This window comes from Rhodoferax sp. XS2R6 (assembly GCF_056521365.1).
In genome coordinates, this window is record NZ_JBWMAY010000001.1 from 111,494 (window position 1) to 169,164 (window position 57,671).

At 63.1% G+C, this 57,671-nt stretch carries 49 protein-coding genes and 1 tRNA gene (2 of these 50 running past the window's edge); 32 read left to right on the plus strand and 18 right to left on the minus strand.

Annotation, left to right across the window (positions count from 1 at the left end; translation table 11 throughout):
- The 13 genes from AC097A_RS00560 to AC097A_RS00620 all read left to right on the plus strand — a co-directional run.
- On the plus strand, positions 1-255 hold the 3' portion of the coding sequence (locus AC097A_RS00560) for an aromatic ring-hydroxylating dioxygenase subunit alpha (RefSeq protein WP_479619370.1). 786 nt of this gene lie to the left of the window's left edge; only the last 255 of its 1,041 coding nucleotides appear in the window; its start codon lies off the left edge, out of view; its stop codon occupies positions 253-255.
- Positions 252-1,217 carry a PDR/VanB family oxidoreductase gene (locus tag AC097A_RS00565; RefSeq protein WP_479619371.1) on the plus strand — a complete coding sequence of 322 codons (966 nt, stop codon included), beginning with the start codon at positions 252-254 and terminating at the stop codon, positions 1,215-1,217. Before AC097A_RS00560 ends, AC097A_RS00565 begins: the two co-directional genes overlap by 4 nt.
- Before the next feature lie 192 nt (positions 1,218-1,409).
- The gene (locus tag AC097A_RS00570; RefSeq protein ID WP_315478225.1) at positions 1,410-2,108 is read left to right on the plus strand and encodes a FadR/GntR family transcriptional regulator; all 699 of its coding nucleotides are present in this window, start codon (positions 1,410-1,412) and stop codon (positions 2,106-2,108) included.
- A 17-nt stretch (positions 2,109-2,125) separates the two neighbouring features.
- Positions 2,126-3,139: an L-idonate 5-dehydrogenase gene (locus tag AC097A_RS00575; protein ID WP_479619372.1), complete on the plus strand. Its 1,014-nt coding sequence runs from the start codon at positions 2,126-2,128 to the stop codon at positions 3,137-3,139.
- A 53-nt stretch (positions 3,140-3,192) separates the two neighbouring features.
- Entirely contained in the window at positions 3,193-4,161 is a 969-nt protein-coding gene (locus tag AC097A_RS00580; RefSeq protein ID WP_479619373.1) for a sialic acid TRAP transporter substrate-binding protein SiaP, read from the plus strand.
- A gap of 11 nt (positions 4,162-4,172) precedes the next feature.
- Positions 4,173-4,784, plus strand: a complete 612-nt coding sequence (locus AC097A_RS00585) for a TRAP transporter small permease (RefSeq protein ID WP_105259470.1) — start codon at positions 4,173-4,175, stop codon at positions 4,782-4,784.
- A 14-nt stretch (positions 4,785-4,798) separates the two neighbouring features.
- The gene (locus AC097A_RS00590; protein WP_105259471.1) at positions 4,799-6,205 is read left to right on the plus strand and encodes a TRAP transporter large permease; all 1,407 of its coding nucleotides are present in this window, start codon (positions 4,799-4,801) and stop codon (positions 6,203-6,205) included.
- Positions 6,202-7,725, plus strand: coding sequence for a UxaA family hydrolase (locus tag AC097A_RS00595; RefSeq protein ID WP_479619374.1), 1,524 nt, complete (start codon positions 6,202-6,204; stop codon positions 7,723-7,725). The genes AC097A_RS00590 and AC097A_RS00595 overlap by 4 nt, the downstream gene beginning before the upstream one ends.
- Before the next feature lie 18 nt (positions 7,726-7,743).
- On the plus strand, positions 7,744-8,955 hold the full coding sequence (manD, locus tag AC097A_RS00600; protein ID WP_315495075.1) for a D-mannonate dehydratase ManD: 1,212 nt from the start codon (positions 7,744-7,746) through the stop codon (positions 8,953-8,955).
- Between the two features lie 8 nt (positions 8,956-8,963).
- Complete coding sequence (locus AC097A_RS00605) at positions 8,964-10,472, plus strand: mannitol dehydrogenase family protein (RefSeq protein ID WP_479619375.1); 1,509 nt, start codon at positions 8,964-8,966, stop codon at positions 10,470-10,472.
- Positions 10,469-11,428 carry a sugar kinase gene (locus tag AC097A_RS00610; protein WP_479619376.1) on the plus strand — a complete coding sequence of 320 codons (960 nt, stop codon included), beginning with the start codon at positions 10,469-10,471 and terminating at the stop codon, positions 11,426-11,428. Before AC097A_RS00605 ends, AC097A_RS00610 begins: the two co-directional genes overlap by 4 nt.
- 16 nt (positions 11,429-11,444) lie before the next feature.
- A complete protein-coding gene (locus AC097A_RS00615; RefSeq protein ID WP_315478229.1) occupies positions 11,445-12,452 on the plus strand; it encodes an alcohol dehydrogenase catalytic domain-containing protein in 1,008 nt (335 codons plus the stop codon).
- The gene (locus AC097A_RS00620; RefSeq protein WP_479619377.1) at positions 12,446-13,171 is read left to right on the plus strand and encodes a YceI family protein; all 726 of its coding nucleotides are present in this window, start codon (positions 12,446-12,448) and stop codon (positions 13,169-13,171) included. The genes AC097A_RS00615 and AC097A_RS00620 overlap by 7 nt, the downstream gene beginning before the upstream one ends.
- On the opposite strand, the gene AC097A_RS00625 is transcribed toward AC097A_RS00620, so the two are convergent.
- From AC097A_RS00625 to AC097A_RS00655, 7 genes are all read right to left on the minus strand, one after another.
- A complete protein-coding gene (locus tag AC097A_RS00625) occupies positions 13,168-14,001 on the minus strand; it encodes a siderophore-interacting protein (protein WP_479619378.1) in 834 nt (277 codons plus the stop codon). The two genes, AC097A_RS00620 and AC097A_RS00625, sit on opposite strands and share 4 nt — an antisense overlap.
- Positions 14,001-14,585: a PadR family transcriptional regulator gene (locus AC097A_RS00630; RefSeq protein WP_236635161.1), complete on the minus strand. Its 585-nt coding sequence runs from the start codon at positions 14,583-14,585 to the stop codon at positions 14,001-14,003. Before AC097A_RS00630 ends, AC097A_RS00625 begins: the two co-directional genes overlap by 1 nt.
- A 196-nt stretch (positions 14,586-14,781) precedes the next feature.
- Positions 14,782-15,993: a VWA domain-containing protein gene (locus AC097A_RS00635; RefSeq protein WP_479619379.1), complete on the minus strand. Its 1,212-nt coding sequence runs from the start codon at positions 15,991-15,993 to the stop codon at positions 14,782-14,784.
- Entirely contained in the window at positions 15,990-18,323 is a 2,334-nt protein-coding gene (locus tag AC097A_RS00640) for a DUF5682 family protein (RefSeq protein ID WP_479619380.1), read from the minus strand. The genes AC097A_RS00635 and AC097A_RS00640 overlap by 4 nt, the downstream gene beginning before the upstream one ends.
- A 22-nt stretch (positions 18,324-18,345) precedes the next feature.
- A complete protein-coding gene (locus tag AC097A_RS00645; RefSeq protein WP_105259481.1) occupies positions 18,346-19,425 on the minus strand; it encodes an ATP-binding protein in 1,080 nt (359 codons plus the stop codon).
- Positions 19,422-21,029 (minus strand): DUF5691 domain-containing protein, encoded by a 1,608-nt coding sequence (locus AC097A_RS00650; protein WP_479619381.1) that lies wholly within the window; start codon positions 21,027-21,029, stop codon positions 19,422-19,424. Before AC097A_RS00650 ends, AC097A_RS00645 begins: the two co-directional genes overlap by 4 nt.
- Positions 21,026-22,387 carry an SWIM zinc finger family protein gene (locus tag AC097A_RS00655; protein WP_479619382.1) on the minus strand — a complete coding sequence of 454 codons (1,362 nt, stop codon included), beginning with the start codon at positions 22,385-22,387 and terminating at the stop codon, positions 21,026-21,028. Before AC097A_RS00655 ends, AC097A_RS00650 begins: the two co-directional genes overlap by 4 nt.
- A 560-nt stretch (positions 22,388-22,947) precedes the next feature.
- Here AC097A_RS00655 and AC097A_RS00660 point away from each other — a divergent pair.
- The 4 genes from AC097A_RS00660 to AC097A_RS00675 all read left to right on the plus strand — a co-directional run bounded on the left by AC097A_RS00660 (position 22,948) and on the right by AC097A_RS00675 (position 27,347).
- A complete protein-coding gene (locus AC097A_RS00660; protein ID WP_479619383.1) occupies positions 22,948-25,305 on the plus strand; it encodes a TonB-dependent hemoglobin/transferrin/lactoferrin family receptor in 2,358 nt (785 codons plus the stop codon).
- Positions 25,306-25,344: 39 nt separating this feature from the next.
- Positions 25,345-25,884, plus strand: a complete 540-nt coding sequence (locus AC097A_RS00665) for an EF-hand domain-containing protein (protein ID WP_236635164.1) — start codon at positions 25,345-25,347, stop codon at positions 25,882-25,884.
- Positions 25,881-26,459, plus strand: coding sequence for a DUF2271 domain-containing protein (locus AC097A_RS00670; protein ID WP_479619384.1), 579 nt, complete (start codon positions 25,881-25,883; stop codon positions 26,457-26,459). The genes AC097A_RS00665 and AC097A_RS00670 overlap by 4 nt, the downstream gene beginning before the upstream one ends.
- 78 nt (positions 26,460-26,537) lie before the next feature.
- Positions 26,538-27,347: a DUF4198 domain-containing protein gene (locus tag AC097A_RS00675; RefSeq protein ID WP_161499860.1), complete on the plus strand. Its 810-nt coding sequence runs from the start codon at positions 26,538-26,540 to the stop codon at positions 27,345-27,347.
- A gap of 25 nt (positions 27,348-27,372) precedes the next feature.
- Here AC097A_RS00675 and AC097A_RS00680 read toward each other — a convergent pair whose 3' ends face one another.
- A complete protein-coding gene (locus tag AC097A_RS00680) occupies positions 27,373-28,707 on the minus strand; it encodes an MFS transporter (protein WP_315478241.1) in 1,335 nt (444 codons plus the stop codon).
- Positions 28,708-29,027: 320 nt separating this feature from the next.
- On the opposite strand from AC097A_RS00680, the gene cyoA reads away from it, so the two are divergent.
- The 9 genes from cyoA (at position 29,028) to AC097A_RS00725 (ending at position 38,437) form a co-directional block, all read left to right on the plus strand.
- Positions 29,028-30,083, plus strand: a complete 1,056-nt coding sequence (cyoA, locus tag AC097A_RS00685; protein WP_315495061.1) for a ubiquinol oxidase subunit II — start codon at positions 29,028-29,030, stop codon at positions 30,081-30,083.
- 8 nt (positions 30,084-30,091) lie between these two features.
- On the plus strand, positions 30,092-32,095 hold the full coding sequence (cyoB, locus tag AC097A_RS00690; protein WP_479619385.1) for a cytochrome o ubiquinol oxidase subunit I: 2,004 nt from the start codon (positions 30,092-30,094) through the stop codon (positions 32,093-32,095).
- Positions 32,088-32,720 (plus strand): cytochrome o ubiquinol oxidase subunit III, encoded by a 633-nt coding sequence (gene cyoC / locus AC097A_RS00695; protein WP_479619386.1) that lies wholly within the window; start codon positions 32,088-32,090, stop codon positions 32,718-32,720. Before cyoB ends, cyoC begins: the two co-directional genes overlap by 8 nt.
- Complete coding sequence (gene cyoD / locus AC097A_RS00700) at positions 32,721-33,173, plus strand: cytochrome o ubiquinol oxidase subunit IV (protein WP_479619387.1); 453 nt, start codon at positions 32,721-32,723, stop codon at positions 33,171-33,173.
- Positions 33,174-33,232: 59 nt separating this feature from the next.
- A complete protein-coding gene (locus tag AC097A_RS00705) occupies positions 33,233-34,015 on the plus strand; it encodes an SURF1 family protein (RefSeq protein ID WP_479619388.1) in 783 nt (260 codons plus the stop codon).
- Positions 33,999-35,336: an ATP-binding protein gene (locus AC097A_RS00710; RefSeq protein WP_479619389.1), complete on the plus strand. Its 1,338-nt coding sequence runs from the start codon at positions 33,999-34,001 to the stop codon at positions 35,334-35,336. The genes AC097A_RS00705 and AC097A_RS00710 overlap by 17 nt, the downstream gene beginning before the upstream one ends.
- Positions 35,326-35,859: a response regulator transcription factor gene (locus AC097A_RS00715; protein WP_479619390.1), complete on the plus strand. Its 534-nt coding sequence runs from the start codon at positions 35,326-35,328 to the stop codon at positions 35,857-35,859. Before AC097A_RS00710 ends, AC097A_RS00715 begins: the two co-directional genes overlap by 11 nt.
- A gap of 70 nt (positions 35,860-35,929) precedes the next feature.
- Positions 35,930-37,039 (plus strand): YHYH protein, encoded by a 1,110-nt coding sequence (locus tag AC097A_RS00720; RefSeq protein ID WP_479619391.1) that lies wholly within the window; start codon positions 35,930-35,932, stop codon positions 37,037-37,039.
- Positions 37,040-37,063: 24 nt separating this feature from the next.
- On the plus strand, positions 37,064-38,437 hold the full coding sequence (locus AC097A_RS00725) for a diguanylate cyclase (RefSeq protein ID WP_479619392.1): 1,374 nt from the start codon (positions 37,064-37,066) through the stop codon (positions 38,435-38,437).
- A 73-nt stretch (positions 38,438-38,510) separates the two neighbouring features.
- On the opposite strand, the gene AC097A_RS00730 is transcribed toward AC097A_RS00725, so the two are convergent.
- The 4 genes from AC097A_RS00730 to rsmH form a co-directional block, all read right to left on the minus strand.
- A complete protein-coding gene (locus AC097A_RS00730; protein WP_105259493.1) occupies positions 38,511-39,932 on the minus strand; it encodes an aspartate kinase in 1,422 nt (473 codons plus the stop codon).
- A 135-nt stretch (positions 39,933-40,067) separates the two neighbouring features.
- Positions 40,068-40,655 (minus strand): hypothetical protein, encoded by a 588-nt coding sequence (locus tag AC097A_RS00735; RefSeq protein ID WP_146097262.1) that lies wholly within the window; start codon positions 40,653-40,655, stop codon positions 40,068-40,070.
- A 44-nt stretch (positions 40,656-40,699) separates the two neighbouring features.
- Entirely contained in the window at positions 40,700-40,876 is a 177-nt protein-coding gene (locus AC097A_RS00740) for a hypothetical protein (protein WP_479619393.1), read from the minus strand.
- 236 nt (positions 40,877-41,112) lie between these two features.
- On the minus strand, positions 41,113-42,186 hold the full coding sequence (gene rsmH / locus AC097A_RS00745; protein WP_315478251.1) for a 16S rRNA (cytosine(1402)-N(4))-methyltransferase RsmH: 1,074 nt from the start codon (positions 42,184-42,186) through the stop codon (positions 41,113-41,115).
- Between the two features lie 91 nt (positions 42,187-42,277).
- Here rsmH and AC097A_RS00750 point away from each other — a divergent pair, with 91 nt between their 5' ends.
- A complete protein-coding gene (locus AC097A_RS00750; RefSeq protein WP_479619394.1) occupies positions 42,278-42,580 on the plus strand; it encodes a hypothetical protein in 303 nt (100 codons plus the stop codon).
- A gap of 77 nt (positions 42,581-42,657) precedes the next feature.
- Here AC097A_RS00750 and lpdA read toward each other — a convergent pair whose 3' ends face one another.
- From lpdA to aceE, 3 genes are all read right to left on the minus strand, one after another.
- The gene (gene lpdA, locus AC097A_RS00755) at positions 42,658-44,499 is read right to left on the minus strand and encodes a dihydrolipoyl dehydrogenase (protein ID WP_479619395.1); all 1,842 of its coding nucleotides are present in this window, start codon (positions 44,497-44,499) and stop codon (positions 42,658-42,660) included.
- A gap of 60 nt (positions 44,500-44,559) precedes the next feature.
- A complete protein-coding gene (gene aceF, locus AC097A_RS00760; RefSeq protein WP_479619396.1) occupies positions 44,560-46,221 on the minus strand; it encodes a dihydrolipoyllysine-residue acetyltransferase in 1,662 nt (553 codons plus the stop codon).
- Between the two features lie 66 nt (positions 46,222-46,287).
- Positions 46,288-48,996, minus strand: a complete 2,709-nt coding sequence (gene aceE / locus AC097A_RS00765; protein WP_479619397.1) for a pyruvate dehydrogenase (acetyl-transferring), homodimeric type — start codon at positions 48,994-48,996, stop codon at positions 46,288-46,290.
- A 170-nt stretch (positions 48,997-49,166) separates the two neighbouring features.
- Between aceE and AC097A_RS00770 the strand changes: the two genes are divergently transcribed.
- The 5 genes from AC097A_RS00770 to AC097A_RS00790 all read left to right on the plus strand — a co-directional run bounded on the left by AC097A_RS00770 (position 49,167) and on the right by AC097A_RS00790 (position 56,063).
- Positions 49,167-51,713 carry a PAS domain-containing sensor histidine kinase gene (locus AC097A_RS00770; RefSeq protein ID WP_479619398.1) on the plus strand — a complete coding sequence of 849 codons (2,547 nt, stop codon included), beginning with the start codon at positions 49,167-49,169 and terminating at the stop codon, positions 51,711-51,713.
- Positions 51,714-51,717: 4 nt separating this feature from the next.
- Positions 51,718-52,344: a response regulator transcription factor gene (locus AC097A_RS00775; protein WP_094478892.1), complete on the plus strand. Its 627-nt coding sequence runs from the start codon at positions 51,718-51,720 to the stop codon at positions 52,342-52,344.
- Positions 52,345-52,415: 71 nt separating this feature from the next.
- Complete coding sequence (folD, locus tag AC097A_RS00780; RefSeq protein ID WP_315496129.1) at positions 52,416-53,291, plus strand: bifunctional methylenetetrahydrofolate dehydrogenase/methenyltetrahydrofolate cyclohydrolase FolD; 876 nt, start codon at positions 52,416-52,418, stop codon at positions 53,289-53,291.
- A 53-nt stretch (positions 53,292-53,344) separates the two neighbouring features.
- Complete coding sequence (locus AC097A_RS00785) at positions 53,345-55,390, plus strand: M3 family metallopeptidase (protein WP_479619399.1); 2,046 nt, start codon at positions 53,345-53,347, stop codon at positions 55,388-55,390.
- Positions 55,391-55,424: 34 nt separating this feature from the next.
- Positions 55,425-56,063, plus strand: a complete 639-nt coding sequence (locus AC097A_RS00790; RefSeq protein ID WP_370446694.1) for a glutaredoxin family protein — start codon at positions 55,425-55,427, stop codon at positions 56,061-56,063.
- 66 nt (positions 56,064-56,129) lie between these two features.
- Here the strand turns inward: AC097A_RS00790 and AC097A_RS00795 are convergent, their stop codons facing one another.
- The 3 genes from AC097A_RS00795 to tilS form a co-directional block, all read right to left on the minus strand.
- A complete protein-coding gene (locus tag AC097A_RS00795; RefSeq protein ID WP_105260346.1) occupies positions 56,130-56,939 on the minus strand; it encodes a mechanosensitive ion channel family protein in 810 nt (269 codons plus the stop codon).
- 172 nt (positions 56,940-57,111) lie between these two features.
- Positions 57,112-57,204: transfer RNA gene (locus AC097A_RS00800), tRNA-Ser, on the minus strand.
- A 105-nt stretch (positions 57,205-57,309) separates the two neighbouring features.
- Positions 57,310-57,671, minus strand: partial view of a tRNA lysidine(34) synthetase TilS gene (gene tilS / locus AC097A_RS00805; protein ID WP_479619400.1) — the end only. It continues 604 nt past the right edge of the window; the window shows 362 of its 966 coding nt (coding positions 605-966); its start codon lies off the right edge, out of view; the stop codon is at positions 57,310-57,312.

Consider the following 57,671-nt stretch of genomic DNA (forward strand, 5'->3'; position numbering starts at 1 on the left):
ACCGACACCAGCATCCACTACTTCTGGGGGATGGCGCGCAAGTTCAAGCCGCAGGATGCCGAGCTGACGGCCCAGATCCGCGAAGGCCAGGGCAAGATTTTTGGCGAAGACCAGGAGATGCTGGAGCGCCAGCAAAAGAACCTGCTGGCCAACCCCCAGCGCAAGCTGCTGATGCTCAACATCGACACCGGCGGCGTGCAGTCGCGCAAGGTGATTGATCGCGTTATCGAGGCCGAAAACGCGGTCTCGGCATGAGCACCACCACCATACAGGTGCGCGTGGCGCACAAACGCAGCGAGGCTGAGGACATTTGCAGCCTGGAGCTGGTCGCTGCCGACGGCGGCGCCCTGCCCGCCTTCACGGCCGGCGCCCACATCGACGTGCACCTGCCCAATGGACTGCAGCGCCAGTATTCCCTTTGCAACACACCGGGCGAGACCCAGCGCTACGTGATTGGCGTGCTGCGTGATGCGGCCTCGCGAGGCGGCTCGTCTGCTGTGCACGACTTGGTGAATGAGGGCAGCGTGCTGACCATCAGCACGCCGCGCAACCTGTTCCCCCTGGAAGCGACGGCGCCGCACCACCTGCTGCTGGCCGGTGGCATTGGCATCACACCCATGTTGGCCATGGCCGAACACCTGGCCGGCACCGGCCAGCCCTTCACGCTGCACCACTGCAACCGCAGCCGGGCGCGCACGGCGTTCATCAGCCGCCTGACGGCCGCGCCCTTTGCCAGCCAGGTGCAGCACCACTTTGACGATGGCGAGGCAGCGCAAAAGCTGGACATTGCCGCCACGCTGCAGCAGGCCCCGGCGGGCACCCACCTCTATGTGTGTGGCCCCCAGGGCTTTATGGATGCGGTGCTAAACGCCGGCCGCGCTGCTGGCTGGCCGGAGGAGCGCTTGCACCGCGAGTACTTTGGCGCCGCCCCGGTGGACCACAGCCACGACGGCAGCTTTGAGCTGGAGATTGCCAGCACCGGCAAGGTCATCAAGGTGTTGGCCGACCAGAGCGCGCTGGCCGCCCTGCACGCCGCGGGCCTGGACATTCCCATGTCGTGCGAGCAAGGTGTGTGCGGCACCTGCCTCACCCGCGTGAAGGCCGGCACGCCCGACCACCGCGACCAGTACCTGGAGCCCGACGAGCAAGCGGCCAATGACCAGTTCCTGCCCTGCTGTTCCCGCGCCAAGAGCCCGCGCTTAGTGCTGGATTTATAGCCAAATTGGCACCTAGCCCCCGTATCCATTGCGCAAGCAGCTCCTAAATGAATAGCAAAAACCGCCCGGGAGGCGGTTTTTTTACGCCCGCAAGTTGCCTTGTCGGGAAAACCCTAGACCCCAAAGAAGCCAAATCAGCCCACAATTCGGCCAACTGGTCTTACCAATTTACCTTTTAGCCAAATTTCCTGCATGCCCTTCCAACCCATAGAGCCCCGCCGGCTGTACCGCCAGATTGCCGACCAGCTGCGCCAGCTCATCCAGAGCGGTGAATTTGCCGTGGGCAGCAAGCTGCCCGCCGAGCGCGACCTGGCGGCCAAGATGGGCGTGTCCCGCCCGTCGGTGCGGGAAGCATTGATTGCGCTGGAAGTGGAAGGCCTGATTGAGGTGCGCATGGGCTCGGGCATTGTCGTCATTGGCCGCGAGAGCGTGCGCCTGCTGGACAACGCGCACGGCCCGCTGGAAATCATCCGCGCCCGCCAGCTCATCGAATGCGAGCTGGCCGCACTGGCCGCCCGCAGCACCGACCCCACCTTGGTACCCGACCTGCTGGAAACCCTGCGTGACATGGAAGCCGACATTGCCGCGCACACCCTGCCCATCCGGGGCGACCGAGCCTTTCACCTCCGCATTGCCCAGGCCAGCGACAACAGCGCCCTGCAAGCGGTGGTGACCCAGCTGTTTGACGAGCGCAATGGCCCGATGTTCCAAGCCCTGGGCGGCCACTTTGAGCGCGAAGCCACCTGGCAGCAGGCGGTGGACGAACACCGCGCTGTGGTCGAGGCCATTGCCGCCCAAGACCCCGACATGGCCCGCGCCGCCATGAGCGGCCACTTGGACCGCTCGCACGGTCGCTTCTCCGCCAGCCTGACCACCCCCGCCGACGCGTGAACCCAACGGACACCACCATGAGCCTTGCCTGCACCCTGAACGGCCCGCTGAACCTCAGCGTGGAGCAACTCATCCCCCAGGAGCCCGGCCCCGGCCAGGTGCGCCTGCGCCTGGGCGCCGGTGGCATTTGCGGGTCAGACCTGCACTACTACCAACACGGCCGTGCCGGCATCTTCGCCATCCGCGCGCCCTTTGTGCCGGGGCACGAGGCCTCGGGCGTGGTGGATGCCGTAGGTGACGGCGTAACCAAGGTGCACGTCGGACAAAAAGTGGCCGTCAACCCCGCCCACCCCTGCGGCCTGTGCCCCGCCTGCCGCGGCGGGCGCAGCAACCTGTGCGAGAAGATGGTGTTCCTGGGCAGCGCGGCCATCTTCCCGCACATCCCCGGCTTCTTCCGCGAGCACTTTGTCATGCACGAGGCCCAGCTCACCGCCATTGACGAAGACGTGAGCCTGGGCGAGATTGCCTGTGCGGAGCCCCTGTCGGTGGGCCTGCATGCGGTGCGCCGCGCGGGTGAAGTGTTGGGCGCCACGGTGCTGGTCACCGGCGCGGGCACGATTGGCTGCATGTCCATCATTGCCGCGCGCCTGGCCGGTGCCGGCCGCGTGATTGCCTGCGACCCCAGCGAGCGCGCCCGTGAGATGGCGCTGACCGTGGGCGCCGACGAAGCCCTGCCCGATGCCACAGCCTGGAAAGGCCGCGTGGATGTGGCGCTGGAAGCCGCCGGCCACCCCGCCGCGCTGGCCAGCTGCCTGGCGGCGGTGCGCCGCGGCGGGCGCGTGGTGCAGGTGGGCACGCTGCCGCCCGAAATTCCGTTTCCCGCCAACGACATCATGTCGCGCGAGCTGGACTACGTGGGCGCCTTCCGCGCCGACATTGAATTTGACTGGGCCGTGCAGGCCATTCGCAGCCGGCGGGCCGACGTGCGCCCGCTCATCAGCGCCCAGTTGCCGATCAGCCAATCGAAAGCGGCCTTCGATCTGGCTTTGGACAGAGGCCGCAGTACCAAGGTGCAGCTCGTCCCCGGCTAACCCCCGGTGACGACCCGGCTGCGCAATATTCACAACAAGAGGAGACAAAGAGCATGACATTGACACGCATTACCCTGGCCCTGGCTGCAAGCCTGGTGGTCGCCGCCCCTGCCTTCGCGCAGACCAAGCTCAAATGGGCCCACGTCTACGAGCCGGGTGAACCCTTCCACACCGCATCCGTCTGGGCGGCTGAAGAAATCAAGAAGCGCACCGGTGGCCGTTACCAGATCGACGTGTACCCCGCGTCACAGCTCGGCAAAGAGAACGACATCAACCAGGGCCTGAGCCTAGGCACGGTGGATATCATCATTTCGGGCTCCAGCTTTGCGGCCAAGGCCTTCCCCCGCATCGGCGTGACCTACTATCCCTACACCTTCCGCAATGTGGACCACCTGCTGGCCTACACCAAGAGCGACATCTACAAAGAGCTGACAGCCGGCTACGAACAAAAAAGCGGCAACGAAATCATTGCCACCACCTACTACGGCACCCGCCACACCACCAGCAACAAGCCTATTGCCAAGTGCGCCGACCTCAAAGGCCTGAAGATGCGTGTGCCGGATGTGCCCGCCTACCTGGCCATGCCACGTGCCTGCGGTGCCAACACCTCGCCCATCGCGTTTGCCGAGGTCTACCTGGCGCTGCAGAACGGCACCGTGGAGGCCCAAGAAAACCCGCTGCCCACCATCGAGGCCAAGAAGTTCTACGAAGTGCAAAAACACATCGTGCTGACCGGCCACATCGTGGACCACCTGAATACGGTGATGGCAGGTGGTCTGTGGAAAAAGCTGTCGGACGCGGACAAGAAGATCTTTGGCGACGTGGCGCTGGAAGCCGCTGCCAAGGCTTCACGTGAAGTGGCCGCCCGCGAAAGCGAGCTGGCCGCCGTGTTCCGCAGCAAGGGCGTGAGCGTGACCGAGGTGAACACCGGCGAGTTCCGCGACACCGTGCTGAAGAACGTGCCCTTTGAGCAGTACGGCTACCAGAAGTCCGACTGGGACCGCATCCAGGCGATCAAGTAAGGCGACACGACATGACGCTCCATAGCTCCCTGCCCCTCTCAGGCGGCGCAGCCGAGTCTCACCCGACCGAGACCAGCGCGGAGGCCTTGGTCTCCAGCTTTGCGGAGGCCGACCAGCACACGGTCGACCTCTCGGTCTACGGCGTGGAAGACTGGGTGTGTTTCGGATTCTTCTGGGCCATGACCGGCCTGGTGTTTCTGCAGTTCTTCAGCCGTTACGTGCTCAACGACTCGTACGCCTGGACCGAAGAACTGGCCGTGTACTGCCTGATGCCGGTGGTGTTCATTGGGGCGTCCATGTGTGTGCGGCGGGTGCGGCATATCCAGGTCAACCTGGTCTACCGCTACCTGCCCACGCCTGCCGGGCGCGCCTTGTCCACCCTGGTGGATGTGGCAGCCATCGCCTTTTACGGCTACGGCGCCTGGCTGATTGCCCGCTACGCGCTGGCGGTGGACAACGAACCCATGACCACCATCAACTGGAACAAGAGCCATGTGTACTGGCTCGCGTTTGCCGGCTTTGCCCTGATGGCCGTGCGCGCCGTGCAGGTAGCGGTAGAGAACTGGCGACGCGGCTTCTCTGCCTTGCAAAACCCCGGCTTCTTTGACGGTTCCACCGACTGAACGGACCCTGCACCATGTTGATCCTGATTGTTTCCTTTTTGGGGCTGATGCTGTGTGGCCTGCCCGTGGCAGTGGCCATGGCGGGTGGCTCGCTCATCTACATCCTGGTCTCGGGCAGCGTGCCCGATATTGTGCTGGCGCAGCGCATGATTGCGGGCATAGAGTCCTTCCCGCTGCTGGCCGTGCCCTTCTTCATTTTGGCGGGCAACCTGATGAACGTGGCCGGCATCACCGGCCGCATCTACAACTTTGCCGTGGCCCTGGTGGGCTGGATGAAAGGCGGCCTGGGCCAGGTCAACATCGTCGGCTCCGTGGTGTTTTCGGGCATGTCCGGCACGGCCATTGCCGATGCCGCAGGCTTGGGCTCGATCGAGATCAAGGCGATGAAAGAGCATGGTTACAGCACCGAGTTTGCCGTGGGCGTGACCGCGGCCTCGGCCACGCTGGGCCCCATCTTTCCGCCCTCTCTGCCCTTTGTGATCTACGGCATGATGGCCAACGTCTCCATCGGCGCCCTGTTTGTGGCTGGCATCTTGCCCGGCCTGTTCATGACCGGATTGATGATGGTGACCGTGGCCTACTTTGCCCGCCGCAATGGCTGGGGCGGCGACGTCGCTTTCCACTGGGGTCGCCTGGGCGGTGCCACGCTGGAGATTCTGGTGGTGCTGGCCTTCCCCATGGCGGTGTGGCTGGCGGTGAAAGCCGGGGCCTCGGTCAACCTGGCTGCGGGCAGTGCCTTTGTGGCGCTGCTGCTACTGGACTGGCGCTTCAACTTCTCGGCTGTGCTGGCCCTCATGGCGCCAGTGATCCTGATTGGTGGCATGACCATGGGCTGGTTCACGCCCACCGAAGCCGCCGTGGCCGCCGTCATCTGGGCGCTGTTTCTGGGCCTGGTGCGCTACCGCTCCATGAGCATCCGCACGCTGGCGCAGGCCACGTTTGAGACGATTGAAACCACCGCCTCGGTGCTTTTCATCGTCACGGCTGCGTCCATCTTTGCCTGGCTGCTCACCACCACCCAAGCGGCACAGGCCCTGGCCGACTGGATTCTGTCCATCACCGACAACAAGTGGGTGTTTCTGCTGCTGGCCAACCTGCTGATCCTGTTTGTGGGCTGCTTCATCGACACCATTGCCGCCATCACCATCCTGGTGCCCATCTTGCTGCCCATCGTGCTCAAGCTGGGCATCGACCCGGTCCACTTCGGCCTAATCATGACGCTGAACCTGATGGTGGGGCTGCTGCATCCGCCGCTGGGCATGGTGTTGTTTGTGCTGGCGCGCATCTCCAAACTGTCGGTGGAGCGCACCACCATGGCCATCCTGCCCTGGCTGATTCCGCTGATGCTGGCGCTGGTGGCCATCACCTACATTCCGGCACTCACGCTGTGGCTGCCACAGCAGATGGGCCTGATCAAATGAACCCGGTGATTCGTATCCATCCGGCCGACGATGTGGTCATCGCCCGGCAGCAGTTGCTGGGCGGCACCCGCATCGAGTCCGAAGGCATCACCGTGTCAGGCCTGATTCCGCCGGGCCACAAAGTTGCAGTACGTGCCATCGCACCGGGCGAACCGGTACGGCGTTACAACCAGATCATTGGCACGGCCACGCAGGCCATCGCACCTGGCCAGCACGTACACACCCACAACCTGGCCTTCAGCCGCTTTGACCGTGGCCACACCGTGGGTGGAGATGTGCGGCCCGTGGCCTATGTGGACACCCCGGCCACCTTTGACGGCATCAAGCGACCCGACGGACGGGTGGCCACGCGCAACTACATTGGCGTGCTGACCAGCGTGAACTGCTCGGCCACCGTGGCGCGCGCCATTGCCGACCACTTCCGCCGCGACATCCACCCCGAAGCCCTGGCCGCCTTCTCCCAGGTGGACGGTATCGTGGCCCTGACTCATGGTGCCGGCTGCGCCACCGACAGCGAGGGCGAAGGCCTGCAGGTGCTGCGTCGCACGCTGGCGGGGTATGCCCGCCACGCCAACTTTGCCGCCGTGATTGTGGTGGGTCTCGGTTGTGAGACCAACCAGATCCAGGGCCTGTTGGCGCAGGAAGGCTTGCGCGAAGGAGCCAAGCTGGTGACCTTCAGCATCCAGGACACGGGTGGCACGGCCAAGAGCGTGGCGCGTGGCATTGAGGTGGTGAGGCAGTTGCTGCCCGAGGCCAATGCCGTGCAGCGTGAACCCGTACCGGCCAGCCATCTCATCGTCGGGCTGCAATGCGGCGGCTCGGACGGCTACTCCGGCATCAGCGCCAACCCTGGCCTGGGCGCGGCGGTGGACCTGGTGGTGCGCCACGGTGGCACTGCGGTGCTGTCCGAGACGCCGGAAATTTATGGCGGCGAACATTTGCTGCTGCAGCGTGCCGTGTCGCAAGCCGTGGCCGATAAGCTGGAGGCCCGCCTGCAGTGGTGGACCGACTACTGCGCCCGCCACCATGCCGAGATGGACAACAACCCGTCTGCGGGCAACAAGGCCGGCGGGCTGACCACCATCCTGGAGAAATCACTGGGTGCCATCGCCAAAGGTGGCACCACGCCCATGGTGGACGTGTACGAGTACGCCCAACCCATCACGGCACGAGGTTTTGTCTACATGGACACCCCGGGCTACGACCCGGTGTCGGCCACCGGCCAGGTGGCGGGTGGCGCCAACCTCATTTGTTTTACCACCGGCCGCGGTTCTGCCTACGGCTGCGCGCCCTCGCCTTCACTCAAGCTGGCCACCAACAACGCGCTGTGGGCCAAGCAAGAGGAAGACATGGACATCAACTGCGGCACCGTCATCGACGGTAGCGAGAGCGTGGAGCAGTTGGGCGAGCGCATCTTCCAGGAGATGCTGGCTGCCGCCTCTGGCCGCAAGACCAAGAGCGAGCTGCACGGCTACGGCCAAAACGAATTTGTACCCTGGGCGCTAGGCGCCGTGATGTAAACCCATTTATCTACCACCATGAAAATCACCTCCGCCAAAGTCATCATCTGCGCGCCCAGCCGCAACTTTGTCACCCTCAAGATTGAAACCGACGAAGGCCTGACCGGCATTGGCGACGCCACGCTCAATGGCCGCGAACTGGCCGTGGCCAGCTACCTGACCGAACACGTCATTCCCTGCCTGATAGGCCGCGACCCGCAGCAGATCGAAGACATCTGGCAGTACCTTTACAAGGGTGCGTACTGGCGCCGCGGCCCGGTCACCATGAGCGCGATTGCCGGGGTGGACACAGCGCTGTGGGACATCAAGGCCAAGGCTGCCAACATGCCGCTCTACCAATTGCTAGGTGGCAAGAGCCGCACCGGCGTCATGGTCTACGGCCACGCCAATGGCAAAGACATCACCCAGACCGTGGAAGAAGTGTTGCGCTACAAGGAGATGGGCTACAAGGCCATACGCGCGCAGAGTGGCGTGCCGGGCCTGGAGAAGGTGTATGGCGTGGGCCGCGGCACCATGTTTTACGAACCCGCCGATGCCGACCTGCCCAGCGAACACGACTGGTCTACCGAGAAGTACCTGCGCCACACGCCCGAGTTGTTTGACAAAGTGCGCGCCGCCGTAGGGCCAGACATCCACCTGCTGCACGATGTGCATCACCGCCTCACCCCCATCGAGGCCGGCCGCCTGGGCAAAGACCTGGAACCCTACCGCCTGTTCTGGATGGAAGACGCCACCCCCGCTGAGAACCAGGAGGCCTTCCGCCTCATTCGCCAGCACACCACCACGCCGCTGGCGGTGGGCGAGATTTTCAACACCATCTGGGACTGCAAGGACCTGATCGAGAACCAGCTGATCGACTACATCCGCACCACCGTGGTCCATGCCGGCGGCATCACCCACCTGCGCCGCATTGCGGACTTGGCCGCGCTCTACCAAGTGCGCACCGGCTCGCACGGCGCCACCGATTTGTCACCTGTGTGCATGGGCGCTGCGCTCAACTTCGACCTGTGGGTGCCCAACTTTGGCATCCAGGAATACATGCGCCACACGGATGAGACGGATGCCGTGTTCCCCCACGCCTACAGCTTTAAAGACGGCTACATGCACCCCGGCGAGGCCCCCGGCCATGGCGTAACGATTGACGAGGAGCTGGCCGCCAAGTACCCCTACAAACGCGCCTACCTGCCGGTCAACCGCCTGCAACACGATGGCACGCTGACCAACTGGTGATAGTGGATATGCAACGTTTGAATGACAACACGGTAGGCGCCCTACCCGCCGCCGTGGCCCGACCGACCTATGACCGCCAAGCGCTGAAAACCGGCATCGTCCACCTCGGGATTGGCGCTTTCATGCGCGCCCACATGGCAGCGGCCACCGAGGCTGCAATTGGCGCGGGCGACTTGCGCTGGGGCATGGTGGGTGTGTCGCTGCGCCAAGCCGATACCCGCGATGCCCTCGCGCCGCAGGATGGTCTGTACACGCTGGCGATTCGTGATGCAGATGCGCAAGGCCAGCCCCGCCAGCGCCTGCAAGTCATAGGCGCCGTACGCAGCCTGCTGGTCGCACCCGAAAATCCGCAAGCGGTGCTGAACGCCATTGCTGCCCCCGACACCCGCATCGTGAGCCTGACCGTGACCGAAAAAGGCTACTGCCACGACCCGGCCACCGGTACGCTGCGCCTGGACCACCCGGACATCGTGCACGACCTGGCCCACCCGCTTGTCGCCCGCTCCGCCATCGGCATGCTGGTCTACGGCCTGCAGCTGCGCCACGCCCGCGGCCACAGTCCGCTCACGCTGATGTCGTTGGACAACCTGCCGGCCAATGGGCGCGTGCTGCGTGCCGCAGTACTGCGGTTTGCTGAAGAAATTGATAGCACGCTGCGCATATGGATAGAGGGCCAATGCCGTTTTCCATGCTCCATGGTGGACCGCATCGTGCCTAAAACCACTGATGCGGACCGCGAGACGGTCAGCGCCGCCTTGGGCTGCGTGGATGCCTGGCCCGTGCTCGGGGAGCCGTTTTTTGACTGGGCGATTGAAGACGAATTTGCTGCCGACCGCCCCGACTGGACACTGGGCGGCGCACGCTTTGTGCCGGACGCCGAGCCTTTTGAAAAACTCAAGCTGCGCATGGTGAACGGCACCCACTCCAGCCTGGCCTACCTGGGCGCCATGGCGGGCTGGCAAACGGTGGACAAAGCGATTGGGCAGCCCGCGTTGCGCATGCACATCGAAGCGCTGATGCGCGACGAGATTGAACCCACGCTGCCTGCACTGCCGGGCCTGGACGTGGCGGCCTACCGCCACAACCTGCTGGCCCGCTACGCCAACCCAGCGCTGGCCCACCGCACGCATCAGATCGCCATGGACGGCTCACAAAAGCTACCGCAGCGCCTGCTGGGCACACTGCGCGACCGCCTGGCGCGAGGTCTCCCGATCACACGCATGGCCCTGGGTCTGGCCGCGTGGATGCACTACCTGCGTGGCGTGGACGAGCTGGGCCAGAGTTACCGGATTGATGACCCGCACGCGGCGGCGCTCACCGCGCTGCACCAGCAGTCGCTGGCTCTCGGTGTAAATACGCAAACCGTGCAGGCCATGCTGGCCTATGCGCCAGTGTTTGGCGATCTGGCGGGCCATGCAGCGCTCACGGCCGCGCTGGTGCCCTTGCTGCAATCACTGCAAACACAAGGCGTGGCCTCCACACTGGAAGCGGTGAACCGTGGGGAGTTGGCGGCATGAGCACCATGCCCGAAGCCCTGGACGTTCTGTCCATGGGCGAAACCATGGCGCTGCTGGTGGCACAAGAGCCCGGCCCGCTGGCCGAGGTGCAGAGCTTCAGCAAACGGATTGCCGGGGCCGACACCAACGTGGCCATTGGCTTGGCGCGCCTAGGCTTCAAGGTGGGCTGGGTGAGCCGCCTCGGGGCGGATTCGTTTGGCAGCTATGTGCGCAAAACAATAGAGGCTGAGGGTGTAGACACCTCGCAGGTCGAGACCGACCCACAGCGCTCCACCGGCTTCATGCTCAAGTCACGCAGTGTGGACGGCAGTGACCCCGCCATCGAGTACTACCGCCGCGGCTCGGCCGCCAGCCAACTCAGCGTGGCGCACCTGAAAACCGACTACGCGCTGCGCGCACGCCATGTGCACACCACCGGCATCACACCGGCCCTGTCGCCCGCCGCCCGCGAGCTGGTAGCCCACGCCATGTTGACCTTGCGTGCCGCGGGCCGCAGCGTGTCGTTTGACCCCAACCTGCGCCCCAGCCTGTGGCCCGATGTGGCCACCATGCGCAACACCCTCAACGACCTGGCCCGCCACGCGGACTGGGTGCTGCCGGGCATTGAAGAAGGCCGGCTGCTGACCGGCCAAACCACCCCGGCCGACATTGCCGCGTGGTACCTGGACCGGGGCGCCAAGGCGGTGGTCATCAAACAAGGCGCTGAAGGCGCCTACTTCCGCACGGCCACTGACGAGCAGGGCCTGGTGCCCGGCGTACCCGTACCGGTGGTGGTGGACACCGTGGGCGCTGGTGACGCGTTTGCCGTGGGCATCATCAGTGCACAGCTCGAAGGGCTGGCTTGGTCGCAGGCCGTGCGCCGCGCCAACTGGATTGCCTCGCGCGCGCTGCAGGTGGTCGGCGACATGGAAGGCCTGCCGACCCGCGCTGAACTCCGCGCACAGAATTTGGAATGAACCTAAGGAACCCGTCATGCTGACCGTTGTTTGCGAAACCCCCGGCACCCTGCGTGCCCACGACCGCCCCCTGCCGGAGCGTGCTGCCGACGACGTGCTGCTGCGCGTCAAGCGCGTGGGCGTGTGCGGCACTGACCTGCATATCTTCACCGGCAACCAGCCCTACCTGAGCTACCCGCGCGTGATGGGGCATGAGCTCTCCGGCGTGGTGGAAACCGCACCTGCAGGCAGTGCCCTGCAATCCGGCGACACGGTGTATGTGATGCCCTACCTCTCATGCGGCACCTGCATTGCGTGCAGGGCCGGCAAAACCAATTGCTGCACCCGCATCCAGGTACTGGGCGTGCACACCGATGGCGCATTCACCGAGTACCTGTGCGTGCCCCAGCAGTTTGTGCACAAGGCCGAGGGCGTGTCGCTGGACCAGGCCGCCATGGTGGAGTTTCTGTCCATTGGAGCGCACGCGGTGCGCCGCAGCGGCGTGCAGGCCGGCCAGCGGGTGCTGGTGGTGGGCGCGGGGCCGATTGGCATGGCGGCCATGATTTTTGCGCAGCTGCGCGGTGCCACCGTCACCGCGCTGGATGGGCGCCAGGACCGGCTGGACTTTTGCACCCAGTCCCTGGGCGTCAGCACCGGCGTTGCACTGGGCGACACCGACGAAGCGCAACTGGCGGCACTGACCAACAACGAGTTTTATGACGTGGTGTTTGACGCCACTGGCAACCCCAAGGCGATGGAGCGCGGCTTCAAATTTGTGGCGCATGGTGGTACGTATGTTCTGATCTCGGTGGTGGGTGCGAACATCACCTTCTCCGACCCCGAATTCCACAAACGCGAAATGACACTGATGGGCAGCCGTAATGCCACCGCCGAAGATTTTGAAACCGTGCTGAACGCCATGCGTGCCGGGCAGATTCCACAGTCACTGAACACCCACCGCCTGACCCTGGCCGAAGTACCCACCAAGTTTCAGGACCTGCTGGACCCCAAGGCGGGTGTGATCAAGGCGATTGTGGAGTGCTGAGCCAAGGGAAGCGCCTCTGGCTGCCAGCCACACTGCTGGCGTGCATCGCCATGCTGGTGGGGTGCACGGCTGCCGCCACGGGGCCTGGCCCCGGTGAAACGGTAGCGTCCCCCGCAGCGGTACAGGCCACACCGGCATCGCCGTCAGCAACACGCTACCGGCTAGACCCCGCGGCCTCCACCCTGCACATCCTGGTCTACCGCGGCGGCCCCATGGCGCGGCTGGGGCACAACCATGTGGTGAGTTCGAAAAACCTGCGTGGCAGTGTCTGGCAAGGGCCCAGCCTAGAGAGTGCGGGCTTCGACATCACCGTGCCGGTGAACGATCTGGTGATGGACGACAACGACGCCCGTGCCGCCGAGGGCGAGGACTTTCCGCTCAATGTGAGTGAAGATGCCAAACAAGGCACCAAGGCCAATATGCTGCGCGACACCTTGCTGGACGGCGCGCGTTACCCGGAAATTCGCATCACCTCAGTACGCGTGCAGGGCGACGCCCATGCGCCCGTGGTCATCGCCGCGCTGCGCATCCGGGACCAGACCCGGCAGGTCACCGTGCCGGTAACGCTGCAGACCACCGATGGTGGCCTGCGAGTCGTCGGCAGGTTCGAGGTCAAACAAAGCGACTTCGGCATCACCCCACTCAGCATTGCCATGGGGGCGCTGCTGGTGGTGGATGCCGTCACCATCAAGTTTGATTTGCTGGCGCGGACGGATTAGAGCGACTCGTGCGCATCCGCGCTCCCGCGGCGCCAGTAACTGGAGGCGCGGATACACTGGGGGTTAGCCTGGCACTCGGTCGTCAGGTAAGCACGCAAAGCCTTGGCCTGCGTGGACTCGCAAGCAATCCAGGAATGGAACACACCCGCTGGCATGGCGGTGCGGCGCAGTGCATCGAGCAAGGGCAACGCGCCCGCGCCACGGCGGTGCACCCACTGCACGCGCAGCGCGGCGGCGCTGGGCAACGCAATCTGGTCGTCCGGGCCTTCCACTTCAATCAGCACCTCGGCACGCGCGCCTACGGGCAGCTCGGCCAATCGGCGGGCGATGGCAGGCAAGGCGGTGTCATCACCGACCAGCAAATGCCAGTCAAACCCTGTGGGCACGATGAGTGAGCCGCGCGGGCCACCCACGCCCAGCGTCTGACCCACCTGCGCCTGCGCCGCCCATTCGGTGGCCGGGCCGCCGGGCTGGTGCAGCGCAAAGTCAATCTGCAATGTGTGGGCCACCGGGTCAAAGTGGTGCGGCGTGTAGTCACGCATGGTGGGGCGCGTGCCCTCGGGCCACACCGGGCCTTCGGGCCCGACGGTGGGCAAGGCCAATGCCCCCGTCACCGGGTCGGGAAAGAAGAGTTTGACGTGGTCATCAAAGCCCAGACTCACAAAACCGTCAAGGTCATCACCCGCCAAGGTGATTCGTACCAGGTGGGACGTGAGACGCTCGACTTGGCTGACCTGCAACTGGCGAAAGCGCAAGGGGTGGCGCACACGCTGGGCGACCAGTTCAGGCCTGGACTCGGTGGTGGAAGGGGTTTCAGGCAAGGTTGGCATCAGATTTTCTCCAGCTCTTGGGCCGCATGGTCCAGCACCGCGGCAAAGGCATTGGCCTGCTCAACCGTCAGCGCTTCGCGCGAGAGGCGCATGCGCATGGCCAGCTTCAGGTTCTCGATGGCGCGCATCACCTGGGGTGGCCGCCCGCCACGGGCCCCGGCACCGTCCACGCCGCCATTCAGGCGGGCCAGCATGGCATCCACCAGGGTGCGGTTCTCTTCCAGAAAGGCTTTACCCGCGTCAGTGATGGCGTAGCGTTTACGTCCGCCCACATCAGCCGTTTCGCTTTGCAGGTAACCCTGCTCCTCCAGCAGGGTCAGTGTGGGGTAGACCGTGCCCGGGCTTGGGCTGTAGCTGCCGCCTAGGCGGTCTTCGATGAGTTTGATGAGTTCGTAGCCGTGGCTGGGTTTGTCGCTGATGAGCTGCAGCAGCACAAAGCGCAGACCGCCGTGGCTGAAGATGCGGCCGCCGCCGCGGCGGCCCTGCATCTCGTCACCATGCCGCCCCCCGCGCCCGCCGCCCATGGCATCGCCGTGCTCGCCAGAGCGCATGTGGTAACCGAAGTGTTGATGATGGCTTCGCATGTATTTTTCCTTATTTAGATTCAATTATGATATATCTAAATGCAATCTAAATAAAGTCCAAACTGACACTTTACATACCGTTTACGCCAGCCTCTTGCCTCGCCCTGACAACTTTTGTGTGTCACGCGCCGCCCGATGCGGCGCGATGTCAACACTGACAAAGGCACCGTGTCGGCGCTGGGCAAACCATGCCCACCTACCCCGGCGGCCGACTCGTTTTGATCCCCTGCCCCGCCGCCCACGCGCCTACATCGTCGCGCCGGATGGCGGCTGCCATCAGGCCGGGGAAGGCATCGGGTGTACAGGCAAAGCTGGGCACGCCCAAAGCAGCCAATTTGGCGGCCAACTCGCGGTCGTACGACGGCGCACCTTCGTCGCTCAGGGCCAGCAGCGTGATGAACTGCACACCGGCCTCCACCAGTTCTTGCGCGCGGCGCAGCAGGCCGGCTTCGACACCGCCCTCAAACAGGTCGGAGATCAGCACCAGGATGGTGTTGCGTGGCTCCTGGATGAGGCTTTGGCAGTAGCCGACCGCACCGTTGATGTCGGTGCCGCCGCCCAGTTGCACGCCAAACAGCAGGTCCACCGGGTCGTCGAGCTTCTCGGTCATGTCGACCACCACGGTGTCAAATACCACCAGCTTGGTGGCCACGGCCGGCAGGCTGGCCATGACCGCGCCAAAGATGCTGGAGTAGACCACCGACGCGGCCATGGAGCCGCTTTGGTCTATGCACAAAATCACCTCGCGCTGGGGGCGGCGCGCCTTGCGGCCGTAGCCCACCAGCGTTTGCGGAACGATGGTGCGGAGGCTGGGCTGCCAGTGTTGCAGGTTGGCACGTATGGTGCGGTTCCAGTCGATCTCGGCATGGCGCGGGCGGCGGTTGCGCTGGCTGCGGTTCAGCGCCCCGCTGACGGCGCTGCGCATGGGCTCTTGCAGGCGCTCCAGCAGTTGATCCACCACTTTGCGCACCACCTGGCGGGCAGTGTCCTTGGTGGCGTCAGGGATCACGCCTGACAGCGCCACCAGGTTAGCCACCAGGTGCACATCGGCATGGGCGGTTTCCAGCATTTCGGGTTGCAGCAGCATCTCGCGCAGGTTGAGACGCTGCATGGCGTCGTGCTGCATGATTTGCACTACCGAGCTGGGGAAGTATTTGCGGATATCACCCAACCAGCGCGCCACGCTGGGCGACGAGTTGCCACGCCCGCCCTTGCGCTTGCCCAGGCCGTTGGCGCCTTCGGGTTCGTACAAGGCGGCCAGCGCCTGGTCCATCTCGCGCAGGGTGCCACCGGCCGCGCCGCAGCTGGCATCGGCCTCGCCACCCAGCACCAGGCGCCAGCGTTGCAGGCGGTCGGTGAGCTCTATGGGCTCGGCCGGGGTGGGATCGGAATCAGTAGGTGCAGTCATGCGGGAAGCCCTAACAACAAACGCAAGGTGGGCACCGGTAGCGCAGCGCGCACCGCATCGCCATCGCTGACCGCAACCACTGGCACCGCCTTGACGCCATGCGCCGCTCGCGCACCCAGCTCACGCCGCTCCGATTGCGAAAAGTTGGCAAAGCTGCGGCGCAGCAGGGGCACCACTTGCAGAAAATGCGCGTCCGCCAGTTCGGCCAACCACGCGTCCACCAAACTCCACACGGCGGCATCGTGCAGCAGCACCATGGCGTTGCGGTTCAAAAAGCCGTCCAGCCACTGCGCGGCTTCCAAGGGCAAGGCCCCGGCAGACTGATTGCGCGACAGCTGCACGGCGGCTTGGGCCTGGTCGATGTGGCCAGCATCCAGCAGCAAACGGCAACACAGGCCGCGCAGCAGCGCATGGCAAGCGTCGCCCACGGCGATTTGGTGCAGCGCCTGTTGCCAGACTTGCGAGGGCTCCGCGCTATCGCGCAGCCCCACTGCGTCGTGTGCGGGCAGCAGGGTGTCGCGCAGCGTCTCGGCAGCGCTGTCGTCCAGGCTGTGGCAGGCCAGCGGCAGGCCGATGGCACCGCGGGTGATCAGACCGTCCAGAATTTTTGCCAGCAAATCGCCGTCCATCTGGCGCACGCTGCCGTAGCGGAACACGCGAGCCAGTGGCGGCACGGCGCTGATAAGTTGCACGGCATCGCCGGTGATGGCGGCCTGGGTCTGCAAGGCGTGGCTGACGGCCTGCACCGCCGTACCCAGGTCAGCCAGCAATACCGTGTCCACCAACTCGGCCAAAGCATCCAGGCGGGTCAGGCTGGCGCATTGCTCGGCGACACAGGCATTGGCCGCCAGTTCCACCGTGGGGCCAAAACGTGTGGCTTCGATAATGCGCAGCGCAAACTCAGGTTGCCATTGCAGGCGCCAAGTTTCGCGGAAGGTACCGCGGTTGGCGCGGTCACTGCGGGCGGGCTCACCCCAGCGTATGCCCAGCAGCCGCAAGCGGTGCAGCAGGTGGCTGCGGGCCAGGTCGTTGGCATTGCGCAAGTCCAGGTCCAGCGTGCGCTCCAGCGCTTCGGGCTTCAAGCGCAGGCTTTTTTGCGCCTGTTCGATGTCGCGTTGCAGCGGCACGGCGGGCACTTCGGGCGGCACCTGGCCCATGCGGTCGCTGACCGTGAGCGCGCGGTGGATCAGCTCCAGCGGTGCGGACGCACCCATGCAGATCACGGTGCGCACGGCCTCGTTCAACTCTTCCAAGCCAGGCTCGGCACGGCCACGCAGTGCGGCCAGCGTGTCGGACAAGCGCGAGGCTTCGATGATGTGGGCCGATGAACAATCCAATTGGTGCTCACGCAACAACCGGGCCACACGGGCCAGCCAGCCGCTGGCGCGCGAGGCCACGGCAGGCGAAGCCGCGACATCACTGCCGCCCTGGCTGCGTTGCCACAGGTAGTCGTACCAACCTGGGGAATTGACCCCGGCACCATAACCGCTGGCCCAGGTCAGGTGGCGATAGGTCCAGGGCACCCAGGTGGCGCTGACCTTGATCTTAGGCAGGCCCTTGAGCAGGGCAGCATCGGCCTTGACCGTGTGTTTGGCTTGCAAGGCCGGCACATGCCAGGCCCCACAGACCACGGCAATGCGGGCGTGGCCCTGGCCCACGGCCTCGCGGATGCACTGGCGCATATGGGCTTCGCGCTGCATTTCGCGTTCGGCGGCGCGCGGGCCACGCGCGTCGTCCGGCCACTCTTCGCGCAGGGCGGCCATGGCTTCATGGATGGCCGCAAACAGGTCTTCGCTGTCACCGCGCTCTTCGACAATGTGGTTCCACCAGCTCTCGCCATCGGCAAAACCGGCGGCATGGGCCAGCGCGTCCATGGGGTCGTGGTGCTGCGGGAACACAGCCGCCATAGCAGATTCCAAGCCTTTTTCGGCATCAGCCCGCGTCACATCTGCGCCGACAGCTATCTTTTCAATAGCATCTTCTTTCTCACGGTGCAGCTTGTCTTGTGCCAGACGCACCGCTTGCGGCAAGTCGATAAAGCGGGTGGGAATGCCGCGCTGCACACCGTGTTGCAGCGCCTGCCACTCGGGGGAGAATTCTGCAAAGGGGTAAAAGGCCGAGGCGTGGGTGTCGTCCGGGCTGTGCACCAGCAGGGCCACCGGTGGGCACAGGCCGGCATGGGTCACAAAGGGCAACAAGGCGTCGGCATCGGGCGGGCCTTCTATCAGCAGGCAATCGGGTTGCAGCACGGTCAGCGCGGCGTGCAGGCTGCGGGCGCAACCCGGGCCGTGATGGCGTATGCCGAAGTAGTGAACAGTGGAATCTGCCATCACGCAATGTAGTGCGGGGTGCTCACAACTGCTCGCGGCAGGCGCGGTACAGCTCTTTCCAATCGCTACGCTCTTTCACCACGGTCTCCAGGTATTCCTTCCAGACCACCTGGTCTTGCACCGGGTCTTTGACGATGGCGCCCAGCAGGCCCGACGCAATGTCGTGTGCGTGTAACACGCCATCACCAAAATGCCCGGCCAGCGCCATGCCGCTGTTGATGACGGAGATGGCCTCCGCAGTAGACAGTGTGGAGGTGGGCGACTTGATGCGGGTCTTGCCATCGGCCGTCAATCCATTGCGCAACTCGCGGAAGATTTGCACTACCCGGCGGATTTCTTTCAGCGCCGGCGGCTCGGCGGGCAGCTCCAGCGCACGGCCCAGCTCGGCCACGCGTTTGGCGACGATGCGCACCTCTTCGTCTTCGGTATCGGGCACCGGCAGCACCACGGTGTTGAAGCGGCGCTTGAGCGCGCTGGACAACTCGTTTACGCCTTTGTCGCGGTTGTTGGCAGTGGCTATCACCGAGAAGCCGCGCGTGGCCTGCACCTCGCTGCCCAGCTCGGGGATAGGCATGGTTTTTTCGGACAACACGGTGATCAACGCGTCTTGCACATCGGCGGGGATGCGGGTCAGCTCCTCAATACGGGCGATCTTGCCCAAGCGCATAGCGTTGACCAGCGGGCTGGGCACCAAGGCCTTGTCGGACGGGCCGTTGGCCAGTAGCTCGGCGTAGTTCCAGCCGTAACGCAACTGCTCTTCGCTGGTGCCGGCCGTGCCCTGGATCAGCATCGTCGAGTCCCCACTGACGGCGGCGGCCAGATGTTCGGACACCCACGACTTGGCAGTGCCCGGCACACCATACAACAGCAACGCGCGGTCGGTGGCGAGCGTAGAGACGGCGATCTCCATCAGGCGCTGGTTGCCAATGTATTTGGGTGTGACCTCAAAACCGTTGTCGAGCTTGCCACCCATGAGATAGGTCACCACCGCCCAGGGCGACAGCTTCCAGTTGGTGGGGCGCTGGCGCTTGTCGACCTGTTGCAGATTGGCCAGCTCTTCGGCAAATTGTTGTTCGGCGTGTTGGCGTAGGACTTGGCTCATGGTGTGGGGGCTTCCGTAGAGGTTGCTTCAGACAGATGGATCAATTGCTGGCGGCTGTGGAGCACCTGCTCCAGCAGGGTCAGGGCTTCGGACAAGGATGTGGTCTCTTCGGCGCTACGGGGCAGGTTCGCCAGCTTGGGCAGCGCCTGCGGGTGCAGCGCACAGGCGAGGTCGGGCAATTGGTTGCGCAGGCTGTAGTCATTGACCAGCGCGCCCTGGTTTATGTGCTGGCGCAGCAGTTGCGCCAGCCGCTCGGACACGGCCTGGCCCAGGTGGGCGTGCGGCGCACAACCGTCCAGGCACGACACGGCCACGTCATGCAGGTTGGTCGATGCGGCCAACTGTGCCAGGTGGTGTTGCTCGCGCTGCTGTGGCGCCAACAGCGCCAGCAGGGACGAGCGGCCATCCCAGCGCGCGGCCGGTGCACTGTCCAGCAGGGCCTGCGCCCAGGCGGCGTCAGGCTGCCACAACATGGCGTGGTGCCAGCCGCGCAGCAGCGCGTCATTCCAATCACCGGCCTTGGCCAGCGCCAGCACGCCTGCGGGGGTGAAGCCGGTGTGTTGGGTCCACCAAACCAATGGCGTGCGGCTGGTCAGTTGGAACAACAACCAGGCACGTTCACCCAAGGGTTCGTACTTGGGGCGCTCGGGCTCCAACTGGTCGGCCTTCCAATCGGCCTCGGCTTGGTTGGGGGCCCGCACGGTCCAGCGGGGCTCGGCGCCGGACAAGACGCGGCCCAGCAAACGCCCGACCAATCCCGGCTCCGCCTGTTCACTCAACACCAAGGCTTGCATACGCGCCACCGTGCGCTGGCTGTACGCGCTGCTGGGCAATGCCGCCAACAAATCGGCGGCGGTGCGGCGTACGTCTATCGCGCGGTCTTTGAGTTGCAGGCTCAGAAAGGCTTCGTCATCGGCACACAGGCCCACCTGCAGCGTGGCAATCAGTGCGGCGCGGTCTTTGGCGGCCAGGCTTTCCCAATCCGCCTGCAAACGTTCGCGGGCCGCTGTGGGTGCGCTGGTGCGCTCGGTGCGCAACACGGCGCAGCGCTGCTCCAGGCTGCCGTGTGCCCAATGCGTCTGGGTGTCCGCTTGCTCTTGCGCGCCACAGGCATAGGCCCATTCGGGGTTCTGCTGGGCCAGCCAACGGCCACGCTCACCCAACACGGGCAGCAGGTGGGTGCGCAATGCAACGCTCTGGCGCCCGGCGTGTAACAACACTGGCAGCAGGGCGGGCGGTGCGCGCAGGCCTGCGGTGTCCATGGAAAACAAGACCTGGTGTTGCAATCGTTGCGGGCCCAAGTTAATGGCCTGAGCCAGTAACTGGCTCCAGGCCGCGTTGGCCGGCGTGCGTGACTCGGGGGCTGCCGGAGCGATGGGGGCAAGTTCCGTAGCGGGAGCCTTCCAACCCGCGCGCTGGCACACGGCCTTGGCACCGGCCAGGCGCAACAGTAGGCCGGGTGTATCGGGTGCGGTTTGCGCATGGGCCTCGCGCAGCATTTGCGCCACGGGGTCGCCCTCACCTTCTTGCGCATGGGTAGGCAAGGTCCAAGGCCGCTCGGCCCCAACCAACGCAGCCTGCAACAACGCGTTCCAGTCGTTCATACGTTGTCTCCCACCACGCCAGTCGCAGCCCAACGGTCAACGTCGGACCATGCGGTCAAAGGCCGCAACAGTTCCCCGGTCCACTCACCAAAAATAGATATCGGCCCACCGGCGGCCATGGCCATCAGTTGCCAAGCATCTGCCTCGCTGATGGCCAGTGGTATGGCACGCGCATCGGACCATAACCACCACGGGTTTTCGGCGTCCGCCGTGTACTGCAGCTGCACGGCGTCCAGCCACAACGGCCAGCTCTGTGCCCAGGGGTTGGCAGCCATGCGTGTAGCCAGAGCGGTCCATTCGGTGGCACTGGATGGCGCCTGCGGCAGGGGCGCGGCTTCATCGGGCACAGGGCTGCTCTCGGCCAGCAGCGCGCGCAGCGGATCGGCGCTGGGGTAAAAGGCCAGCGTGCCACGGTGCGGCACACCCACGCTCCAGACCTGCTCAAACGCCTTGCCTGCAAATGAAAAGTCCACCAGCAGCGCGCGGCGCTGGCTGCGTGCGCCCTGCAACCAGACACGCCGCTCGGTAAGGCGCGCCTCGCGCTCCACCAGCACCTGAGCCAGCACCTGCCAGTGGTCGGTGACGCGCTCGCCGCTGGCCAAAATATCATCGCGCTCAATCGGCCAGCCCAGTGCCTGGCGCAGATCGGCTTGTAGTTCGGGCGTCAGACGTGCGCTCTGGGCCACGGCGTCCACCAGCAACTGCAAATTGCCCAGACGGCCCAGCAGGCGTGCGGGCCAATCACGCCCCTGCCCCACCACCGCAAAAGCCTGCATCACGCGCTGGCCCAGCCCAGGGGCTTGTGCATCCACCATGCGCGCGGCCACCGTGGCCCACGCAGGCCCATCACTGTCGGACACCGCCGCCAAACCCTTGCGGCTGGTGTCGTCCAACCACAGCGCCAGCTCTTGCGCACCGGCAGCCATGCGCTGCACACGCTGGGCCTCGCGCTTGGCGCTGGCAGCGGGGTCAGCAACCACCAGTGGTGCGGAGGCTTTGGCTTCTTTTTTCTCGGCCCGCTCTTGGCGCGATGCCAGCCATTCATTGACCCAGGCAGGCTCAGCGGCGGTAAAACTCTGCGGGGTCTGCGCCTGCAACAACAGCAAGGCCAGGCCATGTTTGCACGGGAACTTGCGGCTGGGGCAACTGCAGCGAAACGTAGGCCCCGCGCCCGACACGTCCACCTGCGTTTGGTAGGGCTTGCTGCCACTGCCCTGGCACTCACCCCACACCGCCGCGTCGCTAGCCCCCAACATTGGCCACTTGGCCGGTGCCATCAGGCCGCGCGCGGCCTTGGTCGATGCGTCGTCGGGCGACAAAGCCGCTACCGCATCTGCAGTCAGAGGGATACGGCTCATGCAGTGGTGACCCATTGCATGGTGGCAGCGCTAGGTGCGGGCAAGAGAAGATGGGCAGTTGGAGCGAACAATCGCACGGGCAGATTCCATAGAACTCGACACTCGAATATATCGACAAATGAAACGCCCCCAGAGCGCGGCAATACCTCCGCCAATCCGTGAGTCGTGCCCGTGCTACTGAGTGCATTTTTAGCATCAAAAGTGCCTCCAGCCCTTTTGAAATATGCGCAAACAGCTACTAAATTCATAGCGAATATCACTCTATTTCGCCACTACTTTTGGTACCACTCTACGTCTGCCCCACTGCACAAATAGGCACTCTGAGCGCCTACCGCGGCGCCAGGCGCCAACCTCTAAGGGCGCGGTAAAAAAATGTAGGGCCAAGACAAAAGGCATTTTTACTGGTGTACTATCGCCGCCAATCTAAATGCGAATCGTTCTTAATATCAATTAAGACAATTTTGCTGCCGCAGTACCCAGGAAGTAACGCAGGCCCCCAGCGATGGGCTTTTTCCAGCACGTATGGCGGCACCACCAGTTCATAACAAGGAGTGACGTCGATGGATTTTTTTCGCAACAGCCCTGAAACAAGCGCGCGCAAAACACGCTTGATGCAATTGCCCAAGCAGCGCCTGTTGGTGACGGCTATTCAGGCGGCTTTGATGGGTGCGCTGCCGACCATGGCGTGGGCACAGACAAGCGAAGAGCCAGTACAGGCCAATGCCGTGCGCTCGCTACAGCAAGTGGAAGTCACCGCCGAAAGCGAAGCTTCACACCGCAAGCCCGGCGCCAACACCACCGTAGACGGTGATCAGCTGGAGCGGGCGAACAGCCTGGAGGATGTCGTGCGTTACCAGCCCCTGGTTTCTGCCCCTGGCGTGGCCACCGGTGCAAGCCGCAACAAAAGCAGCTTCGACCGCAGTGGCACCACGGGGTACAACATCCGCGGGGTGGAGGGCAACCGTATTGGCATGGACATTGACGGCGTGGAAATGCCCAGCGCTACCACACGGCCGTATGTAAGCCGCGTGGGGGTCAATACGTTTGGAGTCGGCCGCGATTTCATGGATCCGGAAATGTACGGCTCGGCCGAAATCGACTCCGGCACCACCGCAGCACGCCGCAATGCAGGTGGCATTGGTGGTGCGGTGGGTTTCCGCAGCAAGTCTCCCGAGCTCTACCTCACGGGCGACACATCGTCCTACTTCAGCGGCAAGACGGGCTATGACTCAGCGGACCGTTCGTGGAACGAAAGCATCACGGCGGCAGGCCGCGCAGGAAGGTACGACGGCCTGATCGCCTACTCCCGCAGGGATGGCCACGCCAGCAGCAACAACAGCAGCACCGTGGAAAGCGCTCCCAACGACTGGAACTCTAACGCGCTGCTGCTCAAGGGCGGTGTTCAGGTGGATGCGGAAAACCACCTGTCGCTGTCGGCCGACATGTACCGGCGCAAGAACCAGTCACAGTTTGCCGGGTGGAACAACGCGGGTACCGCCATCACCGAGCGCTCTGCCCAGGACAGCAGCACCGGGCGCAACACCCTCCAGCTCAGCCACCAATGGACGCCCAGCAACGCGTTTGCAGACCGCGTCGATACGCGGCTGTACTTGCAGGACACGTCCACCAACGATGTGACCGATACCACCACCTTGTCAAATGGCTCTACCGTGCGCAATGTGTCGGGTACCAAGACACACAGCTGGGGGCTATCTACCTCAGCCGACAAGCGAATTGGCAGCCACAAGCTGAGCGCGGGCCTGAACGCCTCGATCGAAGAGTCCGAACGCCCCTGGATGGTCTCGGCTTACATGAAGCCCCAGCCGGACACCACCACCTACCGCCAGGGCGTCTTCGTACAGGACGAGATCAGTTTCACCGTTGGTGGCAAACGCTTGGCCGTAACCCCGGCACTGCGGTTGGACCGGGTGGAAACCCAGTCGCGCAACCTGCAGGACTTTGTATCAGGTGCACTGACGCAGGCAGACGCCATCCGCATCTATGGCAGCCCCTCGGTGAACACCATCGCCAGCCCCAGCCTGAGCATGGTGTATGACCTGACACCCGAATTCAGCGCTTATGCACAGTACAAGCGCGGCGGACGTGCGGCATCCGCAGGTGAAGTTTTTGGTTCCTGGAACATGAATTCCACCCTGTACGCACTGATTGGCAACCGCGACCTCAAGGCGGAGACCAGCGACACCGTGGACTTTGGACTGAAAGGATCACCGACCAAGGGCGTCAAGCTCAACACCTCGGTCTTCTACACCAAGTACAAGGACTTTATTGCCTACACGCGCTACACGCGGGCGGCCAGCCCGTACATGTTCACCAACGTGCCCAGCAACCTCAGCATCATTTACCAGGCCGAGAACCGCGACGAAGCCAGCATCTACGGCTTTGACATCAGCACCCGCTTGGAGCACGGCGTCTGGTCGCCGGGCCTGCAGGGGCTCTACAGCACCTGGGCACTGGGCGTGAGCAAGGGCACCTCCAAGTCCTACTACTACGGTGACAAGGAAATCGATCTTGACAGCGTGCAACCTGCCAAGGCAGTCATCGGCGTGGGCTTTGACGCGCCCCAGCGGGCCTGGGGCTTGAACCTGACAGGCACCTTTGTAGCGGCCAAACAGGCGGTCGCCACCAACCGTGACACCCTCAATACCACTACGCTGACCGACTCCACCACGCAACTCTTCAACGTCCCCGGTTACGCCGTCTTCGACCTGACTGGCTACTGGCAGATCAACAAGACATGGCGCATGAACGCGGGTGTCTACAACCTAGCCGACAACCGTTACTGGGACTACGCCAGCGCCCGCAACCTGCAACCTGCAATCGCAGCCGATCGTTACGACATGGAGCTGCTGACCAACCCGGGACGCAGCTACGCCGTGTCGCTGGTTGCTACGTTCTGACACCGTTTCATCAACACGCATTTTTTATAGGAGAACCACGTGAACATTACCCTCCCTCAACACCGCAGCCTGCGGACCACCCTGGCACTCACCGGTGTTGCACTTCTGCTGGGGGCCTGCGCAGCACCACAATCCCCAAGCACTGCGGCGGCGCCCGCACAACCCGCTGGTGGCCACGGCCAATCAGCTTTCTTGGGAAGCTACGATGGCAACCGCGACGGCGTGGTGCCACGGGCCGAGTACGACGCCATCCGCAAACAGCGTTTTGAGGCAGGTGACACCAACCGCGATGGCGTCTTGAACGAAGCCGAGTACGTGGCGGAGTTTGAACAGCGCCTGAAACAACAGTACTTCAGCGAAGGGCGCCAGCCTGACAAGGCCTATGAAGGCAGCATCAAGCAGGCCCATGTGCGTTTTGCCATCCTGGACCGTGATCGTGACAGCAAGCTGTCCCGCGAAGAAGACTTGGCAGTGGCGGACAAGACTTTCAAGTCAGCAGACACCAATGGCGACGGTGTGGTTTCCCGCAACGACCCACCCGCAGAGCCCCGTGCCAGCGGTGGCAATGCGGCCCCATGACAATGCAGCTCCCGGCCCCCGTGCCACGCGTGCGCGGCTGGGGGCATGTGATAGCCACCAGCGTGTTGGCACTAGCCCACAGTGCGCCGGCCTCTGCCGCCTCGTTGACGGTGGAGTTGACCCTTCCGGGCGCACAGAGCGGTGCGACGTACTACCGCCCCTACCTGGCAGTCTGGATAGAGAACACGCAGGACCAATCGGTCGCGACTACGCTGGCAGTCTGGTACGACCAGCGTCTGCGCAACGACCTGGGCAAGATGTGGCTACGCAATTTGCGCACCTGGTGGCGTAAGGCGGGCGAGAGCATGGAGCTGCCAGCAGACGGTGTCAGCGGCGCCACGCGCGTGGCGGGCAAGCATCTGCTGCGCTACGAAACCACCCAAGCCAACCTGGCCAAGCTGCCCGCTGGTGACTACAACGTGGCCGTGGAGGTAGCCCGCGAGCAAGGCGGGCGTGAGCTGGTCCGTGCGCCGTTCCATTGGCATGGGGCTTCCGTGCGCGATAGCTTGCAAACCCAAACCCAAGCCCAGGGCAGCGTGGAGTTGGGTGATCTGGTCGTGCGGGTTCTGCCTTGAACGATGGTTTCCCTCCGCACACACGCAATCAACCCAGGGGTGATGCCACCCAATTTTTTTCTTTTTTGTGAGGATTTCATGAACCTGTTTACCGCAATGCTCCGCTCTGGCTCCGGCCTGCTGGGTTCCACCCTTTTGCTCCTGTCTGCAGGTGCGCAAGCGCATATGCCTTACCTCTTGCCCAACGTTTTCGACCTCAACACCCGCAACCACGTGTCGATCATTGCCTCGTTCACGGATGCGCTCTTTGTGCCAGACATCGCCATGAAGTCCGATGCCTATGCCGTCATTACCCCCAGCGGGGAACGCCAGCCCATCACACAAATCCAGTACCTCAAAGACCTGGCTACCTTTGAAGTAGCTACGCGGGAGCCCGGTGTCTACCGCATTACCAGTGGTGAGCGCCTGGGGCGCAAAGCTCGCATGTGGCAGCAGCCGGATGGCGTCTGGAAATTCGTCGATGAGCGGGAGCCAGCACCATCGCATGTGAAGGTCGTGGATGTGCAAAGTGTCACCACAGCCGATGTCTACGTGACCCGTGGCAAGGCCAACCGCACCGCGCTGGCTGCCAACGGCAAAGGCGTGGAGCTCACCTTGCAGACATTGCCCCACGAGATTGTCGCGAAGCAGGCTGCCAAGGCCGAATTGCTATTTGAAGGCAAGGCATTGGCGGATGTGAACGTAGATTTCTACCGCGGCTCGCTGGAAGGGATGAATGCCAAACCAGTGCTGACGGCGCGATCTGATGCGCAGGGCAAGATTGCGTTTACCTTGCCGGACACTGGCACGTATCTGGCCCTGATACGGCACCGCACCGAATCACCCGCCGGTGCAGAAACCGCCTGGCGCAGCTACAGCTACACCCTGACCTTTGCTGTGGTGGAGTGATTGCGCCGATCGCAAGCGCAGAGGGTTAATCCTTGCGCTCAATCAAGCGATTGACGCGCAAGGCCGCCAGCGTACACACCACCCCCGACAGCAGGTACAGCGACACGGCGCCCAAGCCAAATTTGGCAGACAGCCCCAGGGCCACCAAAGGCGCAAACCCGGCCCCCAACAGCCAGGCCAGATCGGCCGACAAGGCGGCCCCGGTGTAACGGTAATGGGCGGAGAAGTTGGCGGTTACGGTGCCCGACGCTTGCCCGTAAGACAGGCCCAGCAGCACAAAGCCCAACAACAAAAACACGTTGTTGCCCAGCACCCCAGCACCCAGCAGCCAAGGTGTAGCGAAGCTGAACACGCCAATCAGCACAGCCATGGCGCCCAACAAGCGGCGGCGGCCCACCCGGTCGGCCAGCCAGCCTGACAGCAGAATGGCCACTGCCGCCAACACCGCCCCGATGATCTGGACCTGCAGCACCTCGGTGAGAGACTGCGTGGAATACATGGCAATCCAGGACAGCGGGAACACCGTTGCCAGATGGAACAACGCGAAGCTGGCCAGGGCCGCAAAGGCGCCCAACAACACGTTGTGGCCTTCGTCGCGCATGACCTGGCTCACGGGCACGGGCTGCAACTCACGCTGTTGCAAGAGCTCGGTATAGGACTGGCCCACCACTAGGCGCAGGCGTGCGAACAAGGCCACCACATTGATGGCAAAGGCCACAAAGAAGGGGTAACGCCAGCCCCAGTTCAAAAACTCCGTGGTGCTGAGACTCGCCAACAAGTAAGCAAACAGACTGGCGGCCAGCACAAAGCCCACCGGCGCCCCCAGTTGCCCAATCATGGCAAACCAGCCGCGCCGGTCTTCGGGCGCACTCATCGCCAGCAATGAGGGCAGGCCATCCCAAGATCCGCCCAGCGCCAGCCCCTGGCCGATACGCAACAACACCAAAGCCACGATGGCGATGTTTCCGACCGACGCATAACTGGGCAAAAAGGCGATACCTGCCGTGCTCACGCCCAGCAGAAACAAGGCCAGCGTCAACTTGGTGCCCCGCCCCCAGCGCCGTTGCACCGCCATGGACAGCGCCGTGCCAATGGGCCGGGCCACAAAGGCCAGAGAGAAGATGGCAAACGCCATCAAGGTTCCGTCCAGCCGGGACAAATAGGGAAACAACAAAGAGGGAAACACCAGCACACAGGCGATGCCGAATACAAAAAAGTCGAAATACTCGGAGGAGCGCCCGATGATCACGCCCACGGCAATTTCACCGGGCGTTACGTCCTCATCGGTATGGGCCCGCGCCAGCGACACCACACTCTCCATGCCGGGCGCAGGCAGTGCTGCAGAACCTTGGCCAACCATATCAAACACTCCTGAATACTGAATAAGCGGCCACGGAATGACCATGGCTGCTTTGTACACCCGCGCCGCCCTCTTTTTTGCCCTCGGTGGGCACAGGAAAACCCTGATGGGCAGAGTTTTTGGATTGATTTTTCACATCGCGGCATAAAACGGCCGGCGCACGGGCCCTAGCGATGTCAACGGGCCGACACAGCCAGCCCAACCCGCCACGCCATTGATCTTGGACAAAATGTCCAATCGACAAATTTGCTAGTCCAGCTACATTGCACCCATCAAGTCAACCGCGTTTACACCTAAGCGCATTCCAGTGCGCCCCTAGCATGCCAAAAACCATGGAACTCCGCAGACCCGCCTGGCTGGCGGCGACCGCCCTGACTGCCGGTCTGACCGGCTGCAGCAAGGCCGTCGTGCTCAACCCGGCCGGCGATATTGCCGCCCAGCAGGGCCAGATGGTGATCACCGCCACTTTGCTGATGCTGATCATCATCGTGCCGGTCATCGCCCTCACCCTGTTTTTTGCCTGGAAGTACCGCCAAGGCAACCCGGAGGCCACCGAAGCTGACTACGACCCCGAGTGGCACCACTCCACCTCGTTGGAACTGGTGATCTGGACCGTGCCGCTGCTCATCATCATTGCGCTGGGTGCACTGACCTGGATCGGCACCCACAAACTGGACCCCTACCGCCCGCTGGACCGCATTGACGCCCAGCGTGCCCTGCCCGCCGACAGCAAACCGCTGGAGGTGTACGTGGTGGCCATGGACTGGAAATGGCTGTTTTTCTACCCCGAGCAAGGTATTGCCACGGTGAACGAGCTGGCTGCCCCGGTGGACCGCCCCATCCTGTTCAAGCTGACGGCCACGTCGACGATGAACGCCTTTTACGTGCCCGACCTGGCCGGCATGATTTACGCCATGCCGGGCATGCAAACCGAGCTGAATGCGGTCATCAACCGTCCCGGCGTGTTCCACGGCATGTCCTCACACTACAGCGGCGCAGGCTTTTCGGGCATGACCTTCAAGTTCCACGGCCTGAGCGAAGACGACTTTGCCCAGTGGGTGAAAAAAGCCAAAACCGAAGGCAAACCGCTGGACCGCAGCACCTACCAAAATCTGGCGAAACCCAGCGAACGGGATCCGGTGCAGCGCTTTGCCAGTGTGGAAGAAGACCTGTACGACAAGGTGCTCAACCGCTGCGTGGAAGACGGCAAGATGTGCATGCACCACATGATGGCCATCGACGCCCAGGGCGGTGACGCCTATGTGCGCTCCGCCGGCCTGAACCTGCCGCAGGACATCTGCACCCCGCAGAACGCGACCCAAGTGGTGGCCGCGCTCGACATTCGCGCCACGCCGCGCGCCAGCATTCGCCAATGAGCACTTCCATGTCTTCTGAAACTGTCTCCCCCTCCCACTGGGCCCTGGGCCGGCTGAACTGGGACGCCGTCCCCATGGCGCACGAGCCCATCGTGCTGTGGACCTTTATTGCCGTGGTGCTGGGCGGCCTTGGTGTGGTAGCTGCCATCACCAAATTCCGCCTCTGGGGCCCGCTGTGGCGCGACTGGATTTGCAGCATCGACCACAAAAAGATCGGCATCATGTACATGATTCTGGGTATCGTCATGCTGCTGCGCGGCTTTGCCGACGCCGTGATGATGCGCCTGCAACAGGCCATGGCCTTTGGCGACAACATGGGCTACCTGCCGCCGCACCACTACGACCAGATCTTCACCGCCCACGGCGTGATCATGATCTTCTTCGTGGCCATGCCGCTGGTCACGGGGCTCATGAACTACCTCGTGCCACTGCAGATTGGCGCACGCGATGTGTCTTTCCCCTTCCTCAACAACTTCAGCTTTTGGATGACCACCGCCGGCGCCATTCTGGTAATGGTGTCGCTGTTCCTGGGTGAGTTCTCGACCTCGGGCTGGTTGGCGTTGTCAAACTTGGGCGCGCAGAGCCCCAGCACCGGGCTGGACTACTACATCTGGGCCCTGCAGATTGCGGGGGTGGGCACCACGCTTTCGGGCATCAACCTGATCGTCACCATCATCAAGATGCGCGCGCCGGGCATGAGCCTGATGAAGATGCCCGTGTTCACCTGGACAGCGCTGTGCACCAACGCGCTGATCGTGGCCTCTTTCCCTGTGCTGACAGCTGCGCTGGTGCTGATGTCGCTGGACCGCTACGTAGGCACCAATTTCTTCACCAACGAGCTGGGTGGCAACCCCATGCTCTATGTGAACCTGATCTGGATCTGGGGCCACCCCGAGGTCTACATCCTGATCCTGCCCTGCTTCGGCATCTTCTCCGAGGTGGTGGCCACCTTCTGCAAGAAACGCTTGTTTGGCTACACCTCCATGGTCTACGCCACGGTGGTGATCACCATCCTGTCGTACCTGGTCTGGCTGCACCACTTCTTCACGATGGGTTCGGGCGCGAGCGTGAACACCTTCTTCGGTATCACGACGATGATCATCTCGATCCCCACCGGGGCCAAGATCTTCAACTGGCTGTTCACCATGTACAAGGGCCGCATCCGTTTCGAGCTGCCCATGATGTGGACCGTGGCCTTCATGGTGACCTTTGCCATCGGTGGCATGACAGGCGTGCTGTTGGCCGTGCCCCCGGCCGACTTCGTGTTGCACAACAGCCTGTTCCTGATCGCCCATTTCCACAACGTGATCATTGGCGGCGTTCTGTTCGGCCTGTTTGCCGGCATCAACTACTGGTACCCCAAGGCCTTTGGCTACAAGCTGGACCGCACCTGGGGCGTGCGCTCCTTCTCGCTGTGGGTGGTGGGCTTCTGGGTGGCGTTCGGCCCACTCTATGTGCTGGGCTTGATGGGCGTGACACGCCGCGCCAACCACTTCGAAGACACCTCGCTGCAGCCCTACTTTGTGGTGGCCGCCATCGGTGCCGCCATGATTGCGGCGGGTATTGCCTGCTTCCTGATCCAGCTGGTGGTGAGCTACTTGAAGCGCGAAGAACTGCGCGACCACACCGGCGACCCCTGGGATGCCCGTACACTGGAATGGGCCACCTCCTCGCCCCCACCCGACTACAACTTCGCCTTCACCCCCGTAGTGCACAGCATTGATGCCTGGTGGGACATGAAGAAACACGGCTACCAGCGCCCGCTGCGCGGCTTCCAGCCCATCCACATGCCGGCCAATACCGGTGCCGGTGCGGTGATCTCGGCCCTGTCGCTGGTGTTTGGCTTTGCGCTGATCTGGCACATGTGGCTGCTGGCCGGCGTGTCGTTTGCCGCGCTGCTGCTGGCATGCATCGTCCACACTTTCAATTACCAGCGTGACTTCTACATCCCCGCAGCCGACGTGGCTGCCAGCGAAGAAGCCCGCACACTGCAACTGGCCCGCCATGTCTGATACCACCCTGCACCCAAGCGCCGCTGGCGCCATGGCCGTGCGCGAGTACCACCTCGCGCACGAGCCACACCCCGAAAACGGCACCGCCCTGGGCTTCTGGCTCTACCTGATGAGCGACTGCCTCATCTTTGCAGCCCTGTTTGCCACCTACGGCGTGCTGGGACGCAGCTACGCCGCCGGCCCCACCGGTGCACAGTTGTTCGACCTGACGCTGGTGGCCATCAACACGGCCTTCCTGCTGCTGTCGTCCATCACCTTCGGTTTTGCCATGTTGCGCAAGCAGATGAATGATGTGAAAGGCACGCTGCTGTGGCTGGGCGTCACCGGCTTTTTCGGCCTGTGCTTTCTGGGTCTGGAGCTGTATGAGTTCTACCATCTGATCCACCAGGGCGCCGGTCCGCAGCGCAGCGCCTTTCTGTCGGCCTTTTTCACCCTGGTGGGCACCCACGGCCTGCACGTGACCTTTGGCCTGGTCTGGCTGGTGGTGCTGATGCTGCAGATCAGCAAACACGGACTGATTCCCGCCAACACACGCCGCCTGATGTGCCTGTCCATGTTCTGGCACTTTCTGGACGTGGTCTGGATCGGCGTCTTCACCTTTGTCTACCTGATGGGAGTGCTGTAAATGAGCGCACAACACACTGCACACGCCGCTGCCCATGCGGGGCATGGCCATGATGAACACCATGCAGAAGATGGCCCCCACAGCACCTTCTCCGGCTACATGACCGGCTTTGTGCTGTCCATCATCCTCACGGCCATTCCGTTCTGGCTGGTTATGAGCAAGGTGATTGCCGACCGTAACACCGCCATCCTGGTACTGGGCGGTTTTGCCGTGCTGCAGATCCTGGTGCACATGGTGTGCTTTCTGCACATGAACGGCAAGGTCGAAGGCGGCTGGACCCTGCTGTCCACCATTTTCACCGTGGTCTTTGTGGCCATTGCCATTGCCGGCACGCTGTGGGTCATGTTCCACATGAACAGCAACATGATGCCCGCGCACCCCACACAACCCGCCCTACCCGCAGCAGTGCAGCCAGGGGCCGCGCCCGCCGCGGCGCACCACGGCACACCCTGACACATCACCCAGTGCCAGCCCCTGCCCCGCCCCGCCAGCAGCCCCCGCATCCCCCCTGGATGCTGGCACTGCTTGCGGTGCTGGGCATCACGCTGTTTGTCGGGTTTAGTGCGCTGGGCGTGTGGCAAGTGCAGCGCCGCGCCTGGAAGCTGGACCTGATAGACCGCGTGACGCAGCGCATCCAGGCCACGCCCGTGGCCACACCAGCGCCCGTGTTGTGGCCAGAGGTGGATGCGGCGCGGTATGAGTACCTGGCCGTGCGCCTACAGGGACACTGGCTCCCCCACAAAACCGTGCTCACCCAGGCCACCACGGCACTGGGCGCAGGCTACTGGGTGCTCACCCCGCTGCAACAAGCCGACGGCACCCAGGTATTGGTGAACCGCGGTTTTGTGCCGCAGGCCCAGCGCACGCAGTGGCTAGCACCCAACACACCATCCACTGCCACGGCATGGGTGATGGTGGACGGCCTGCTGCGCATGAGTGAGCCCGGTGGTGGTTTTCTGCGCCGCAACGACCCTGCGCAGCAGCGCTGGCACTCCCGCGACGTGGCCGCCATCGCCCATGCTCAGCAGCTGGCGCGGGCGGCGCCATTTTTTGTGGACGCCGGCAGGCCGGTGTTGCAAGGTGCTGCCTCGGTAGAACTTCCCCCTGCCATGCAAGGTGTGTGGCCCCGCCCGGGTCTGACGGTGGTGCAGTTCTCCAACAGCCACCTGGTCTACGCACTCACCTGGTTCGGGCTGGCCCTGATGGTTGCAGGATCGGCACTGCTTGTGGCACGCTACGAGCGCAGGCTGCGTGCCGCCGCCCTCCACCACCCCGCCCATGACCAGCAGCCCTAAGCTTTCCCCTCTGCCCCTGCACAAGGCCCGCTCCGCCAGCGCCGCGGCCGGCCGCAAAAACCTGCAACAGCTCATTCAGCTGCGCTGGATTGCGGTGGTCGGGCAGTTGCTCACCATCGAGGTGACCCACTACAGCCTGCGCCTGCCGCTGCCCCTGCACGCCATGCTGGCCATCGTGGGCTGCCTGGTACTCATCAACCTGGCCAGCCTGCTGCGCTGGCGCACCCGCCGCCCGGTACACGACATCGAGCTGTTTTTTGCCCTGCTGGTGGACGTGGCCGCACTGACGGCGCTGCTGTACCTGAGCGGGGGTATCAGCAACCCGTTTGTGTTTTTGTACCTGCTGCAGATTGCCGTGGGTGCCATGTTGCTGCGTGGCGGTTACCTATGGTCCATCGTGGGGGTGGCATCGGCCTGTGTGGCGCTGCTGGCGCAGCACAGCCGCCCCCTGCCCCTGGCGCCCAACCTGCAGGATGGCTGGAGCAGCCCCTATGTGGTGGGCCTGCTGGTGTGTTTTGCGCTCAACGCCATCCTGGTGGTCATCTTCATCACGCGCATCAACTACAACCTGCGCCGGCGCGACGCCCGCCTGGCCGCCGTGCGCCAGCGGGCTGCAGAAGAAGAACACATTGTGCGCATGGGCCTGTTGGCATCGGGCGCGGCCCATGAGCTGGGCACGCCACTGGCTACCATGGCGGTGATTCTGGGCGACTGGAAACACATGCAGGCGCTGGGCGCCGACGCCACGCTGCAGGAAGACATTGCCGAGATGGAGGCCCAGGTCAAACGCTGCAAAAGCATTGTCAGCGGCATCCTGCTGTCGGCCGGCGAAACACGGGGCGAGTCGTCCGTGCAGACCACGGTGCGCCAGTTTCTGGACACCCTGGTGCAAGACTGGCGCACCACCCGTTCGGTGGACCAGTTTGTCTATGACAACCACATCCAGCACGACAGCCCCATGGTGGCCGACACCACGCTGCAGCAAATGGTGTTTAACGTGCTGGACAATGCGCGCGATGCCTCCCCGCACTGGGTGAGCCTGCAGGCAGAGCGTGACGCCGACGTGCTGCGCATCGTGGTCAGCGACCGGGGCCCGGGCTTCTCGCCCAGCCTGCTCGCGCAAATCGGCATCCCCTATCAGTCCACCAAAGGGCGGCCCGGCGGGGGCTTGGGCCTGTTCCTGTCCATGAACGTGGCACGCACCCTGGGTGGCAGTGTGGCCGCGCGCAACCGGCCCGAAGGTGGCGCCGAGGTCACCATCACGCTGTCGCTGTCGGCTATCACCTTGCAAGACGCCAACCAGGAAGACCATGGACACTGAACGCCTGCTGCTCATCGTCGAAGACGACGAGGCCTTTGCCCGCACCCTGACGCGCTCCTTCGAGCGGCGCGGTTACCGCGTGCTGCACGCCGACGGCATGCCCGCCATGGAAGCCCTGCTGGCCACACACACGCCGGCCTACGCCGTAGTCGACCTCAAGCTCAAGGGCGAAGCCACCGGCCTGGCGTGTGTACGTGCGCTGCACGCGCACAGTGAGGCCATGCGCATCGTCGTGCTCACCGGCTTTGCCAGCATTGCCACCGCCGTAGAGGCCATCAAGCTGGGCGCCTTGCACTACCTGGCCAAACCCTCCAACACCGACGACATCGAGGCCGCCTTCGGCCTGGAAGAAGGCAACACCGAAGTGGCCCTGACCAACCGCTCCAGCTCCATCAAGACACTGGAGTGGGAACGCATCCACGAAGTGCTGGCCGAGAGTGACTTCAACATCTCCGAAGCCGCCCGCCGCCTGGGCATGCACCGCCGCACGTTAAGCCGCAAGCTGGACAAGCAGCGGGTCTGAGCCGCCGCATCGGGTGCCACTGGCATGCCGTATCCTTGTGCCCACTCGGTGCAACCTGTGGAGGCCTTGGATGAAAACAACAGTGACCGCCCTGGCATGGGCCATCGTCTCCACCTCGGGGCACGGCCATGACCTGACCGCTTTGCCCCTGGGCGACGGCAAGATTTCGCAGTTGCCCAAGGTCGGCTGGATCTGGGCCTGCCACATCAACCCGCAGGCGGGTGGTGCCCAGCGTGTGGGTCCGTGGATCAACACCGCCAACGGCACGTATGACCTGACCGCCAAGGCGGTGGTGCCGGGGCAGGTGAGCTGGCCGTCGCAGTTCAAGCTCAGCGTGGAGCAAAACCAGCGCGTGTTCAGCGGCAACGACCTGCCCAACCACACCACGGGCAGCTTTCCGGTCCCCAGCAGCAGCGAGGCCTACCGCTACGACCGCAACCCCAACCGCATCCAGGCGCAGACCATGCAGGTGGCACTGCCGCTGTGGCCCACGCTGGCCGCGCAGGCCAGTTGCGCGCCAGGGGCGATCGGGTTTCTCTTGAGCGGGGCCGTGTTGTTCAACGCGCTGGACGCGCCGGGCCGCGACGCGGTGGCCCACGAAACCCAAGACGCTTGCCAGGGCCACCCACAGGAGTCGGGCGTGTACCACTACCACAGCCTTAGTAGCTGCGTAGCTGACCCACGCGAACCCAATGGCCACTCTGCCCTGGTGGGTTACTTGCTGGATGGTTTTGGCATCTACGGCCCCTACGGTGAAAAGGGCCAGGCCCTGCGCAGCAAAGACCTGGACGAATGCCATGGCCACACCCACACCATCCCCTGGGAGGGCAAGCAGGTGGCCATGTACCACTACCACGCCACGCCCGACTTCCCCTACACCGCGGGTTGCCTGCGCGGCAGCTACAAACAGGCAGACGTGTCCACCATCAGCGGTCCCCGCCCCCAGCGCACCATGAACGCCCCCGGTGGCCGGCCTCCGGAAGGCGGTGCTGCAGCGCCACCCGGCGGCCCTGCTGGCGCCCCGCCCGATCTGAACAAGGTAGCGGCCACTTTAGGCATCAGCGCACAGAAGCTGCGCGAAGCGCTGGGACCACCACCACCGGACCTGCGCGCCGCTGCCGCCAAACTGGGCATCAGCGTGGAGACACTGCAGTCCGCCCTGCATGCCGCGCGCCAATAACGCATTGACTCACTGAGAGAACCCATGGCCACTTTGCTCCCGCGCTGGAACCTGTCACTGCGCACCGAACTCATTGCCTGCCTGCTGGTCACCAGCCTGGCGTCCACCGCTATCGTGGGTGGGTTGGCCTACCAGCGGCTTACCAAGAAGTTCAACGCTTTGGTGATGCAGGAGTCAAGCAAAAACTTCACGGCCGATGTGCAGAAATACTTCAAAACCTATGGCAGCTGGACGGAGGGCCAGAAGGTGGAGGGCTTCCGCGCTTTTTCCGAGCGGCACCGCCCTCCTCCACGGCCCGATGCAGGGGGTGGTGTATTGCCACCGCCGGCAGACCCCCGCCCTGTCGGCCCCGGGCTGGTAGCCCAGCCTGGCAACCAGCCACCACCACCGTCACCGGGTGGTGGCCTGCACCGGCCACCGTTTCGCTTCTACCTGTTTGACGCCAATTACAACTCGCTGTTCACCCTGGCGCCCTACAAGCCTGGCGACGCTATCCGCGACGAAGACAGGGCCCGCATGTTCCCCATCCTGCTGGACGGCAAAGTGGTGGCCTATTCCTCGCCGCAGGGCGAGCCCAACTACTCCGACCTGGACCTGGGCTACCTCTCGGCCATGCGTGAATCGCTGGTGCTGGGCACCACCGTGGGCCTGACCCTCACGTTGCTGCTGGGGCTGTTTCTGGGCAACCGCCTAAGCAGATCTCTGCGCAACTTGACCGGTGCCGTGCAGGCTATGGGCGGAGGCGCACTGCGCCAGCAGGTGCCCGTGGAATCAGAGAACGAGGTGGGTGTGCTGGCCCGGGCCTTCAACCGCATGAGCGACGAAATTGCGCGGCAATACGAAGACCTGCGCCAGTCGCACGCGCAGATCGAGGCCATGGCCACCCAGATGCGTGAGCTGAGCCTGCGCGATGTGCTAACCGGCCTGCACAATCGCCGCCACTTTGACGAACAGTGCGCCCAGTTCTTTGCCAGTGCCCAGCGCTACCAGCGTCCCTTTAGCGTGACGCTGTGCGACATCGACCACTTCAAGGGTGTCAACGACCGCTTTTCCCACGCCACGGGCGACGAGGTGCTGCGCCGCCTGGGCGACATCCTGAAGCAAAACATGCGCAGCTCGGACTTGGTGGCACGTTACGGGGGTGAAGAGTTTGTGGTGGCCTTCCCCGAAACCGACCTGGCCCACGCCCGCGAGGCCTGCGAAGCCCTGCGACTGCGGGTAGAAGCCTACCCCTGGCACGAGGTGCACCCAGACCTACGCATCACCATCAGCATGGGACTCAGCAGCGACACGCAGGTGGGCAGCTTTCACCACATGCTGGAAGCCGCCGATGCCCTGCTGTACCAGGCCAAACACGGTGGACGCAACCAGGTCTGCTCCGTGGTGGCTGGTATTTAGGCATAAAAAAGCCGCGTAGCCCCCGTGGGGTCTGCGCGGCCAGCTATTGAATTTATAGCGTTTTAAGCGGTAGTCAGACGCGCGGCACGGGTGTGCCGGAGTTGACGCACAGGGCCATGTTGAGCGCGATGACGGCGGTCTTGTAGTCTTCGCGCTCGATCACAAATTGCATATTCACCTGGCGCAGGGTTTGTGACACGCAGTTGACGTTGACCTGGGCATCGGCCAGCGCTTGCGCGGCCTTGGCCAGCACACCGGGGATGCCGATGTTGGAACCAATGGTGCAGACGATGGCGCTGGGCTTGACCGTCACCACCTGGTACAGGGTTTCGAGTTCGGCCACGAGTTCGGCCGTCACCTGGTTGTCCCACACCAGGTGGGCGATGGAGTTGGCGTTGGTGGCCTTGAGGATGTAGCTGATGTCGTGCTTGCAGAACACCTGCATCAGGCTGGCATCAAAACCCACGGTACCCACCATGCTGGGGTCGTGGATTTCAATCAGCGTGACCTTGTCGGTGCCCGTCACAATTTCTACGCGGGCACGTTCGCCCACAAAGTCTTTGGTGATCAGCGTGCCGGGGTGGTCCGGCTCAAACGTGTTCTTCAGGCGGATGGGAATGCCGGCCAGTTCCATGGGTTTGGACGCCTTGGGGTGGATGGCTTCCATGCCCACGTCGGCCAGTTGGTCGGCCACGTCGTAATTGGTGGCACCTACCACGATGGCGTTTTCCAGACCCACCAGGTTGGGGTCGGCCGACGACAGGTGGAATTCCTTGTGGATCACGGCCTCGGCCGGGCGCACTTCCACGGCAATTTTGCTGAAGGTGACTTCGGAGTAGCCACGGTCGAACTCACGCATGATGCCTTCGGTGCCCTTGGTGTAGCCCGTGGCAACGATCACACTGTTGGCCAGGTCCAGGTCTTTGAAACTGTTGGCAATACGCTCGTCAATCGTCCAGGCCTCGTTGTCGTCAAAGCCGGCCAGGTCCATCAGCACGGCCTTCACGCCATTGGCCTTGAGGATTTCTACCGAGTTAAACGCGCTGTGCGATTCACCGATGGAGGCCAGCACTTCGCGCGCGGCCAACAACACGTCGTGGCGGCTCAGGTAACCGCTGGCCAACACGTGCTGCATGGCGCCCAGGTATTCGCGGGCCTGGGCAATGCGCTGGTCGATAAAGGCGTCGGCCACAGCCAATGGCAGGCCGATATCGGCGTACCCGGCGTTGAGTTTCTTCAGGCTGACGGACAGGCCAGTCAGTGCGTCCTGGTAACCCTTGCCCTCGGCAAACAGGGCGTAAATGCCACGTTCACCGGTTTTCTTGTGCTCCAGCAACTGGTTGGTCACGCCCGAGTAGGCCGACACCACGTAAATGCGGCCGTAAATGCGTTTGGGGTCGTGCAGCACGATGTGGCGCAATACATCGCCAAAGGCGGTCATGGAGGTGCCGCCGATCTTCTCGACAGAAATCTTGGAGGAATTGACGTCTTGCATGGACAAGCTGGGAGGAGCTAAAGGGTTAAAGAGCCGGGCGGGAGTTTCTGCCAAGAAGGCAAGGGCAGAAAGCCCTCTATTTTCCACCACTTTGGGGCGGGTACCGTTATCGCAACGGCCTGGGCCCTTTGAGGACTAAAACCCGCTCATAAATTCAGTGAACATCACATCAAGGCAACGCCCACTGGCGCCATTGCGTTCGTAGTAGTTCCAGCGGTAGGCCATTTCCGTGTTGTCCCTACAGGCCACGCCTTCGTACAACTTGCCGTAGGTTGCTCGGGCCCCGGAGGAGGATCGGTAACCATCCTTCACTTCCGCCACCAGCACACCGTCTTGGGGATAGACCCGCAACACACCAAACGACGCATTGCTGGGGATGTCGTATTCGACATAGAGGGCATTGCGCTCTACATCCGGGTAGGCATTGGTGACCAAGATGAAAACCGCCTCTTGCTGCGCAACCAGTTCTTGCTGCGTCAGGTGGCTGAATGATGCAGACTTGATTTTTTTGCCAAATTTCAGTGCAGGCCCCAGCACCAGCAAAGGTTTTGGCTCAGCCTTGGCAGCAGGGTTGAAGCGGTGCGACAGTGATTTTTTGAACTTGCTGACCACGGTAGAGAAAATCTCGTCGTCGCTAAAGTTTTGCTGCTGAAGCTCCAAAGCCCCCACAGCGCTTGCAGCACACAGCAGCATGGCTGCTATTGGCAATTTTTGCTTTTTCAAATACATCCTCCTTCAACGTGTCGGGCGATCTGCATGCGCAGTGCTCACAGCTTCTTCCAGCGCACGCCATCCTTGGAACGGTAGGTACCACCGGTGGCACAGCAGCCTCCTGCACCAAAGGCGATACGCCCCAGGGTTACCGTGACCACACCACCTTCGGCAAGCAGCGTCTGCCGCTCGCAATAGCTGAAGAACGGATAGGGCTCGGGTTCAAGCACCATCTGCCAACCGCCCTCCTCCGATGTAGCGCGGAAAACCTTGCATTCATGCACCACCAAGTGTACGGGCTTGCCCCCCAATAACCCCTTGAATACCCGCTCCGGTGGCACCGTCGCCAGTGGATCCACCTCGACAGAAGGCGAGGCTATCGGCTCCGGTTTTTCGCAACCGGTCAACAAGAAAACCAGAAGGCACAGGCCCGACAGCGCACGTCGCCCTTGTACGGTCACCCGCCCCATCACGCCACAGCACCGCCGTGAAGCGCCCGCACCGCCCAGCGCAACTTGGCAGACGATGAGCGCGGATTGCTGCGCTGCTCGTCATACGAGGCGCGAATCGGATCGGCCGCCACGCTGCTGAAGGTGCCGTTGCGCTCACCGGTTTGAAAGCACTTTTTCACGCGCCGGTCTTCGCCAGAATGGAAGCTCAAAATCGCCACGCGCCCACCGGGTTTCAGGCAGGCGGGCAGGTCCCGCAGCATGGTATCCAACACGCCAAACTCATCATTCACCTCAATGCGCAGCGCCTGGAATGTGCGCTGCAGCACCTTCTTGGTTTCCACCAGGCGCTCTTCTGCAGGCATGCTGCGCTTGTAGGCCAGCTCCATGGTGGCCCGCACCAGGTCGGCGAGCTGCACCGTGGTTTCCAGGTACTGGCCTTGCAGGGCAGCGGCCAAGGGAATGGCAAAGGGTTCATCGGAGTTGTCGGTCAGCAGGTCACGCAGCCGGTGCCGGGTCACGCACAGCAACAACTCGCTGGCCGACTGACCGCTGCTGGGGTCCAGACGCAAATCCAGCGGGCCATCGGCGCGAAAACTAAAGCCCCGCGCCGGGTTGTCAATCTGCATGGACGACACGCCCAGGTCGGCCAGCACAAAGTCAAAGCCTCCGCCTGCCTGAGGCAGCAAGGTGGCCAGCTCGCTGAAGTTGGCCCGGTGCACGCTGAGCGACTCTTCGCCAAACCCCAGCTTGCGCAGCCGAGCCGTGGTGCGGGGTAGCTCAATGGGATCGACGTCCATGCCAAACATGCGCCCGCCGGGCTGCACCAGCGGCAGCATGGCCAGCGTGTGGCCGCCAAAACCCAGGGTCAGGTCCAGCCCGGTTTCGCCCGGCACGGGTTTCAGGATGGCGAGGATTTCGTCCACACAAATGGAGCGGTGCATGCCCGCAGGCGTTTGCCCGCGCTGCATGACCTTGTCCACCTCGGCCGCATGGCGTGTGGGGTCTAACTCTTTGTATTTGTCTTCAAACTGGCGGGGATGGGTGCCCGCGTAACGCACGCGGCGCTTGTGGGGAGGGGAAGCGTCGGTCATTGGCCATTATGCGGCCGCCCCACCCCCAACCCAAGCACTGATGCCCAAGCGGGCGCTATGATTTCCGCATTCACCATTCCACGCCACAGACATGTCTAACCTGGCCGAACAAATTCGCGAAGCACTGTTGATGTTGGCGCGCAACGGCACAGAACCGGCCTTGATCGGTGATTTGCATAACACCGAACCACTTGCTGAAGTAACGCTGAGCCGTACCAATGCGAATGTGGTGCTGGTGCGCGAAGCAGGGGTGCCATTTCAGCCATTACTGGGCAACGCTTCCGGGATCGACCCCTTCGTAGAGTGGTTGACACTGATGGAGGTGGTGCAAATGCTGTGCCCCGTGTGGCCCGTGCGCGACTTACCCATGCAGGGCAAACACTGGAAAATCTAATGAAAAAGCCGCGCAGCCCTTACGGAATCTGCGCGGCAAGCTACTGAATTTATAGCGTATTCAGCGGCTCTTCAGCGCTACTTGCGTGCCGGCGGCACATCCGTGCAGCTGCCGTGAGCAATCTCCGCCGCCATGCCTATGCTCTCGCCCAGCGTGGGATGCGGGTGAATCGTCTTGCCGATGTCCACCGCATCGGCACCCATCTCAATGGCCAGCGCGATCTCACCGATCATGTCGCCGGCATGCGTACCCACCATACCGCCGCCCAGGATCTTGCCGTGGCCGTGCGCTTCGGGGCTGTCGTCAAACAAGAGCTTGGTGACACCTTCGTCGCGGCCGTTGGCAATCGCGCGGCCGGAGGCGGTCCAGGGGAACAAGCCCTTCTTGACCTTGATACCTTGCGCCTTGGCCTGGTCTTCGGTGAGGCCGACCCATGCCACTTCGGGGTCGGTGTAGGCCACGCTGGGAATGACGCGGGCGTTGAACGCGGCCGCAGCCAGTTCCTTGTTGCCTTGCAGTTCACCGGCAATCACCTCGGCCGCCACGTGCGCTTCGTGCACCGCCTTGTGCGCCAGCATGGGCTGGCCCACCACGTCGCCGATAGCGAAGATGTGGGGCACATTGGTACGCATCTGGATATCGACGTTGATGAAGCCGCGGTCGGTCACAGCCACGCCGGCCTTCTCGGCGCTGATCTTCTTGCCATTGGGCGTGCGGCCCACGGCTTGCAGCACCAGGTCGTACACCTGCGGTGCGGGGGCGGTACCGCCCTCTTCCGCCGGAGCAAACGTCACCTCGATGCCTTCGGGCAAGGCGCGTGCGGACACGGTCTTGGTCTTGAGCATGATGTTGTCGAAGCGCTTGGCGTTCATCTTTTGCCAGATCTTGACCAGGTCGCGGTCGGCGCCCTGCATCAGGCCGTCCATCATTTCCACCACGTCCAGGCGTGCGCCCAGCGTGCTGTAGACGGTGCCCATTTCCAAGCCGATGATGCCGCCGCCCAAAATCAGCATGCGCTTGGGCACACCGGTCAGCGCCAGGGCGCCGGTGCTGTCCACCACGCGTGGGTCGTTGGGCATGAAGGGCAGACGCACAGCTTGCGAGCCCGCCGCGATGATGGCGCGCTTGAAGGCGATGACCTTCTTGCTACCGGTCTTCTCTTGCGCCGTGCCACTGGTTTCTTCCACTTCCAGGTGGTTGGCACCGACAAAGTTGCCGTAGCCGCGCACGGTGGTCACCTTGCGCATCTTGGCCATGGCTGCCAGGCCGCCGGTCAGCTTGCCGATGACCTTTTCCTTGTGGCCGCGCAGCTTGTCGATGTTCAGCGTCGGGGCGCCAAAGTCCACGCCCAGGTCGGCCATGTGGCTCACTTCGTCCATCACAGCGGCCACGTGCAGCAGCGCCTTGGACGGGATGCAACCCACGTTCAGGCAGACGCCACCCAGCGTGGCGTAACGCTCGACCACGATGACCTTGAGGCCCAGATCGGCCGCGCGGAAGGCGGCGGAATAACCGCCAGGACCGCCGCCAATCACCACCACATCGCATTCCAGATCGGCGCTACCGCCAAAGCTGGATGCCGTTGGGGCCGGTGCAGCTGCTACAGAAACAGGAGCTACTGGCGCAGCAGTGGCGTTGGTTGGAGCCGCTTTTGGTTCTGAAACCGGGACTGCAGCAGCGCCAGCAGCTTCCAGCAACACCACCACGGTGCCCTGCTTAACCTTGTCGCCCAGTTTGACTTTCAGCTCTTTGACCACGCCGCCTTCGCTGGCGGGGATTTCCATGGAGGCCTTGTCGCTCTCCACGGTGATCAGGCTTTGCTCGGCCTTGATGGTGTCACCCACCTTGACCAGCAACTCGATGACCGCAACTTCGTCCAAGTCGCCAATGTCCGGAACCTTGATTTCTACGATTGCCATTTCTTTTTCCTAGTTGGGGTCAGAGCACGTTCGCTGCGCAAAGTGGTCTGACCCGCAAAATCACAGAAGCACGCGGCGGAAGTCACCCAGGATTTGGCCCAGGTACACGTTGAAGCGTGCAGCGGCTGCGCCGTCGATCACGCGGTGGTCCCACGTCAGCGACAAGGGCAGCATCAGGCGTGGCACAAAGGCCTTGCCGTCCCACACCGGTTCCATCTGGCTCTTGCAGACGCCCAGGATGGCGACTTCAGGGGCGTTGATGATGGGTGTGAAGTAACGCCCGCCAATGCCGCCCAGGCTGGAGATGGTGAAGCAGGCACCCGACATGTCGGCGGGGCTCAGCTTGCCGTCGCGCGCCTTCTTGGCCAGCTCACCCATCTCGGTGCTGATCTGGAAGATGCCTTTCTTGTCGGCGTCCTTGATCACGGGCACCACCAGGCCATTGGGCGTGTCGGCCGCAAAGCCGATGTGGTAGTACTGCTTGTAGATCAGTGCGTCGCCATCCAGCGAGCTGTTGAACTCAGGGAACTTCTTCAGCGCGGCCACGCAGGCCTTGATCAGGAAGGCCAGCATGGTGACCTTGATGCCGCTCTTTTCGTTCTCTTTGTTGGTGGAGACGCGGAAGGCTTCGAGGTCGGTGATGTCGGCGTCGTCGTGGTTGGTAACGGCCGGAATCATGATCGCGTTGCGCAGCAGGTTGGCGCCGCTGATCTTCTTGATGCGCGACATCTCCTTGCGCTCGATCGGACCAAACTTCGCAAAGTCCACCTTGGGCCAGGGGATCAGGCCCAGGCCGGCACCCTCGTTGCTACCCGATGCCTTGGCTTGCGCCGCGGCGGCCAGGGTTTGCACCGCACCGCTCATCACGGAGCGGGTGAAGCCCTGCACATCGGCCTCGGTGATGCGGCCCTTGGGGCCAGAGCCCTTGACTTCGTTCAACGGCACACCCAGCTCACGCGCAAACTTGCGCACCGAAGGCGACGCGTGGGGCAATCCCAGCGTGGCGCCACCGGGGGCGTGGGCTGGCACGGCCACCGCAGCAACGGGTGCCGCAACGGAAGCAGTGGCTACGGGTGCTGCGGCCGCAGCCACGGGGGCTGGAGCGGCAGGGGCAGCAGCAGGGGCTGCGCCCACTACACCATCCAACACCACCACCAGGTCACCGATGTTCACGGTGTCACCGATCTTGACCTTGATTTCCTTGACCACCCCAGCCGTGCTGGACGGGATCTCCATGGAGGCTTTGTCAGACTCCACCGTGATCAGGCTCTGCTCGACCTTGATGGTGTCGCCCACCTTGACCAGCAACTCAATGACGGCCACGTCCTTGAAGTCACCAATGTCGGGCACACGCACCTCCACCGGGCCAGACGCCGCAGGAGCGGCCGCAGGGGCAGCAGCCGCTACAGAAACAGGAGCTGCTGGCGCAGCATTCACGGGGGCTGGAGCCGATTTTGGTTCAGAAACCGGGGCGACACCGCCACCTTCGGCTTCCAGCACCAGCACAACGGAGCCTTGCTTGACCTTGTCGCCCAGCTTGACCTTGATCTCCTTGACCACACCAGCGGTGCTGGACGGGATCTCCATGGAGGCCTTGTCGCTCTCCACAGTGATCAGGCTTTGCTCGGCCTTCACGGTGTCGCCCACCTTGACCATCACCTCGATCACCGCCACCTCGTCGAGGTCGCCAATGTCTGGGACTTGTACTTCTACCATTGCCATGTTCTTGTCCTTAATCAGTTGGGGACAGAGCGTCGCTGCGCTCCGGCCTGTCCCGCAAAGTCGTTATCAAGCGTAAAGGGGGTTCACTTTGTCGGCATTGATGCCGTACTTGGCAATGGCTTCTGCCACCTTCGCCACGGGCACGCTGCCGTCTTCGCTCAAGGCCTTCAGGGCGGCCACCACGATGTAGTGGCGGTTCACCTCAAAGTGCTCGCGCAGCTTGCTGCGGAAGTCGGAACGGCCAAAGCCGTCGGTGCCCAGCACCTTGTAGGTACGGCCCTTGGGCACGAAGGGGCGGATCTGCTCGGCATAGGCCTTCATGTAGTCGGTCGACGCGACCACGGGGCCGGTGGACTTGCCGAGTTGCTGTTCCACGAAGGACACACGCGGGGTTTCCAGCGGGTGCAGCAGGTTCCAGCGGTCTGCGTCCTGGCCGTCGCGGGTCAGTTCGTTGAAGCTTGGGCAGCTCCAGACATCAGCGCCCACGCCCCACTCTTTCTCCAGCAGCTCTTGCGCGGCAATGCTTTCACGCAGGATGGTGCCCGAGCCCAACAGTTGCACGCGGGGCGCCTTCTTGGTCAGCGCAGGGCCTTCCTTGCACAGGTACATGCCCTTGATGATCTGCTCTTCGGTGCCGGCCTTCAGGCCGGGCATGGCGTAGTTTTCGTTCAGCAGCGTCAGGTAATAGAAGACGTTGTCCTGCTTCTCCACCATGCGCTTCAAGCCGTGGTGCAGGATCACGCCCACTTCGTGTGCGAAGGTGGGGTCGTAGCTGATGCAGTTGGGAATCGTGCCGGCCATGATGTGGCTGTGGCCGTCTTCGTGCTGCAGGCCTTCACCGTTCAGCGTGGTACGGCCAGACGTGCCGCCCAACAAGAAGCCGCGGGCTTGCATGTCACCCGCTGCCCAGGCCAGATCGCCAATGCGCTGGAAGCCGAACATCGAGTAATACACGTAGAACGGCACCATGATGCGGTTGCTGGTGGAGTAGCTGGTGGCAGCCGCAATCCAGCTGCTCATGCCACCGGCTTCGTTGATGCCCTCTTGCAGGATCTGGCCGGCCTTGTCTTCCTTGTAGTACATGACCTGGTCTTTGTCGACCGGGGTGTACAACTGGCCTGCCGGGTTGTAGATGCCCACTTGGCGGAACAGGCCTTCCATACCGAAGGTACGGGCCTCGTCCACCAGAATTGGCACCACGCGGGGGCCCAGGGCCTGGTCGCGCAGCAGCTGGGTCAAAAAGCGCACATAGGCTTGTGTGGTGGAGATTTCACGGCCTTCGGCAGTCGGCTCCATCACAGCCTTGAAGGTTTCCAGCGAGGGCACGGTGAACGACTCGTCGGCCTTCACACGGCGGTGTGGCAGGTAGCCGCCCAAGGCCTTGCGGCGCTCGTGCAGGTACTTCATCTCGGGCGTGTCGTCGGCCGGTTTGTAGAACGGCACATTGGGCAGATCGCTGTCCGGCACGGGGATGTTGAAGCGGTCGCGGAAGGCCTTGATGTCCTCGTCGGTCAGCTTCTTGGTCTGGTGCACGGTGTTCTTGCCTTCACCGCTTTTGCCCATGCCAAAGCCCTTGACGGTCTTGATCAGCAGCACGGTGGGCTGGTCTTTGTGGTTCACGGCCTTGTGGAAGGCGGCGTACACCTTCTTGGAGTCGTGGCCGCCACGGCGCAGGTCGAAGATTTCTTCGTCCGACATCTTGGACACCATCTCCAGCGTGCGCGGGTCTTTGCCGAAGAAATGCTTGCGCACGTAGGCACCGTCGTTGGCCTTCATGGCCTGGTAATCGCCGTCCAGCGTGTCCATCATCAGCTTCTTCAGGGCGCCTTCCTTGTCACGCGCCAGCAGCGCGTCCCAACCAGAGCCCCACAGCAGCTTGATCACGTTCCAGCCGGCACCGCGGAATTCGCCTTCCAGCTCTTGCACGATCTTGCCGTTGCCGCGTACTGGGCCGTCCAGGCGTTGCAGGTTGCAGTTGATGACGAACACCAGGTTGTCCAGCTTTTCGCGCGCGGCCAAACCGATGGCGCCAAGCGATTCCACTTCGTCCATCTCTCCATCGCCGCAGAACACCCAGACCTTGCGGTTCTCGGTGTTGGCAATGCCACGGGCATGCAGATACTTGAGGAAGCGGGCCTGGTAAATGGCCATCAATGGGCCCAAGCCCATGGACACCGTGGGGAACTGCCAGAACTCGGGCATCAGCTTGGGGTGCGGGTAGCTGGAGAGGCCCTTGCCATCCACTTCCTGGCGGAAGTTCAGCAGTTGCTCTTCAGTCAAACGGCCTTCCAGGTAGGCGCGGGCGTACACGCCGGGCGACACGTGGCCCTGGATATACAGACAGTCGCCACCGTGGCCTTCGCTCTCGGCGTGCCAGAAGTGGTTAAAACCAGCGCCAAACAGGCTGGCCAGTGAGGCGAACGAACCGATGTGGCCGCCCAAGTCGCCACCGTCCACGGGGTGGTGGCGGTTGGCCTTGACCACCATGGCCATGGCGTTCCAGCGCATGTAGGCGCGCAGGCGCTCTTCAATTTCCAGGTTGCCGGGAGAGCGCTCTTCTTCGGAGGGCTCAATGGTGTTCACATAACCGGTATTGGCCGAGAAAGGCATGTCGATGCTCTTCTGGCGGGCATGCTCCAGCAGTTGCTCCAACAAGAAGTGGGCGCGCTCGGGGCCTTCACTTTCGATGACGGCGCTCAGGGCGTCCATCCATTCACGGGTTTCCTGACCGTCCACGTCGGACGTGCCCAAAGGGTTTTGGGGAACTGCAGCCATCGATGTCTCCTTCTTGGTACTTTGGCGTAATTTAGTGCGGCAGCCCTAGTTTCTCATATTTATTTTGAAATTTCAAATCATGCTCAATCATTTCTTAATGTGAAATATACAGAAACCTCCTGTAACCTTGATGCAGCGTAGCGTCAAGCTGGCGCCCCTACACTTGGGCAATGCCCTTTTACAAAGTGATTTCTTTGCCCAAACCCATTGCGCTGCCCTCGGTGGACGGCGCACGCCGCTGGTGGCAGCGGCTCACCCCCCACCGCCAGGACCGGTTCGCCATGTTGGCCCCGCTGGCCGCCGTGTTGTTGTTTTTTGCAGCCATCGTGTCGGCCTTGGGCTACCTGCGCGTGGAAGAAATGGACCGCGAACAGGAAGCCGTGCAGCGCGACGTGGAATACACCCAGCAGCGCCTGCGACTGCGCCTGCTGGAACGGCAAGAGCAAATCACCCGCATTGCCCGCGAAATATCCAACCGCGAGCTCGACCTGGACGACTTCCGCCAGCGCACCGCCGCCATGCTGGACCAGTACCCCGAGGTACAGGGCATGGCCTGGGTTGACGACAAACGCCGCACACGCGCCAGTGTGGGCATGGGCGGCAACTTTACGGGCAGCCTGCAGTCCAGCACCGACGTGTTGTCGTACGGCGCCCGCGATGCGGGTTACGCCCTGACCCGCGAGGTAAACCAACCTCTGTACATCCAACCCCCGCGTGCCAAGGATGAGGCCCCCACCTTGCAGATGTTTGTGCCCTTGAGCGAGCGCGGGCGCTTTTCGGGCGTGCTGCTGACCGAATACTCGATCGATGGTCTGTACCGCTACGGCGTGCCATCCGAAGTGTCGGCGCGTTATGCGGTGTCGCTGCAAGACGCCAATGGCAAGCTGCTGGCGGGCACCAGCATGCCAGACCGCAAACTGGTAGGACGTGTGATGCCCTGGAGCAACCCGGCCAATGAATACGCCATGCCGGTCTCGCCCGTAGGAGCCGGACTGGTCATACGCGCACAAGCCTACCGGGCCTCGTTGGGGGTGATTGGCAGCGGGCTGTTTTGGTTAGTCAGCGCGCTGAGTGTGATGACCGCCTGGATGCTGATTGCCAACTGGCGCCACACCCGCCGCCGTGTGCAGGCTCAGCAGGCGCTGATGTCAGAAACCAATTTCCGCCGCGCCATGGAAAACTCCATGCTCACCGGCATGCGCGCCATGGACCTGCAGGGCCGCATTACCTATGTCAACGCCGCCTTCTGCCAGATGACGGGCTGGAGCGAATCGGACCTGGTGGGCCGCACCGCACCCTTCCCCTATTGGCCCGACAGTGACCGTGAACATCTGGCCTCGCGCCTGGAGGAAGAAATGCACGGCAACACCACGCCCGGCGGCATCCAGGTGCGGGTGAAGCGGCGCGACAACACGCTATTCGATGCCCGCCTGTATGTGTCGCCGCTGATCGACGCGATGGGCACACAAACCGGCTGGGTCACCTCCATGACCGATATCACCGAGCCCAACCGCGTGCGCGAGCAGCTGTCGGCATCGCACCAGCGCTTCACCACGGTGCTGGAGGCGCTGGACGCCTCCATCTCGGTCGCGCCCCTGGGCAGCGACGAGCTGCTGTTTGCCAACAAGCTGTACCGCCAGTGGTTTGGCGTGCAGGCGGGGGGACACTTGCAACTGGTGGCCGAAGCAGGCATGCCCATGAACCTCACCAATGACGAGGCTTCGGACAGCGTGGACTCCTTTGCCGGCCTGCCCACCACGGCCCTGCCCGACAGCGACACGGAGAGTGCCGAAATCTTCATCCCGGCCCTGGGCAAGTGGCTGGAGGTGCGCACGCGTTACCTGAGCTGGGTGGACGGCCGCCTGGCCCAAATGGTGATTGCCACCGACATCACCACCCGGCGCCTGGCCGAGGAACAGGCTGCCATCCAGTCGGAGCGGGCCCAGATGTCCAGCCGCCTGATCACCATGGGCGAAATGGCCTCCAGCGTGGCGCACGAACTGAACCAGCCGCTGACCGCCATCAACAACTATTGCAACGGCATGGTCTCGCGCATCAAGGACAAACAGATCTCTGAAGAAGACCTGCTGGTGGCGCTGGAGAAAACAGCCAAACAGGCCCAGCGTGCGGGACAGATCATCCAGCGCATCCGGTCCTTCGTGAAACGCAGCGAGCCCAATCGCACCCAGTCCGCCGTGCCCACCATGGTGGCCGAGGCGGTGGAACTGGCCGAAATTGAGCTGCGCCGCTTCAATGTGCGCCTGAACCATTACGTGGCGGCCCGCCTGCCCATGGTGCTGGTGGACCCGATCCTGATCGAGCAGGTGCTGATCAACCTGCTGCGCAACGCGGCCGAATCCATCGACATGGCGCTGCGCCAAACCTCCGACCGCATCGTTGAACTGCGCGTGCTGCCCCGCCACATCGACGGCAAGACGGTGGTGGAGTTTTCGGTGCAGGACACGGGCAAGGGCTTGGCGCCTGAAGTGATGGCCCGGCTCTATGAACCCTTCTACTCCACCAAGGCCGACGGCATGGGCATCGGGCTGAATTTGTGCCGCTCCATCGTCGAGTCGCACCTGGGCCGAATGACCGCGGAGAACATCTACAATGGGACGGATGTGTCAGGGTGCCGCTTCTCCTTCTGGGTGCCCCTGACCGAAGGTGGCGCTTTGACCTATGCAGAGCCGCCCGCACCCCAACCCAACCTCGGATAACTGAATGAGCTTGATCCCCAAAAAAGGAACGGTTTACGTAGTCGATGACGACGAAGCAGTGCGGGACTCCCTGCAATGGCTGCTAGAGGGCAAGGGTTACCGGGTACGGTGTTTTGATTCCGCCGAATCCTTTTTGAGCCGCTACGACGCGCGCGAAGTGGCCTGCCTGATTGTGGACATCCGCATGGGTGGCATGACCGGACTGGAGCTGCAAAGCCGCCTGATCGAAGCCAAGTCTCCCCTGCCCATCGTCTTCATCACCGGCCACGGCGACGTGCCCATGGCCGTGGACAGCATGAAAAAAGGCGCCATGGACTTCATCCAGAAGCCTTTCAAGGAAGACCAGTTGGTCAGCCTCGTGGAGCGCATGCTGGAACACGCCAAGGACACCTTTGCCGACTACCAGCTCGCCGTCAGCCGCGACGCCCTGCTCTCCAAGCTCACGCTGCGCGAAAGCCAGGTGCTGGAACGCATCGTGGCCGGGCGCCTGAACAAACAGATTGCCGACGACCTGGGCATCAGCATCAAGACGGTGGAGGCGCACCGCGCCAACATCATGGAAAAACTCAGCGCCAACACCGTGGCCGATCTGCTCAAAATTGCCTTGGGCCAGAACGCACCGAAAACCTGACGCTCCCATTTTTATAGCACCTCGCGCCCGCTCTGCCTCCGCTGCGGGCGTTTTTACTTGAAGACACGACCATGACAGCCTCTACAGCCCAGACCATCGACGGCAACGCCCTGGCCGCCCAATTGCGCGGCGACGTCGCCAGCCGCACCACCGCCCTCAAGGCCCGTGGCCTGACACCTGGCCTGGCCGTGGTGCTGGTGGGCGACAACCAGGCCAGCCAGGTCTATGTGCGCAACAAGGTCAAGGCCTGCACCGACGCCGGCCTGCATTCGGTGCTGGAAAAGTACGACGCCACCATGACCGAGGCAGAGCTGTTGGCCCGCGTGGACGCACTCAACAACGATCCCAGCATCCACGGCATCCTGGTGCAACTGCCCCTGCCCGCCCACATTGATGCGCACAAGGTCATTGAGGCCATCTCGCCTGCCAAGGACGTGGACGGCTTCCACGTGGCCAGCGCCGGCGCACTCATGGTGGGCCAACCCGGTTTTTGGCCCTGCACGCCCTACGGCTGCATGAAGATGCTGGAGAGCATTGGCTACAACTTGCGTGGCAAACATGCAGTCGTCATTGGCCGCTCCAACATCGTGGGCAAACCCATGGCCATGATGTTGCTGCAACAGAACGCCACCGTCACGGTATGCCACAGCGCCACCCCGGACCTCAAGGCCATGACCCTACAAGCCGACGTGGTCGTGGCCGCGGTGGGCAAGCGCAATGTGCTGACCGCCGACATGGTCAAACCCGGCGCCGTGGTGATCGACGTGGGCATGAACCGTGATGACGCCGGCAAGCTGTGCGGCGACGTGGACTTTGCTGGCGTCAGCCAGGTGGCCAGCCACATCACCCCCGTGCCCGGCGGCGTGGGCCCCATGACCATCACCATGCTGTTGGTCAACACGCTGGAGGCGGCCGAACGCGACGCCGCCCAGCGCGGGCTTGCATAAGCCTGGCTTGCCCCCACCTATTCTCCAGTTCCACTGCTCTGACCTGCACCACCATGAATCCTTTGCTGAACACCGCTGGCTTGCCCTTGTTTGACCACATCCGGCCCGAGCATGTGGAACCCGCCATGGACGCCTTGCTGGCCCAGGCCGAGCAGGCACTGGAAAAGGTCACTGCGGCCGATTTCCCCGCCGAATGGCACGCGATTGCCCGCGAACTGGATGTGGCCACCGAACGCCTGGGGCTTGCCTGGGGTGCGGTCAGTCATTTGAACAGCGTAGCTGACACGCCCGAACTGCGTGCAGCCTACAACGCCGCCCTGCCCAAAGTCACCGAGTTCTGGACCCGGCTGGGCGCCGACGAGCGCCTGTACGCCAAGTACAAGGCCATTAACACCAGCAGCCTGAACGCCGAGCAGCTACAAGCCCACAAAAACGCGGTGCGCAACTTTGTACTGGGTGGCGCGGAGCTGCAAGGCGCCGAGCGTGAGCGTTTTGCCGCCATCCAGGAAAAGCAGGCCGAGCTAGGCCAGAAGTTCAGCGAAAACACGTTGGATGCGACCGACGCCTTTGCCTACTACGCCACGGAGGCCGAATTGGACGGCGTGCCGCCCGATGTGGTGCAGGCCGCCCGCGCTGCCGCTCAGGCCGAAGGTAAGGAAGGCTACAAACTCACATTGAAGATGCCCTGCTACCTGCCGGTGATGCAGTTTGCCAAGAGCAGTGCTCTGCGCGCCGTGCTCTACCGCGCTTACGTGACCCGCGCCTCCACCGAAGCCGAGCCCGAGTTCCAGAAGTTTGACAACAGCAACATCATTCGCGACATCCTGGCACTGCGCCAGGAAGAGGCGCAGCTGCTGGGGTATGCCAACTTTGGCGCCCTGTCCGTCGTTCCCAAAATGGCCGACTCTCCCGCCACGGTAGTCACCTTCCTGCGCGACCTGGCCCGCAAGGCCCGCCCGTTTGCAGAAAAAGACATTGCCGACCTGCGCGCCTTCGCACGCGACGAGTTGGGCCTGAACGACCCGCAGGCCTGGGACTGGCCTTACATCTCCGAAAAACTCAAGGAAGCGCGTTACGCCTTCAGCGAGCAAGAGGTCAAACAGTACTTCACGGCGCCCAAAGTACTGGCAGGACTGTTCAAGATTGTGGAAACCCTGTTTGACGTGGAGATTCGCGAGGACAGCGCGCCCGTGTGGAACCCGGGCGTGAAGTTCTACCGCATTGAGCGCCGCGGCGCGCAAGGCCTGCAGCTGGTCGGCCAGTTTTACCTGGACCCCACGGCCCGCAGCGGCAAACGCGGTGGCGCCTGGATGGACGATGTGCGTACCCGCTGGCTGCGCCCTGACAACGGCCAGCTGCAAACCCCGGTGGCCCATTTGGTCTGCAACTTTGCCGAAAGCGTGGATGGCAAGCCCGCGCTGTTGACGCATGACGATGTCACCACGCTGTTCCACGAATTTGGCCACGGCCTGCACCATATGCTGACCCAGGTGAACGAGCGTGATGTCTCGGGCATTAGCGGCGTGGAGTGGGATGCGGTGGAGCTGCCCAGCCAGTTCATGGAAAACTTCTGCTGGGAATGGAACGTGCTGCAGCACATGACCGCCCATGTGGAAACCGGTGCCGCCCTGCCCCGTGCGCTGTTCGACAAGATGCTGGCCGCCAAAAACTTCCAAAGTGGCATGCAGACCCTGCGCCAGATTGAGTTTTCCCTGTTCGACATGCTGCTGCACACCGACCACGACCCGGCCGCCGACTTCATGCCCCTGCTGGCACAGGTGCGCCAGGAAGTGGCCGTGCTGCAGCCCCCGGCCTGGAGCCGTACCGCCCATACCTTCAGCCATATCTTCGCTGGTGGTTATGCGGCAGGTTATTACAGCTACAAGTGGGCCGAAGTGCTGAGCGCAGACGCCTACGCCGCGTTCGAAGAGTCGGCAGATACCGAGGGTTTGCCCAACCCCGAAACCGGCCGACAATACCGCATGGCCATTCTGGAAGCCGGTGGCAGCCGCCCGGCCATGGAGTCGTTCAAAGCCTTCCGGGGCCGCGAACCCTCTCTGGACGCGCTGCTCCGGCACCAGGGCATGGCCCAGCCTTGAAACCTTGTTGATACACACCTTGCAGGATGACCTTATGACAATGCAGACCCGCATCACCCTCCTCGGCGCCTTGGCCCTGGCACTGCTGGGCCAAGCCAGCGTGGCGCAACCGGTTTACAAGATCGTGGGCCCGGACGGCAAGGTGACTTTTTCCGACAAACCTCCCGCTGCAGCCGACAAAGGCAAAGTCGCGGCCACAGGCGCAGCGTCCAGCGGTGCGGCGGCGGGTTCCGACCTGCCCTACGAACTGCGCCAGGTGGCCTCCAAATATCCAGTGACCCTTTACACCGCATCGCCCTGCGGGCCTTGTGATAGTGGTCGGTCCCTGCTGAAAAACCGAGGCATCCCGTTCAATGAACGAACCGTAAGCACGCCCGAAGACCAAGAAGCCCTGCAACGCTTGGCAGGAGACAACTCTCTGCCCTACGCCACCATTGGCAGCCAGAAACTCAAAGGCTTTTCCGATCTGGAGTGGACTCAGTACCTGGACGCAGCAGGTTACCCCGGTACATCCACCCTCCCCAGGGGCTACCGCTTTGCTGCCCCTGCGCCTCTGGTGGCCGTACAGAAACCTGCTGCAGCCCCCAAAGAAGCGCCAAAACCTGTGGAGCCTCCGAGCCCAGCACCTGCTGCTGCGCCCGCCCCCTCCAACCCCGCCGGTATCACCTTTTAAGCGCCACACAGCGCCCAACAAAAAGGCTGCCCGAGGGCAGCCTTTTTGTTGTTTGCACGCTCCCAGTTAAAGGGTGCGATGCGCCACGGGGGTTTCGGGCACTGGGTATCCCGCCGCACCAAAGGTGCTGACCACCGCTTTGTGCGTGTCAAAGTACACCTGCCAGTAGTGGTCGGTGTGGGTATAGGGACGCACACACAGCAAGGGGCCTTCAGGCGTGAACTGCAAAATCTCGATATCGGGAGCTGGCGTTGCAGCCACGTTGGGGATTGCCGCGACCGCACTACGCAGCCGCGCAATCGCATCCAGCACATCGACTCCGTTGGCCACCTTGGCCACACAGTCCACACGGCGGTAGGCCAAGGTGCTGAAGTTCTGGATCGAACCCGAAAACACGGTGTTGTTGCCCACAATGGTGACCACGTTGTCTGGTGTGATCAACGTCGTACCAAACAGGCCCAGCTCTTTGACCGTACCGGTCACGCCGCCCGCAGTCACAAAATCACCCACCTTGTAGGGACGCAACACCTGCATAAATACGCCGGCTGCAAAATGGGTCAACAAACCACCCCAGGCCGTACCAATGGCCAGGCCAGCACCGGCTAGCAGCGCGGCAAACGACGTCGTCTGCACACCAAAAATATCCAGAATCGCCAAGATCAGAACCACGTTCAGAATCACTGACAAAATGGAGTTGAGGTAGTTGGCCAGCGTCTGGTCGACCTTACCGCCTCGCTGCAAGGCGGCACCCAACAAACGCAGGGCCAGCGAAATCAGCCAGCGCCCCACAATCCAGGCGCCCAAAGCGCCCAGCAGCTTCAAACCGAAATCCGCGCCTTGCGTGGTGAGAAATGTCCAAATGACTTCTGTGTTCACGTGCCTGTCCTCCTGAAATGAAATAAAAATCGCCGCCGCACAGCCCAGCAGGCCGCGTTTGACAGTGGGCATGATAGCCGTCGCATCGGGATGGGCTTAAGGTGTGTCTGTGAACTGCGTCACGTACAGACGAAAAAAAAGCCCGATCACTGATCGGGCTTTTTTAACTTTCTGGCGGAGACGGAGGGATTCGAACCCTCGATGAGGCTCTACACCCCATACTCCCTTAGCAGGGGAGCACCTTCGGCCACTCGGTCACGTCTCCTAAAGGTCAGGCAGGATTATCGCACAGACTCTGGCCTGTTTTTCCCAAACCCATGCTTGGCCCAGATCAAAAGCCCTGTGTGAGGCAACCCACTACCTCACATGGCTATGCGGGCCGGTACCACGCAAGCACCGGGCCCTTGCGCTCCACAAAACCGTCGGCCACTTTGATGTGAATGTGGTGGCCGCGGGTGGTACAGGCAGCAATCTGTTGTTGCAACTCTGCGAGTTGGGCTGCACTCGGAATCACACCGTAGGCACTGGCCAACCAGTGGCGCAGGGCATTGGCCTGGCGCGCCGGAGAAAGGGCTTGAAGTGCCTTCACTGCAGGCAGCCCATCGTCAGCGCGGCACACCGCACTCAAATCCGCCGTCGCTATGTCATTCAACAGGCCCTGGGCCTGTGCGGCATGGGCCGCACTGCGGGCCAGTGTGTCGCGAAACTGCGGAAACACAGCCTCCAGCGCGG

What these genes read in the sequence shown, in the direction of transcription:
- AC097A_RS00670 (WP_479619384.1), top strand. Translation starts at nt 25,881, where the DNA reads ATGACAATGCAGCTCCCGGCCCCCGTGCCACGCGTGCGCGGCTGGGGG.
- AC097A_RS00715 (WP_479619390.1), top strand. Translation starts at nt 35,326, where the DNA reads ATGGACACTGAACGCCTGCTGCTCATCGTCGAAGACGACGAGGCCTTT.
- AC097A_RS00615 (WP_315478229.1), top strand. Translation starts at nt 11,445, where the DNA reads ATGCTGACCGTTGTTTGCGAAACCCCCGGCACCCTGCGTGCCCACGAC.
- AC097A_RS00725 (WP_479619392.1), top strand. Translation starts at nt 37,064, where the DNA reads ATGGCCACTTTGCTCCCGCGCTGGAACCTGTCACTGCGCACCGAACTC.
- folD (WP_315496129.1), top strand. Translation starts at nt 52,416, where the DNA reads ATGACAGCCTCTACAGCCCAGACCATCGACGGCAACGCCCTGGCCGCC.
- cyoB (WP_479619385.1), top strand. Translation starts at nt 30,092, where the DNA reads ATGTCTTCTGAAACTGTCTCCCCCTCCCACTGGGCCCTGGGCCGGCTG.
- AC097A_RS00750 (WP_479619394.1), top strand. Translation starts at nt 42,278, where the DNA reads ATGTCTAACCTGGCCGAACAAATTCGCGAAGCACTGTTGATGTTGGCG.
- AC097A_RS00630 (WP_236635161.1), bottom strand. Translation starts at nt 14,585, where the DNA reads ATGCGAAGCCATCATCAACACTTCGGTTACCACATGCGCTCTGGCGAG.
- aceE (WP_479619397.1), bottom strand. Translation starts at nt 48,996, where the DNA reads ATGGCTGCAGTTCCCCAAAACCCTTTGGGCACGTCCGACGTGGACGGT.
- cyoD (WP_479619387.1), top strand. Translation starts at nt 32,721, where the DNA reads ATGAGCGCACAACACACTGCACACGCCGCTGCCCATGCGGGGCATGGC.
- AC097A_RS00740 (WP_479619393.1), bottom strand. Translation starts at nt 40,876, where the DNA reads ATGGTGCTTGAACCCGAGCCCTATCCGTTCTTCAGCTATTGCGAGCGG.
- AC097A_RS00675 (WP_161499860.1), top strand. Translation starts at nt 26,538, where the DNA reads ATGAACCTGTTTACCGCAATGCTCCGCTCTGGCTCCGGCCTGCTGGGT.
- AC097A_RS00590 (WP_105259471.1), top strand. Translation starts at nt 4,799, where the DNA reads ATGTTGATCCTGATTGTTTCCTTTTTGGGGCTGATGCTGTGTGGCCTG.
- AC097A_RS00565 (WP_479619371.1), top strand. Translation starts at nt 252, where the DNA reads ATGAGCACCACCACCATACAGGTGCGCGTGGCGCACAAACGCAGCGAG.
- AC097A_RS00610 (WP_479619376.1), top strand. Translation starts at nt 10,469, where the DNA reads ATGAGCACCATGCCCGAAGCCCTGGACGTTCTGTCCATGGGCGAAACC.
- AC097A_RS00655 (WP_479619382.1), bottom strand. Translation starts at nt 22,387, where the DNA reads ATGAGCCGTATCCCTCTGACTGCAGATGCGGTAGCGGCTTTGTCGCCC.
- AC097A_RS00770 (WP_479619398.1), top strand. Translation starts at nt 49,167, where the DNA reads ATGCCCTTTTACAAAGTGATTTCTTTGCCCAAACCCATTGCGCTGCCC.
- aceF (WP_479619396.1), bottom strand. Translation starts at nt 46,221, where the DNA reads ATGGCAATGGTAGAAGTACAAGTCCCAGACATTGGCGACCTCGACGAG.
- manD (WP_315495075.1), top strand. Translation starts at nt 7,744, where the DNA reads ATGAAAATCACCTCCGCCAAAGTCATCATCTGCGCGCCCAGCCGCAAC.
- AC097A_RS00625 (WP_479619378.1), bottom strand. Translation starts at nt 14,001, where the DNA reads ATGCCAACCTTGCCTGAAACCCCTTCCACCACCGAGTCCAGGCCTGAA.
- AC097A_RS00775 (WP_094478892.1), top strand. Translation starts at nt 51,718, where the DNA reads ATGAGCTTGATCCCCAAAAAAGGAACGGTTTACGTAGTCGATGACGAC.
- AC097A_RS00575 (WP_479619372.1), top strand. Translation starts at nt 2,126, where the DNA reads ATGAGCCTTGCCTGCACCCTGAACGGCCCGCTGAACCTCAGCGTGGAG.
- AC097A_RS00585 (WP_105259470.1), top strand. Translation starts at nt 4,173, where the DNA reads ATGACGCTCCATAGCTCCCTGCCCCTCTCAGGCGGCGCAGCCGAGTCT.
- AC097A_RS00680 (WP_315478241.1), bottom strand. Translation starts at nt 28,707, where the DNA reads ATGGTTGGCCAAGGTTCTGCAGCACTGCCTGCGCCCGGCATGGAGAGT.
- cyoA (WP_315495061.1), top strand. Translation starts at nt 29,028, where the DNA reads ATGCCAAAAACCATGGAACTCCGCAGACCCGCCTGGCTGGCGGCGACC.
- AC097A_RS00650 (WP_479619381.1), bottom strand. Translation starts at nt 21,029, where the DNA reads ATGAACGACTGGAACGCGTTGTTGCAGGCTGCGTTGGTTGGGGCCGAG.
- AC097A_RS00645 (WP_105259481.1), bottom strand. Translation starts at nt 19,425, where the DNA reads ATGAGCCAAGTCCTACGCCAACACGCCGAACAACAATTTGCCGAAGAG.
- lpdA (WP_479619395.1), bottom strand. Translation starts at nt 44,499, where the DNA reads ATGGCAATCGTAGAAATCAAGGTTCCGGACATTGGCGACTTGGACGAA.
- AC097A_RS00785 (WP_479619399.1), top strand. Translation starts at nt 53,345, where the DNA reads ATGAATCCTTTGCTGAACACCGCTGGCTTGCCCTTGTTTGACCACATC.
- AC097A_RS00705 (WP_479619388.1), top strand. Translation starts at nt 33,233, where the DNA reads ATGCTGGCACTGCTTGCGGTGCTGGGCATCACGCTGTTTGTCGGGTTT.
- rsmH (WP_315478251.1), bottom strand. Translation starts at nt 42,186, where the DNA reads ATGACCGACGCTTCCCCTCCCCACAAGCGCCGCGTGCGTTACGCGGGC.
- AC097A_RS00790 (WP_370446694.1), top strand. Translation starts at nt 55,425, where the DNA reads ATGACAATGCAGACCCGCATCACCCTCCTCGGCGCCTTGGCCCTGGCA.
- AC097A_RS00710 (WP_479619389.1), top strand. Translation starts at nt 33,999, where the DNA reads ATGACCAGCAGCCCTAAGCTTTCCCCTCTGCCCCTGCACAAGGCCCGC.
- AC097A_RS00635 (WP_479619379.1), bottom strand. Translation starts at nt 15,993, where the DNA reads ATGACTGCACCTACTGATTCCGATCCCACCCCGGCCGAGCCCATAGAG.
- AC097A_RS00720 (WP_479619391.1), top strand. Translation starts at nt 35,930, where the DNA reads ATGAAAACAACAGTGACCGCCCTGGCATGGGCCATCGTCTCCACCTCG.
- AC097A_RS00730 (WP_105259493.1), bottom strand. Translation starts at nt 39,932, where the DNA reads ATGCAAGACGTCAATTCCTCCAAGATTTCTGTCGAGAAGATCGGCGGC.
- AC097A_RS00605 (WP_479619375.1), top strand. Translation starts at nt 8,964, where the DNA reads ATGCAACGTTTGAATGACAACACGGTAGGCGCCCTACCCGCCGCCGTG.
- AC097A_RS00640 (WP_479619380.1), bottom strand. Translation starts at nt 18,323, where the DNA reads ATGGCAGATTCCACTGTTCACTACTTCGGCATACGCCATCACGGCCCG.
- AC097A_RS00595 (WP_479619374.1), top strand. Translation starts at nt 6,202, where the DNA reads ATGAACCCGGTGATTCGTATCCATCCGGCCGACGATGTGGTCATCGCC.
- AC097A_RS00580 (WP_479619373.1), top strand. Translation starts at nt 3,193, where the DNA reads ATGACATTGACACGCATTACCCTGGCCCTGGCTGCAAGCCTGGTGGTC.
- AC097A_RS00660 (WP_479619383.1), top strand. Translation starts at nt 22,948, where the DNA reads ATGGATTTTTTTCGCAACAGCCCTGAAACAAGCGCGCGCAAAACACGC.
- AC097A_RS00570 (WP_315478225.1), top strand. Translation starts at nt 1,410, where the DNA reads ATGCCCTTCCAACCCATAGAGCCCCGCCGGCTGTACCGCCAGATTGCC.
- cyoC (WP_479619386.1), top strand. Translation starts at nt 32,088, where the DNA reads ATGTCTGATACCACCCTGCACCCAAGCGCCGCTGGCGCCATGGCCGTG.